A 57,671-nucleotide genomic window follows, 5' to 3' on the forward strand; every position below is an offset into this window, starting at 1 on the left:
CCATCAGGGTACTTTTTCCGACCCCACTGCCGGCAAAGATGCCCATTCTCTGGCCCTTGCCAATCGTCAATAAACCATCTATTGCCTTTACCCCAAATTCCAGGATATCGTCAATACATGGTCGTGAAAAGGGATTCGCCCCTGAGCCCTGAATTTCGTAAGGCGTGGTGTTCAGAATGGGACCATCGCCATCAATCGGTTCGCCCATCGCATTGACGACCCGGCCAATCATATCATCTGATACCCCGATTTTCAGGGATGACCCTGTGGGTTCGACAATATTGCCAAAGCTGATGCCTTCCGGCTCCTCATAAGGCATCAATAATACCTTATTACCTCGAAAACCGACAACTTCCGCTAAAATAAAGCGGTCAGCATTCTGATCAAAGATCTTACACAAATCGCCGATACTGCATTCCGGACCCACCGATTCAATCATCATACCGACGACTTTTTCAATCTTCCCGAAATAATGATAGGTTTCTGCCCGTTGAATGGCTTTGCAAATCTCAGATGTATTCATTTTCGCCTCCAGTTACGAACTTTGTTCGATGGCTTTCTCCAATTGATCCAATTGTACCGGCAGACTCATATCAATGACCGAATCATTGGTTTCAACCATGATTTTATCTTCATCCTTAAGGATTATCACCTTGGATTTTTTCGCCAATTTTTTCAGTTTCTCGGACATTTCTTTATTGATATGCAGATCCAGGGTTTTCTGATTCTCCGATAAATAAATTTTGAGATCCTCTTCGTCCCCATGAATCACTTCATCAAAAAACTTTAAGAATAGATCCCGATCCTCTTGAACCTGATGTTTCATAATTTTTTTGGCGATTTCAAAGGAGATATCCAACATCTCTTGCTGCTGACTGTCAAGAGCCCGCTGACGCTCGCTTTTGATCTCTGTGAGCAGCTCATTGATTTCCTGTAGTTTGTTTTCAATCTCAGCTGCAGCCTGATTCATACCATCGTTCAAGCCGTCTTTAAGTCCGACCTGAAAACCTTCCTGCGCACCATCCCGCAAGCCTTCCTGATGGCCGGTCGCATAACCCTGGGAAAAACCTTCCTGATAGCCGGTTTCCTGAGATTTTTCCTTAATCTCCTGGCTGGCTTTGATTGCTTCTTTCATCAGCTCATTGGCGGCGTACATGGCTTCAACGCTTTCATCGTTGGCGCTTTTATCTTCTGCTATTTCGGTATTTTGAACCAATTGCGCTTCGTTGTCGACTTCGGCTTCAGCTTCAGACTGATGTACAACCGGCATCACAATTGGCGTATTGATTTGAGAAACCCATTTAGCTTTTACAATACTAGACAATGATCTCGTCCTTTCCGCCCTTTGATGTTACAATTTCGCCTTCTTCTTCAAGTCTTCTGATCACTGAAACGATCTTCTGTTGAGCCTCTTCGACGTCTCGCACCCTGACATTATGCAGGAATTCCATCTCACTCTTGACCGTATCACCCATTCGTTGTGACATATTCGCGAAAATAACATCTGTAACGCCTTTGTTTGCACCTTTGAGGGCAATTGACATTTCTTTGGTGTCGATTTCCTGTAAAAAACGCTGAATGGACATGGGGTCGAGAATAACAATATCTTCGAATACAAACATCCGCTTCCTGATTTCTTCAGACAGTTTAGCATCATTTTTACTGAGTTCGTCAAAGATGTATTTTTCGGTACCACGATCAATGTTGTTCATGATTTCAGCAATATAGTTGATACCACCAACTTCCAGTAAATCGAAGGATACAACCGACTCAAATTTACGTTCCAGAATGGTTTCAACCTGCCGGATAATCTCCGGCGAGGTCCGATCCATCCTGGCGATCCGCTCAACTACTTCAACCCGGATACTCTTGGGTAATTCTGAAATAATCGCCGAGGCCTGATCGGCTCTGGCGTAGGATAAAACCAGAGCGATGGTCTGGGGATGTTCATTCATAATCATGTTCATTAAGTTTTTATAATCTGCTTTGCGAATAAACTCAAATGCTTTTGTCCGTAGCGTTTTGGTGACCCGCTCTAACAGCGCACTACCCTGCTGCACCCCAAACGCTTTTTCAAGAACATTTCGGGCGTAATTAACACCACCTTCGATGTAAACCTTCTGAGCCACACAAAGACCGTAAAATTCGTCAATAACCTGATCGGCCACCTCTGGCGGAACGCTATCCTGTCGGGTGATTTCGTAGGTTAAAATCTCTATCTCATCTTCCGCTAAGTGTTTATAAATGCTGGAAGCAATATCTGCCCCCAGAGAAATAACCACCTGGGCTGCTTTTTGTCTTGGTGTTAAACTAACATCCATATTCGTCAACATCCTTCATGCGTATTATCTATTCACTTTCATTCTTTAGCCATGACTTAAACAACTGAGCCGCAATTTCCGGATTTGTAGTTGCGAACTCTTTGATTTTTTCTTTTTTGTCATCTTTAAGCGGATGAATCGGTTCAATCGGTTCTAAACGATCGGCTGCCAGAGCACCAAACAGTGCATCTGTTTCAGCATCTTCGTCAGTAACAAACGCTTCTTCTGCACCCTTGCCACGTTTGCCCCGTTTCTTTTTCTTTTCTTTGCCATCTGCCTTTTTCTTTTTTCCTCTGGTCAGCACAAACAGCAAGACCAGCAACAACAGCAGCACACCAGCGCCGATTCCGCCAAATACCAGTAATCGTTCGGTGGTGAAAATTGGTTCTGCCGCAGGTTCCACTTCTGGCTGGGCAAATTCAAAGTTACGCACGGTGACGCTCTGGGGGGTTACCCCGGCGGCATAGGCCACTAATTGCACCAGATTTTCCCGGGCTACCGGCGTCATCGCAGGATCATTAATAGCAATCCCAATCGACACGGTTTCAATCGCCGGATCCAATTTTTCGGTTTGGGTAATTTCCTGACTGACCGAGTAGGTGGTATTTTCATTGATCCCGGTGACCACCCCGCCATTGGTTAAGGCATTTTCGGCATAGGTGGTGACATCGGTGTTGCCAGTCGTACCGGCCACACCGCCAACGGTGCCATCCTCATTGGCAATCGCCATACTGGAGGATTCCTGATTAATGACACCAGAATTATCGCCATCCGGGGAGGGGGTATAAACGGTTGCTTCCTGTTTGACGGCATCGGTATTCAGGGTCGCTGTTACCGATACCTTATATTGCTCGGGATCATAGGGTCCGTCTAAAACATTGTTTACTTTTTGGGTCAGATCATTTTCAATCGCCTTGGTCAGTTTCATTTTAGACTCACCGCCATTGGCGGATGCCATATTATTGACCAGATCATTTCCCTCACCATCGGTTAAAGCGATATTATCGGTGCTCAGTCCGGCTACTGATTTGGCCACCAGATTCTGAATGCCCATAATCTGTTCCTTGGATAAGGTACTGCCGGTCTCTAAATGGATAATAACTGATGCGGTAGTGTTTTCTGTTTCCTGTAAATAAAAAACATTCTCGGTTGGGACTGAAATGGTGACAATGGCGTCGCTGACGCCTTCCAGGGTCTTAATACTGGCCCCGATCCGTTCCTGCAATTGCATATTTTCATATTGTTTTCGCTCGTAGTCAGTAGAAAGCATGCTACTGTTGTCTTGGATAACATAATAACTCAAGCCATTTTTGGGGTAACCGGCGGTTGCCAGTTCCATTCGGATCCTAGACTCATCTTCCTTTGGCACTGTGATGTTACCACCGGCATCCAGCTTGACATCGGCCTCCATCTCGGTTAAGGCGGCCATAATTTCGGTGGTTTCTGCCTGGGTCAGATCTTCGAAAAGGGGAACATACTCTTTATAATTTAAAAAAGCGGTCAATCCCAGCGAAGCTAACAAGACCAGAACAACCCCGCCAATCATAAGCAATTTTAATTTTTTGGATGTTCCGGTCCAGAAGTTTTTAATTTTTTCTAAAACATTCTTAATTTTCTCATTCATTGTCTTTTTTCATCCATCCAAAATATTTGCAGTAAGTGCTGATTATTAAATCTTTGCATTCAAACAGGAGATACCTATCATTAAATGAAATCTTCTTATCAGTATCCTCTGCTTGCCTTAAATACGGTATTAATACGCTCAAATTTACAATCCTGTGTTCATAACAGTCTGGTATGACTCTAACACCTTATTACGGAGTTGAACCATGGTTTGCAGCGCAACATCTGCTTTGGCCGTGTTAATCATCATCGTATGCATATCATCCATATTGCCTATGGAAAGATTATAGGCATCTACCTTGGTAGCCGCTTCTGTTTCTTCGACATTATTGATGACATCCTGCATGATATTTTTAAAATCGCCACCAGCACCCGTTTCTGTTGCAGCCGCAGTTTGAGCGGCATTACCGGCAACGGATCCAACGCCTGCTCCGCTGATAATTGAACTCATTGGTACTATAAACATAATTCTCTCCTTTTATCGGCCGATTTCCAGGGCCTTTAGAACAATTGATTTTGTGGCATTAAACGCCGTCACATTGGCTTCATAAGCCCGACTGGCACCCATGGCGTCGGTCATTTCCTGAGCCGTGTTCACATTGGGATACATAACATAACCCTCAGCATTGGCATCGGGGTGGGTCGGGTCATAAACAGGCACTAAAGCTGAAGGGTCTTCAATTACGGCTTCAACCTGAACCCCGTCTTTTTGAACCACACCGGTGGCCGTTTTTAACGCATCCTGAAAGGTTCCGGTACTGACGCTGCTAAGTACTGTCATTTTGCGCCGATAGGGTTCGCCATCTTCGGTTCGGGTAACCTGAGCATTAGCAATGTTCTGGGCAATAATATCCAATCGATATTTCTGCGCCGTCATCCCGGAGCCGGATATATTAAAAGAACTTAAGAAACTCATTTATTTCCCTCCGTTTACTGCGTATTTTAATCTTGAATAGGAATCGCTGACACCACGAACCAGATAGTAATACTGCAACACAGACTTGGACATATCAATGTTTTCAGATTCCAGATCCACATTGTTTTCATCCAGACGGCTGGACGTGGCACCTTCATAAACACTGATGTTAGAATCCTCAATGGACTTGATACTTTCCATTTTATCCAGAAAAGCTGTGGAACCTGAACTGGTAGTCGTTTGAAGTTTATTCATTTCAGCTTTTAATGAATCTTCAAAATTGACTTTAATCGCTTTATAGCCCGGTGTTTCGGAATTAGCAATGTTATTGCTGGTAGCTTTCTGTCGTTGCCAGGTACCGTCCAATGCCTTTTGATATAAGGCCGAAGTTATTGAATCACCAATCATCGTGTCCTCCTTCTTTCTTCGTGCTGGGTTGATTGCCAGCCAAATTTATATTATTTATTATTAGTCTATTTGGGGAATCAACGCTGAAAGTCCAACGTTTCTGGACCAAATATTCAAACTGCTAGATATTACCATAATAACATAATTTTGAAAAAACAACAAATAGATAAATATTCTATTTTAGTTATAATTAAGATAACGGTGGCTAAAACTAGGAAATCCAACCTTCCAGCTTATTATAAAATCAATAACGAATACAAGAACTGTATATCATAATATTGCCATTTCCCCATTTGATTTTATTATATGGGGTTGCGTAAAAAAAAGCAACCATGGCTGCTTTTTTTAGGCTATATTTTTATTTTTTGGCGTCAAGAAATGTTCCATAACTCGGAGTTAAACTGATTTCATAATCAGCAACTTTTTGGTTTTGCTGGTTTTTTTTCAAATCCTGCAAGGTCTTTTGCTGTTCGGCTTTAATCAGGTGAATACAGTTTTGATCCATATCCTGGATCAGTTTGATCAAGCTGTCAATCTGTCCCTTCTCTTCAATCGTACAAACTTGATTACCCTTTAGTCCTGTGAATTGCTCTTCCATACTTTTCAATCGCAAGATCAGCTGATCGCGTTCTTCCAGTATTGCCGCCAAGCACTCCCAATCTTCAATACTGCTGAGGATTTCTTCACCCTTTGTTACATATTCTTTTAAAACAAGAATTTTCTCCTTGCATAATTCATGAGAATTATCATTCATTTTACAGTCCTCGAGATTTTGAAGGGTTGCTGATTTTTTCTGCTTCCTTAAATGAGTCTTTCAGATCAACAATTAAAGCCAATAGACTTCGCAGTAATTCAATATCCCGACTGGCATTAGCTTCACCCAGTTTTGTAAAAATAAAGCTGTACATTTCGTTCAGTTCAATTGAAATGGGGTATTGCATATCTAAAGAAAGATTTAATGAGGTGATAATCTTTTGGGCTTTTGCAATACAATTATAAGCTTTTGCAAAACTATCCCTTTCAATTAGGATGATACCCATTTTAACTTGTTTTTCTGCTTCTTCAAAAAGCTTGATGACCACTTCTCCTTTGGATAAGGATTCAATGGCATATCGCTTGGATTCCTGATAAGCGTTAGCATATTGCATTACATTTCCCCCCTTTCTGTAATTATGAACTAGTTCCGAATGAAGTAATCATTGAACTCTGACTATTTAACTGTTGAAGCGCAGTTTCCAAAGCTGAAAACTTGTTCCAGTAATAAGTTTCTTGTGTTTTAAGTGTGGCTTTTAATTTAGTTATATTCTTATTTGTATCAGCGATACTTTCAGTGATGCTGTTTTCTGTGTTGGAAAGAGTGGATTCATATCCTGCCAATTCAATTAGCGAGCCTCTTGTTCCTTTTACTCCACTTGTTTTCGCTGCGTTATTGATTATTGAATTTAGCTGGTTAGCCAGGCCGGTATTTTCCGTTGTGAAAAGCTCTCTTATTTCCGTACCTTTTGTTTCTAAGGCTATGTCCAGTTTTTCTTCGTCGATTTTCAGTTTGCCATTATCGGTGTAACCTGATGAAGTGATCCCCATATTAAAAAGACTAATTCCACCACTAACAGCAGAACCATATATCATTGACTGCATTTTTGACGTGATTGTTTTTAGTGCGCTATCTCCCTGCAATAAACCAACTTTTGCCTTGGTTTCCCATGCTTCAATTTCTTTTTCTGACATATCTTCTTTTTGGTCATCTGTCAAAGGAGGATATTCAGCACTTGCCTTTTCCTTTATCAGTCCATTCATTAAATCAAGCATGTTATTATAGTCAGTTACAAAGCTTTTAATGGTATCTTTTAAACTAGTTGTGTCAGCACTCATGGAAACAGTTAAGACTTCATCTGTAGCGGTCAATTCATTAAGCTGAATCTTCACCCCATCGACTTCGATGTTATTAGATGTTCTAACAATTGCTACACCGTTTACTTCCAACTCTGCATTGACACCATCTACGGTATTAGAAACCGCATCTGTTAAACCAAATGCTGTCATCATATTTCCCGAAGATTCAGAGACAACAACATTGTTACCAGCACCACTTTCTTTTGCAGTTAAAGTGAATTTGTCAGTAATTGATGAATAAGCCATTGTTACACCAGCATCGCTGGCGTTAACCTTACTAATTACTGATGACAGCGTATCTGTACTACTGAAATTAAACTCTTTGCCATTGATTGCAAATTTAAATTCTGATCCTGCCAAAGATGTTTTCAAAGATGAAGAAAGGTCTGCCAAGGTTTTTGTTGTGCTAAGTCGATCCGTTTGACCATCAATAAAACCTAATTGGCTAAGCGTCCCTGAATCCAGAGCGCTTATTGTCAATTGTGAACCTGAGGCTGAAAAACCTATACTTGAACCATCATATGAAACATCAACTACAGAGTCTCCATTTGTTTTTTTGCCAAAAGCATCATCAATTTTTTGCTGAAACGCTGCCTCAAAACCCACAGCACCATCTTGTGCAGCGGTTACAAAGCTCGAATCTAATGTGATCGTACGGACTTTACCATCTAATTTTAATAAAAACGACTTGCTTTCATCGGGCGTAATACTATTTAACAATTCCGTTTCATTAATCCCCGTACCAGTTAATGGTTTTGATGCGCTCACGCCACTAGAAACAGTCTGATTCGTTGCCAACTGTGTGACATTAGTTATCTTAATGCTTCCCGCACTTGCCGAACTGGTGGATTCTACCGATATTTTATCAGACGCTGTTGTCGCTTTGATTGTATTAAATAATGCCGCACTTCGAAAATTTGTCGTTGACAGAGTGTCCAGATATTTTGTCTGAAATTCTTTAAGCGCTTTGGAAACATTTCGATATGCTGTTTGTTTCCATTCTAATCTTTGGACACTTTGTTGCTGCTTTGCAATTTTTGAACGACTGGAACTTGTCAAGCTTTCGACTAATGATTCTGTATCCAAGCCAGACACCAGTCCGGCCATACCAGTTTTAGCTGATAATGACGATAAGGTGCTTGTTGATGAATTAACTGAAGTTGCCATTTTTATCCCTCCAAACTATATTTCTTACTAAAATTATATTTTTACCAAGTTATCCGATTATTTGTTCGTTATTTATATAATCGTCATTTGCCCCGAATACTTTAGGCTTCTTTTTGATAAATGGAAGGTTTCACATATTTAAAGCTATGGTCCACCGAAGCTAAAGACTCGCTTTGGCCAATGAAAAAGTAGCCCCCCGGCAGCAATGAATCATAAAACTTCTGAACGACATCATTTTTTGTGGGCTTGTCAAAATAAATCATCACATTTCGACAAAATATCGCATGAAAGGGTTTTTTAAATTGGAAACGGGCCAGTAAGTTAAAGTTACGATATGCCACCCCTTTACGAATCGGGTCGGTGACCGACAAATACTCTTCATCGTAATCCATAAAATATTTCCGTTTCCATTCCATCGGAATCTTGGAAAGCTCTTCCTTGGAGTAAACCCCAGATTTAGCGGTCATCAATACCTTGTCTGATATATCCGATGCCAGGATTGTACTTTCCCAGTTACTGAGTTTGTTACCTAAATAATCATGGGTAATCATGGCCAAGGTGTAAGGTTCCTGTCCTGATGAACATCCGGCACTCCATACCCGTAAGTCTTTGGTTTTGGCGGTTTCGTCAACCCAAGGAAGAACCTGTTGTTTGTAGAAATCAAAATGTTCGCTTTCCCGTAAAAAATAGGTATGATTGGTAGTCAGTTTATTTATGAGTACACTGGTTTCATCATTCTTCTTATCATTTTTGACGTACTCAAAATAATCCATATAGTTGTCATAACCCAGTTGGGATACATAATGACTCAAGCGGCCTTCAATCAGGTGTCGCTTTTTTCGTAAATCAACACCATAATTGGAATGCACATAGGTTGTGATCGCCTGAAATTCGTCTTCCTTAAGTTTTATCATTTTCTTACCTCATCGTTTATCTTTTAATTAATCTTCTCTTTATTCTAATAGTGGTCTAAAATCGCCGGGATATCAACAATCAGGCTGATACTTCCATTTCCTAGAATCGTACAGCCGGCAATCCCGGAGTTTTTAATTGAATAGTGGTTTAAGTATTTGGGAATCGGTTTAACTACAATCTGGTGTTTCTTAATCAGATCATCCATAAACAGGCAGGCGAATGTATCGCCGGAATCCACCAGCATTAAAATGCCATCTTCAATATGGGTTTCACATTTTTTGTCTTCAAAAATATCATGGAGACGGATCAGTGGATAGCATACCCCACGTATCATGACCATTTCGTTATTGTCCGGATCTTTAATTAACTGATTGGAGGTAATCTTAAATGTTTCCCGAATATTACTGATCGGGATTTCATAGATGTCTTCGCCAACCAGAACTTCCATTCCGGAAATGATCGACAAGGTCAGTGGTATCTTTAAGAAAATATTAGTGCCTGATCCTTTTTCGCTTTCGATGGAAATGGATCCGCCTACCTTTTCAATGTTTTTCTTAACCACATCCATACCAACGCCACGACCTGAAAACTCAGTCACGGTTTCTTTGGTCGAGAAGCCTGGGGCCATGATCAGATTAAGAATTTCTTTTTCGGAATATTCTTCTTCTGGTTTAACCAGCAGTTTTTTCTCTTTGGCTTTTTCCAGAATCCCGACGGGATCCAAACCTTTACCGTCATCACTGACCGAAATGATAATATCGCCACCAACATTCTGGGCCGATAGAATTACCTTACCGATGGGGTTCTTGCCAGCGGCAATTCGTTCTTCTGTACTTTCAAGACCATGATCCATCGAATTTCGGACCAGATGCATCAGGGGATCAGCAATCCCGTCGATGATGGTTTTATCAACCTCGGTGCTCTCACCCATAGTGATGAATTCCACTTCTTTTTTTAGCTTCTTGCCAACATCTCTGACAATCCGCTGCATTTTTTTGAAGGTACCGGCGATCGGAATCATCCGGATCGACATGACAATGTCCTGTAGTTCATCCGTCAGTTTTTGCAGCTGAGTTGAGGCTTTCTCAAAGCTTTCATCACGCTTGCCTTCCATGCCGACGCTACCAAAAACCATGGATTCGGTAATAACGATCTCCCCGATCAGGTTCATCAGGGTATCCAGCTTATTCAGATCGACGCTGATAAGATTTTGGACGTTATTTTTCTGTTGCTTAGCATCAGCGGTCTTAGCGTCTACAGTCTTTTCTAGAGCTTTTTTGCCGATCTCTACGACTTCTGGTTTTGTGTCTGTTTCCGCTTCAATGACTTCTTCCTGGGCACAATCCAGAAATTCGATACTCTTAACCGATAGAATACTCAATGCAATATTTTCAATGGTTTCCTTGTCTGCCGTTGTTTCAAGATGACAGAAGAAACCGTTTTTCAAGATAATCCCGGCCGCTTCGGGATTGTTATTCAATTGTTCCGGAACCATTTTTGAGACCTTCCCAATGGATTCCAGTTTGTTAACCAGCATAAACGCACGGATATTCTCCATTTGCGAGTCGACGTTAAAGCGGGTATGGATGCAGTAAACGTTAGGTTTATCACCGGTCATAACGATGTCAGTATTGTCCTCAGCTTCTTCAATTGCGTCGTCTCTAATTTCTTCAAAACTCATATCGCCGAACAAATCATCTTCAACTGTCGCTTCTAATAGTTCTGATTCACTGCCCGCAGCGATACTGTCGCTGTTTTCTGTCTGATCTTGTTCACTTGTTTCCTGAGGTAATCCTTTAATCCGATTCAAAAACGCGTCCGTTTCGATAATCAGTTGGTCGTTTTCATCCAGGAGGGTTTCGTTGTTCTTAATCTTCTCAACTTCGCCTTTTAAGAAAGTGGAGAAATTAAGAACCAGGTCCATCAAATCCCCAAAGTCTTCCGGCTTTATTCCGTTTTCCCGAATTACGAAAAACAGATCTTCCAACTTATGAGAAGAATGGGCCAGCATATCAAATTCCATCATCGCTGAAGACCCTTTAATGGTATGCATAATCCGGAAGATTTCATTAATGTCATCCGGCGTCAGTTCCGCATTGTCTTCAGACTGAAGTAAAATTTCTTCTAATTGATCAAGCAGTGTTTCCGATTCAAAAATATACATCTCTAAAATGGAATCATTTCCAGAATCATAATTACTCATTTTGTCCATCCTTTATATACACGAAATTTTATCTAATTTTATTATATCGGCTTTTTGTATTAAATGCACTTCATTTTTTTCATCGCTTATAATATACCCCAATTTATAAGACTTTATCAGTCTGTGTAATATGATTATTTAGCAAATTTTCAGCATTAATTTATTCGTCTTTTGATATATCGACAAAAACAAGTGAATCCTTAGAATTATCTAAAAACTCAGCAAAACTTTATCAATCCTGATCAACTTTCGAAATCAATCTTAAATGATTGATTATCTTTTGCTAATACAGTATAATCTAAACTAACAAAAGCACAATCATAATTCAATTAGCCCAAAATTTCGAATCATCGAAAAGCAATATAGAAAGGAGCTCTCTGTTGGATAGTATTAAAATAACCTCAACCGTTTCCACACCAAAAGTTACCGATATACCGAGTAAACATACCCCCAGTGATTCGATTTTTGACATCAATAACCTTGATAATGCTGTTAAGATAGAACCTGTTTCAGAAAACTACCAGAAGGAGAGTTTCCGCGAAACCCTGTTTCAGAATTTACAAAAAGAAATTCTAAAACCCTTAATGAACAGCACCACCGCCGAAGCCGATGCATTGCGCAAGCTGGTGTTAATTTCTGAACTTTTCGAATCCTCTGCTGGCGCCCTTCCCAAGGAACTGCTGGACGGCCTCTTTATCAATTCCCAGGATCTGTTAAGTGAGCTTTTGCTGCGGGATAAAACAGATTCCCTCTTTAAGGGATCATTTTTTGACAGTCTTAGATCACTGGCAAAACTGGAAGGGTACCCCCAGTTAAAAGATGCGATTGCATCGATTCTCAGACATTACGATGCCTACGTGAACCGTAACCAAACACTTAACGGTATCTTTTTAGAAGCCAGCCGTTTATTGATGACACTGCCATCTAAAGAGCGGGCCGTGCTTGAACAGCAACTAATAAAACTGGAAGCCGTATTAAGCCAATCAAATGCTAAAGAACAGCCCAATCAGTCGCTCCAGAACCTCATCAGTTTGAAGGCAGCTCAAAATGGTAAACTGGGTGATCAATTTGAACAGCGTTTGTCGCGAATCGAAAACCTGTTAAACTCCAAAAACCTCAACTACCAGGAAATTCAACAGCTGCTTAAAAATGAAACCATCCCGGCTCTTCGTCAAATTTTGCAGTCCCAGGCTTACAGCGATAAAACCTATCAGTCGGTGGCGACTATTATCGACCATATTGTCCGCTATGACAAGGGCAACCCTGAGCAACTGGAAGCTGCAGTGTTGCGATTTTCCCAGGCTTTAAAACCATTATCAAACTTGACCGACAGTGAGATTGTCGACATGAAAAATCAACTTTTCCTGCATGCTAAAGAAGCTGAAATATTAGCCGAACGTTTGGAATCTTCTTCCCGAAATCCGGGAGAAGGCGAAAAGGTTGCTCTGGCTCAACTGCTGGAACAGGCCCTGGATGAAAAAAATTCAAACAAAATTATTAACTCCGCCCAAAACCTATTGCAAACCATGGTAAGAAACGAAAGCCCAATCTTTACCATCATGCATTTTTTAATACCGCTACGGTTTTTGGATGAAAATTCCTATGGCGAGTTTTTTGTAGATAAAGACCCCACCGCTAAAAAGGGCGAAAAAGGGAACGCCGAAAATGCAACGGATATCTTCTTTACCATTCAATCCGACCGCTACGGAAATTTCGAGGTGGAGCTACTGGCCCGAGATAAAAATATAACCCTGAATATCAAGTCACCAGCACCGCTGGTTGAAACATTAAAATCCACCAGAGAACAATTAAAAACCATCGTTGAGGAACAGGGCTATTCCCTGACCGGTTATGGGGTTGGCGAATACTTGCAAAGCCAGACAATCCTGCAACGTTTTCCAAAACTGGCTTTTAGAAAGGTAGGTCTTGATGTCACCATCTAAAGACAAAAAAACGAAAAAGGCCGTCCAGATTGAGGATGGCCAGAAAACATCAGCTGAAGCAGCAGCGCCGGATAAACCCTTGAAAGTCACCGCTCTGCGTTATGATCCGGAGAAAAACAATGCCCCGGTGATCGTCGCTGCCGGCACCGGTTTTGTTGCCCAAAATATCTTAAATGTGGCCGAAGAAAACGGCATTCCCATTTATCACGACGACTCTGCCGCCACCCTGCTTTCCAAGCTCCAAATGGGTCAGGAAATCCCCCCGGAGCTGTTTCAAATAGTCGTTAATATTTATGTGTCGTTGTTGAACTTGGCGGAGGGGAATGATGTGGGGGGAAGGTTGTTTTGATTGATGAGCGGAATTACTTCACCAACCCTGTTAACAGCACTTTGAGCTCCTGAAAATAGGTCTTGATAATCCGTTTGCATATTTCATCAGCGACTTCTTCTTTAAATATATGGGAAGTCCAATTCCGATCATTCAATATTTGAATACAGATCTTATCATCTGAGATTAAACGCTGATTAAGAAAGACCAGTTTACATGATTCTACACGGATTCCCGTAGGCCAAACTATTACCACCAATCTCCTTCGTAACCACGCTACCAATACCAATGACTGTATTATCACCTATACTGATATCCTGTCGAACCACTGTTCCGGCTCCAACATGCGTATTGTTACCAATTATTACATTGCCACTAAGTATAACACCAGGAGCTATATGAACAAAAGAACCAATCTGACAATCATGTTCGATGATACAACCAGTATTCAGAATCGAATTCTTTAAGATCTTGGTATCCCCATTTACAATTACATTTTTTCCAATAAATACTCCTTCGTCTATTTCAGAATGAGGACTTATATTTGCCGAAGGGTGCACAATTGACGGAACTTTAAAACCTAATTCAACTAATATCTTGTAAAGCTCAATTCTTCGACCAGCATCACCGATACTACCAAGACTAATAAACGCATATTCAAATCCGTTTTCCTTTAAACATGGCAAATCTGAATCGTTACCAATTATTTTAACTCCAAGTACACTACTTCCAGTTTTTTGAGGTTTATCAATAATCCCAACTTCATTAAATTCGCCACTCAGTAAAACAGCCTCGACAACCGTTTTGCAATGCCCGCCTCCGCCAATTAATAAGAGTTTACTTTTCATTTCACCAAATTATATCGTACTACATCTCACAGCTACTAAAGTCACCTGCTCCAACAAAAAACAGTCACTTTTTTTTGTAACTATATGTTATCCGATTTATCCTTCCGAGATTTTAATAAAAATGTAGCCAGTTCAAAGTCGAATTCATCATCAATATCAACTGATCTTCTCTTATCCATGATGTAAGCGAAACATTTTTCTTCATATAAGTTTTTATATTTCAAAAAATAATCAATGTCTGATAAATAAATAGCTCCATTTAAGCGGAAATACTTTGGCAGATCCTGACGCCGATAACTAATATCCTTACTTAAAAAGCTATCTATGCGTAGATTTTCCGGCACAAGTCCGGTATACATGGGGGAATGGTCGACTTCACATAAACTCACCACTGCATTTGCCTTTTTTTCAGTAAATAGATTTAAAGCATTTGTAATATCGTTTGCTGTTCTCAACGGAGAGGTTGGTTGTAAAAGCATAAATTGACTAAATTTCTCCCTGTTTATCCAATCAAGGACTTCCGTAATTACGTCATTGGTTGAAGCACTATCCTCTGCTAAAACTGCTGATCTCAAAAAAGGTACATGGGCACCAAATTGTCTGGCAATATCAGCGTAGGTTTCACTATCCGTTGACACAATTATTTCTTTGAAAACACTGCTTTCTATAGCTGCTTCGATAGTATAGGCTAATAAAGGTTTGCCGTTCAACTTTTTGATATTTTTATCTTTTAATCCCTTTGAGCCACTTCTGGCCGGTATAACTGCAAGAATACCATTATTTTTCATTTTGATAATCCTCTCAAAATAGCCCAATCCATTTATAGTAGCTCCTCATGTTCGACTTTAAGTTGTTCGGTTATTTTTTTAATTTCTTGTACACGGTCTTTTTTTGCAATCAGAATCGCGTCAGCTGTGTTAACAATCACTAAGTCCTCTATACCAAGGCCAACAAGTACAGCTTTACCTTCGTTAAAGACAATATTATTGTGGGAATCCCTCAGTAATGCCTCCCCTAAAATTCGATTACTATTTTCATTTTTCAAGTACTCTCCAACTGAATTCCAGTTGCCGACATCATCCCATATGAAACTGCTCTTAATCATGAATATTTTTTCTTCCCGTTGCATCACCCCATAGTCGATGGATATTCTTGGACAGTTTTTGTATTGTTCTGCTAAGACACTTTCTTCTTGTGTTGTTCCCATCGCACTGTCGATTTTTTTTAAAATACTGCCAAGCTCAGGTAAGAACTCGTCAATTCGTTTTAAAATGTAGTTTGCATCGGTAATAAAGATACCACTATTCCAAAAATAATTTCCTTCGCTAATATACGTTTCCGCCAAGTTTGAGTCTGGCTTTTCTACAAATCTTCGAACCCGATAAATCTCATTTTCACAGGGGTGATCCTCAACCTTGATATAGCCATAACCAGTTTCCGGTCGATCAGGTTCTATCCCAATTGTCAAAATCCCTTCATGTCCATTATTAAGAAAATCATCTGAAAATCTGATCGTTTGTAAAAATTTTTCCACATCTTGAATAACATGATCTGCCGGTAAGATAACAATGTTACAATTATTAAATAGCTTCTTAATTTTAGACACACCCAGTCCAATGCAGGGAGCTGTATCCATTCCAGTCGGCTCTAAAATAATATTTTCTAGCGGCAACTTTGGTAGTTGTTGAGCTACTAAATCCTGGTACCGCTTGCCTGTAATCACAAATATCCGTTCAAAAGGTAAAAGCTGATCAATCCTTGCAACAGTTTGTTGTAGCATTGACCCTTCACCAACTAAAGAGATAAACTGTTTTGGCAGGTTTTCTCTGCTTTTAGGCCAAAATCGTTCGCCTTTTCCGCCTGCCATAATAAGAGCAATGAGCGGCTTTTTGTTATTCATTTGTTCCCCTATATTTTCTCATCATTCTGATAATTTTTATCTGCCTTTCTGCCTAAATAATCCCAATAAAACATTGGTTCAATCCCATCACCCGGCCGTTTGAAGGTTAAATTTTCTGCTGTGAATACATCCCCAGCTTCAATACTTTTAGCGGTAACTAGGCTCTTTCTTGCTATTTTTTTATTCTTAACTTCGGAAAAGGTAGGGCCTTTAACAAAAGTTCCCATTGCTTTTTCCACTTCACGAATTGCTTCTACCATCTGAACCAGCTCATCCGGTTCCAATGACGCCTTATGATCTGGACCTGGCAACGTTTTATCCAGGGTAAAATGCTTTTCGATCACACTCACCCCCATAGCTGCCGTCGCAATTGGTATCGCGATCCCCATGGTATGGTCCGAATAACCGGTTTTAAGACCAAACGCACGTTTTAGCGTTTTTATATTATTCAGGTTTACTTCCAAAAGTGGTGCCGGATACTCAGTTGTACAATGTAGCAAAGTTACCTTACGTTTTAATACTGCCTGTCCTTTTTCCGATAAATAGGCACTCTGAAATGCTTCAAAGGAAGGTGTCGACTCTAAATTAAGATAACCAAAGGCCAAGACGCCTAATGCCATTTCAATTTCACCTAAGGTACTCATCCCCGTGGATAGAATAATTGGTTTCTCTTTTCTTGCAATCTTTAGTAAAAACGGACCATTTGTTATTTCCGCTGATGGTATTTTAAATAGGGGTATATTAAGCTCATCATTTAAATAGTCAACGCTCTCCATATCAAAAGGTGTGGAAATAAATTGAATATTTTTCTGTTTACAATATAATACAATCTCTTCGTGTGCACGTTCATCCAACTCAAGCTTTTTTAGCATTTCATACTGTGTTTCAGTATTGTCAGTAGCCTTTAATTGATAATCGGCTTTGGGAGCATCCCTAGAAACAAGTTTATCGGTTTTAAAGGTTTGGAATTTTACTGCGTCTGCCCCTGCTGCAACAGCTACATCGATCAGTTTTTTAGCATACCCGATTGAACCATTGTGATTAACACCCGCTTCAGCAATTATAAAAACCTTACTCATCATTCCCCTCCATTGTTTGACAAAAGAATGCTCTAATCTGTGAAATAACGGTAGCATAGAAATCGCTATTTTTGCAAGTCATCGTTGGTAGATTTATCCCACGTTGACTGAGCTCCAAAGCAACCGGACTTCCTTGTTCATTACTAAACTGTGAATAGATCGGCATTGTCGATAACGGATAAAAAAACGGCCGAATATCAATTCCAACTGCACTCATTTTTTTTATAAATACTTCGCGATTAACTACAGGACTCAGCAAAACACTAGTAAGCCAAGTGACCTTTTTTCTCTTTTCAAATTTGCTTTGAAAAAAAATCTCTTTAATGTCTTGTAAACCATCAATGTATAGGTTCTCAATTTCATCACGTTTTTTTAGAATTGAGCTAATGTTCTCTAATTGTGCACAGCCAATTGCCGCCTGTAAATTTGTCAGACGATAATTATAACCAACTTTTTCATGCCAGTATCGTCTTGTCTTGGACATTCCATGATCTCTTAAAACGCTTAACTCCTCCGCAAGAGACTCCGAATTGGTGACGCACATTCCTCCTTCTCCGGTGGTGATTATTTTGTTTGCAAAAAAAGAAAAACAGCCAATATCACCAAACGTTCCGACCTTTTGGCCATTAAATTCAGCACCATGAGCTTCAGCACAGTCTTCTATCACTTTTAAATGATACTCCCTGGCCAACTCCATGATAATGTCCATGTTACATACTTGGCCATAAAGATGAACCGGTATAATTGCTTTTGTTTTTGTTGTAATTGCCTTTTCAATAGCGACCGGAGAAATGCACCAGTCATCTATGCCCACATCAACGATAACAGGTTTCGCACCTACATATAAGACTGCATTTATTGTCGCCGCAAAGGTCAGATCCGGTAGGATCACCTCATCATCTTCCCCGATACCTAGAGCCAGCAATGCTAAATGCAGTGCCACGGTTCCATTCATGACCGCAATCCCAAACTTGCTTTGCGTATAGGCAGAGAAGTCTTTTTCAAATTTTTTTACATATTTTCCCTGGGACGATATCCAACCCGAATTAACGCAATCAGTAATATATTTTACCTCGTTACCAGCTAAATCCGGCATCGAAATTGGTGCATTGAGCTTTTCAAAATCGGCATCTATCTCTTCTTTATTAAATTCAGATTTATTTTTATTCATAAATACCCGCTCCAATTAACTGACATTGCTGTTTGATCGTTTCTGTCGTTAAATTATATGCTTCTAAAATAAAATATGCATTATTGCTAAATTGTTTTAAACTGGGCCAGAACCAGGATGTTTCTGTTACTGGCAAATTCCGATCGTTCAAACCATCGTTATCACTGATATGAAAGGCGATAACATCTGCTGCAACCATTTCTATAAAGCCAATCGGATCAAACCCCATTGAGTTCGCGGTAACACTTAAATGCCCTAAATCAATTAACAGCTTAATGCTTTGATCATCGAGATCCGCCATTAATGATTGGAGATCTTCCCCTGTCGCACATAAATAAAGATCATTCTCATTATTATTGTCACTATTACGATTATCCATTGTTACTACATTATTCTCTACGGCAATTTTAAGGCCGTATTCTTTGCCTATTTTACTTAACATATAAAGGCTTTCCAGAAAGATATTGTACCCAATCGCTTTGGGAAAACGCTCCAATTTCCTTTGATTTTTGCCTAAATCTTCAGGCTGTGCATGAAAACAAAAACCAGCATGAACACTGTAAAATTCTACTCCTAATTCCGCTGTCAGCTGCATTGCCGCTTGGCAGTGCTTGCGACTGAGACTTAATATATCCTTATTTTCAGAGGCCAAGTTTAGAACAAACGGTTTCTCTGGTACCGGAAAATAATTGTGAACCAAAAAACGATGTGTTTCTGAATTTTTTGCCTGCAACAAATCTTTTTTCATTTTCTCGTGATAGAAAGCACCTGAGCTCAATTCAATATTAGTCAACCCATTATTAAGAGTTGTTCTTAGCAGTTCATCAACGTCTATCTTCCCGAAGGATCCAGTTGAAATAAATATTTTTTCAATCATTTTTCTCTCATTTCAATCATCACACTAAGTTAGCAATTAATCTTGATTTTTCTTTTTAAGGGCTATCTTAAAATCTGCTTCCACCATTTCAGCAACCAATTCTTCAAATTTAATTTCCGGTTGCCAATTCAAATGAGTTTTAGCTTTCTGTGGATCACCTAATAACAGGTCCACTTCAGTTGGTCGATAGAATTTTTCATCAATCTCAACTACAACTCGTCCGGTTTCTTCATCAATACCTTTTTCATCAATACCACTACCACACCACTTTATCCTGATATCTAACTTTTTAAAGGTCACTTCGACAAATTCACGAACCGAATGTGTTTCCCCGGTCGCAATGACATAGTCGTCAGGCTGCTCTTGTTGAAGCATCAACCACATCGCCTTGACATAGTCTCTGGCATGTCCCCAATCTCTTTTTGAATCAATATTTCCTAAGTAAAGCCGTTCTTGTAAACCAAGTTTGATTCTTGCTGCAGCCATTGTAATTTTTCTTGTTACAAATTCTTCCCCACGAATTGGTGATTCATGATTAAATAAGATGCCATTACAGGCAAATAAATCATACGCTTCACGATAGTTAACCGTCACCCAATAAGCGTATAGCTTTGCCGCTGCATAGGGACTACGTGGATAAAACGGTGTTTTCTCATTCTGGGGAATTTCCTGAATCTTACCATACAATTCACTGGTTGAAGCCTGATAGAATTTTGTTTTCTTTTCCAAACCCAAAATTCTAAGGGCTTCCAGAATCCGCAACACCCCGATGGCATCAGTATCAGCCGTATATAAAGGAACATCAAAGGACACTTTCACATGGCTTTGAGCACCCAGGTTATATATTTCATCCGGCTTTATTTCAGCAATAAGCCGGATTAAATTGGTGGCATCGGTTAAATCACCATCATGCAAAAACAGTTGTGTGTTTTCGTTGACCTGACTAGTCAGATGATCAATTCGCCCAGTATTTTGTAACGAAGCTCTCCGTTTAAGCCCATGAACTGTGTAACCTTTGTTTAAAAGTAACTCACTTAAATAAGCGCCATCCTGTCCTGTTATTCCCGTAATAAAAGCTGTTTTACCCATTATTTCCCCTTCCAATCAAGATTCTCTAACATGTCTAAGCGCTATATCATCGATCTAAGCCCAACTGGCCGCTTGAATCTTTTCTTGCAATAATAATCAATGTATCAGCAGTCAAATTCTCTTCAATGGTGTCTTTATAGTATTTTTCCAGCCATTTTATTCCACCACTTGAATGATAGGCTGGTTTTTTTAGCTGTGGTACCTGATTAATTATCCAATTAAAGCTATTCTCAAGCCCATAACGCTGAATCCCAAAAATATCCTCGATGTAATAACCGGCCTTTTCTAATATCATTTTCACTGTTTGTTTATTATAGTACATAAGATGGGCTCGTTGCCAATAGAAATCGAAGTAACCTCTTGACTGATTTAGCATCTGATCATCAGCATTTGGTATTTCGATGAACACTAAGCTTGAATCTTTCAAAAATAGGCGATTAATATTTTTTAAAAATATAACCGGATTTGAAATATGTTCCAATACTTGAAACAGGCATACGATATCAAACTTATCACGATGCTCAAGCGTTTTATCAGCTAACAAATTAATTGCTTGTACGCGATTGTTACACCGCTTGTTAGCAATCCTTCTTCTTTCTTCGCCAATTTCTATCCCTTCAGCATAGATCCCTTCAGCCTGGAGTAGTTCAAGAAAAAATCCATAACCACAGCCTATTTCTAGTAATTTCATTTCAGCACTACAATGCGGTTTTATCATTTCATATCTTCTGTGATTATCTTCTTTGGCATTTGTTTTCATCTGTTGCAAAGTTAGGTCCGAGATGCAATTTTTCACTTGTTGATCAGCATCATAAAAATTCTGATCGTCTAATATTTCGGGCATATGATCTAATTGCACCAAATTGCATTTTTTACATCTCAGGATCTTGAATTCTTCTGAGTCACGACACTTTTTCGCAACCTCAAAATATCCATTACTTCCACAATTCACGCATTTAAAATTCATCGTTCACAATCTTCCTTTTCAGAATAAACACTATCGTAACGAACGATATCATCTTCACCAAAGTACTCGCCCAATTGAACTTCCGCTACCATAAGTGCCTGCTCTTTTGAAATGTTCTTCAGTTTGTGCTTGCAACCTTTTGGCACAAAAATAAAACTGCCCGCTTCAATTTTTTTCTTTGATGTCCCAATTACTACCTCACCAATACCACTAATAACTATCCAATATTCTTCACGCTTTTGATGTTCCTGGAGACTTAGTTCTTGCGACGGTCGCACATTTAGAATTTTCGACTGGGAATATGAATTTAAAAAAGTCGTCTTGTAAAACCCCCAGGGACGATCATAAATTTCATGTTCAAGTATAAAATCATCCAACTCGACAAATGGATATAACCAGTCAAACTCAATGTCGCTTAAAAGTAAGACGTGCAAATTTTTTTTTGTTATTAAATTAACCAACTTACCGGAATTATCAGTGATCGGAAGAAACTCTATCTTTGGATTTTTAAATAACTGTATTGCCCAATTGAACTGATCATAAATAGATAAAGTTTCAAATTTTTTATTATAAATTGTACTAATAGAATCAGTAATTCTCATTTCTTTTATAAAAGATCTTCGCAAGTCGCCATCTGTCAAAGTTCCAATAACTCGATATGTATGATCGACAATTATCAAAAAACCCTTTTTATTCTGATCAATTTTTTCTAATGCCTTTAAAATACTTTCATTCTCGCGCAATACATAATCTCTTAAACTCATTTTTAAGTCACTTCTCCTTCAGTAAGTCAAATTTAAGTTAGTGAATTGTTTTGTTCACACAAGCATATCTGTTCTATCTCAATTAGCTCTTTTATAATCTCATCATTTATCTTTTTATCTTCAAAAAGTATGCGAATAAAGTTTCTCATTTTTGGTAAAAGTACATCAAGTTTCTTTATTGTACTTTTTTCATCAAGAATCAACTTGATTTCTCTTGTTAAAATCAAAAACTCACTGATATTCATTGGTTTTGCTACTAACATAAAAAACAAATGATTTTCAAGGTCATTAAAGTAGGCATCTAATTTCTTATGCATAAGACTTGCCTGACTGATATTTTTGTTTATAACTAGTTTCGTAAGTTTTTCTATGTGTTGCTCAAGTCTTTTTAGTAAGGAATAATATTGTTCATAACTTTTAAGAATTTTATTAATTTGTTGATGCATATAATGTAAATCGTAGCACTGTTCTTTTCGTATTATTGAGGAAATGTAATTTTCTTCGTTTTTACCTTTATCCAATAACTCCGGTAACACTTCTTCAAGTGGTCGATAAATCGTACCTTCGATATGCGCACCACCCTTGGTCGTATTCACCACTTTTGCATCAAAATAATCAATGTACATTTCCATTGTCTTTTTCATTGAATAATAGCCCCTGGTGGTTTTAATCGGTTTACCATTGACATCTTTAATTTCTAAGAGCAGTTGATCATCTAGTTCGTTCTGCTTTGCATGGTAGTCAATGCCATCAGCATAATTTTCTTTTTCTAAGAAAGCAAGGTTTTGACCTACCAATATAATTGTCGTAAATCCGAGCACGTTTAAGAGCTCAATTGTCAAGGTTGCAATTGTTGGGGCATCCTTTAGAACTTTTAACGGCTCCTTATTTTGATATTTGAGCAAATATTGACTAATTAAATCCCTATTAATGATAATATGATACATTGGACCAAGGTATTGTTCTAATACTTCATAGCCGATACTGGAACCAAAAATCATTGGTATATCTTTGATACATTTCTCGTTAAGCTTTCTAAAAACTTGCTGGTTTTTCACACTTGGATCAAAGGTACAGATCACGTCAGGGTATAATTCATTTTTAATTAGTGTGTTTATAGCAGAACCGACCGAAAAAATTAATGCATCTTTTTCTTCTTTGATAACTTTCAAGTTTTCGATTTCAAAATTTAGCGATGGACCAGCCGCTACAAGAATTGCAGTTTTGTTTTTAAATTCGCTGTATTGATTCATTGTAATGTTTGGTGTCTCAAGAATTTTTTTTAGATTTTTTACACCATTGAAAATCCAACGCTTTTTATGAGAATACGTTGTTGCAATACCCGTTCGATTTTCCATAACTTTTTCTTGAAAGTACTTTAGAAAATTCTGATATTCACTATGAAATATTTTTTCATAAACTGGCAACGGTATGATCACTAAATTCTTTTTATAGTCAAGAATTGAACGAATAATGATCGCATCATATGTATCATTTTCCTGAGAACACTCTAAAAGATCAAGCTTTGACCACTTTTTAATCACATCTTTGTTCTTAAAAAAAAGATCTAATACCTCGATTGAAGGCTCGTATATAGAAAATACAGTATTCGGATAACGCTGTACAAATTCATCAACATGGTAACCTAATCCTAATCCATAAAAAATCACATAGACGTTTTCGTCAATCTTTTCTGTTGTTTCAATCTGATCAATGATCGTTTTCGCTTCTTGTATCGGATTATATTTGCTATGCAAATATAATCCATTATTATTATCCATAAATTTTATAGTCAATGCATTTGACTTCGTCGTTTCTACTGTCACCTTTTGAGAACTATTTGTAGTTCTCTCCCACTTTTTCAGAGTTTCAAACAAAGTTAAATAATTTTTTTTTAAGTATTTTATATTCTCAGCTAACATAGTCTTTTTCTCCGATGGAAACTAATAAACGCAACTTTATCTCAAGATTTTTAAATAGTGGTAAGATTTCATACTTCAACAGATCTCCAATCAAAACTAAGTCGCTATTCTGCATCGCTTCATTCATAGTCAATATTTGATCTTTTAGTTGAAAAAGCAACAACACCACTTCGTTCCAAACTAAATAATCTTTTATCAGTTGACTTAAATTTTTGATTTGATCTATTCTTACCTGAATATTTAATAGCCACTCAATTCCTTCAAATAGATTCGCCAATTGTTTCCATGCTTGTGAATCAGTTTTCCCGTAAAATGATTCTGCTAAGGTTTCGATTCCCTTTAAATTGCTGCTCACATATTCGTATGCTGAACCTATTGTCTCGGTAACAAGCATTTCTAGACTTGCAACCACGACGATCACTTCATCAATAGTTTGTATATGTTCTTGAAAAAAGAGTTGATAGTCTTTATCAATCATCTCACCATCAATTATGAGGTGTGAGATTTCAAGGTTTTTTTCGAGACAAATACGATTAATTTCGTCATAAATCGTACTAATTATCTTTTTATCATTTTGAAATGTCAGAACTTCGGTTAAAATCTTTACTTGCATCATTATCACCTTCGCACGTTTTGGATATCTATTCTTATATCAGTAGGCAGATTATTTTATTACTATTATACTACAAATATTATTTGAATGGTTCATATTTTAGCATTTTTTATCAGTTTTAATAGAACAGACTGTTCTCTTTATAGTATCTCTGCAACTTAAAAAACCACCCGAAGGTGGTTTTTAGTTTTCTTATTATTGTAATAATTGAAGTACGCCCTGAGGTTGTTGATTTGCTTGTGCAAGCATTGACTGTGCAGCTTGTGATAGAATATTGTTCTTTGTGAATTCCATCATTTCTGCAGCCATATCTACATCACGGATTCGGGATTCTGCAGATGTCAGGTTTTCAGAAGATGTACCTAAGTTATTAATGGTATGATCCAGACGATTTTGAACAGCTCCTAATTTAGAACGCTCTGCTGAAACTTTTGAAATAGCTTCATCAAGAACGGTAATGGCAACATTAGCCTGTCCCTGATTACCTACCTGAATATCAGTAACACCGAGTGCTTCTGAACTCATATTCTCAATCGATACTTTCATATTCTGGTTTGTATTAGAACCAATATGGAAAGTCGCTTGACCATCAGCGCGATTTTCTTGTGCACTTTGTGTTTCAGTAAAACTGGATAATAGGTTAGTTGCAGAAGATCGTGTATTACCATCTGCATCTGTAACTGTAATCGTAATACCATGAACGGCACTAGAAAAACCAGAAGCAGTAGTTAATACAGAAACACCCGAAGTCGCTGTACCTGTTACTGAAACCCCAGCAATAGTAGTAAGCAGACCACTTAAATCATGACCACCAGTTACTGAAGCTATACCCGTACTGGTTAACTCTCCATTAACCATATATTCTACAGTAATTTTATCACCTGAAGTAATCCCCAGCGAGTTTCCTTGTGAATCTGTTAAGCCTGTCAAAGTAGTAGCGCCATTAGTCGCAGTAGCTAACGCTGTATTGCCATTGATGTTTGCTCGTGCTGTTGTGCCAATCCCCATAGAACCATCTAATAAGTTTTTGGTATTGAATTGTGTTGTATCAGCAATTCGATCAATCTCATCTGATAATTGTTCAACTTCTTTTTGAATTTCAGCACGATCTGCATCAGTGTTGGTATCATTTGAAGATTGAACGGCCAATTCTCTCATTCTCTGAAGAATAGAGTGGGTCTCATTTAAAGCACCTTCGGCGGTATTTACCAGGGAAATCCCGTCACTGGCATTGGCTGAAGCCTGATCCAGACCTCTGATTTGTCCACGCATTTTTTCTGAAATTGCCAGACCTGCGGCATCATCACCAGCTTTATTGATCTTTAACCCTGAAGATAGTTTCTGCAGTGAAGAAGAAGTAGCGGCATTGTTCGCGGTTAACTTATTGTAGGTATTTAACGCTGCAATATTATGGTTGATTCTCATTGTTGTTTCCTCCGTTTTTTTTAGTTTTTTTTAATTATTCTCTTTAATTTGTAAGGCCTTCCTCCGTACGCAAGGTCCGCCAAATTATTAAGCTCTTTCGCTCTTGTTATTAATATCGACTTAGGTTGATAATACTTTAGAACTTTTTTATAATTATTCTGTTCTTTTTTAATATCGTATTAAGTGAATTAATAACGGTAGTTTTATTTGCTTGATATTAATATCGGTCTATATTCATAATACTTTAGACTTTTTTGAATTATTTTTTTATGGTTTTTATCAACTAAAAAAAACATAAACGCATTAATAATGTACGTCTATGTTTTTTACTCATCATACTTTTTGATCCAAATTTAAACCACTGCCACTGTTGACCTGCGGTTCAAAACCAAGTGGCGGTTTGTAATTGGGATCCGAGCTTGGCGGCACATAAATCGGCCCACCCACATATTTAATGACCACATCGGCCCGCTGGGTCACCACCAGTTCCAGATCTGGCGGTAAAAACTCAGTGTTAAAATTATTGACTTCCGGCATCCCACTGGACAACTGGGTCAGTGGAATACTGATCTGCATACTGCCGCTGTTAACGTGGCTCGTCATCGATTCAATACTCCGGTTCGCCTGTTTAAAGCGGATGGCTTTTGCTTCTCCATCTGCCATACTAATGTCCAGTTTCAGATTGCCACTGTCATCAAATTGAGATGTTGCCGTATAGGTTGAGTTCTCCCATTGATAAGACATACTTGGCTCATAATAATCCTGAAGAGCGATGCGAATGGGTTTGCTTTGAATTTGCTGTTGACCGGATTCTTGCTTGACTTCCATTTCAGTTGGCTGAACCGAAGATAAAGCTAAGGGATTCTTCTCCACGAATTCAATTTTTATGGGCACCGTTTCAATGGTGATTAACTGATCCATCTTATTCTCCTTTCTGCATTCTCAGAACTTAAGACATATAATCAAATACAGACTGCTGTACGACACTTTGTCCCATTTGTAGAGCCGCCTGATAGGCAACTTTCTGACTCTGGAAGGAGATATAGGTATAGGCCGCATCGACGCCTTCAACTTGAGTTTGTCGTTCCTGAAGATTATAAGTCTGGGTTTCATACCGGCTGGTCATGAATTTCAGATAATTGGTTTGAGCCCCAATCTGGGTTGTCGACTGATATGTTTTTTGCATATTGGTCTGATACATCCCATAAAGGCTGTCAGCCTTATCATAAGAATAATCGGTGCCGGTCTTTTCAAATTCGTCTGCAATCCGACCGATCAGGTCGTAAAGATTGTTAGACACATTCTCACCCACAATGACTGAGGAATCTGTACCATTCCCGACAAAGTTTATGCCGGGTATCGAATAATTAAAGACGGAATTGCGGTTAACATCTCCCGTTGTCTCATCAAAGGTTACACCTAAACCAATATCAACATAAAGGGCGTCACTTTTCATGCCATCTAACAATTCTTTATTTGCAGGGGTCGTTTCATCTAAATTATCGACCAAAATCCCATTATACATCAGCTTACCGGACGTCGCATCCAGCGAAAACGGTTTTTTATCATTGGTGCCTCCAAAAAGATAAACGTCTGATATACTGGTATTCATGGTTTCCAGCAATTGATCCTGAATGGTTCTCAGTTCCCGGGCAATGATTTTTCGATCTTCATCACTTTGGGTACTATTCATTCCCTGTAATACCTTATCCGATACTTCTGAAAGCGATGCTTCAATTTGGCCCAGCGTCGTTTCCGAATTGGTTAAAAAATCCTGGGCATGACGAATATTATCCTGATAACCATCTACCTTTGCTAAATTTCTACGGATCTGATAGCCTCTGACCGCCGAAGAAACATCTTCAGAAGTCCTGGCGTATTTTCGGCCGGTGGCTACCTGGGTATTCAGTTTGTCCAGATCTGATGATAAGCTATTTAAATTTGTCGAATATTTTGAAGTCATCATACGATAGGTAATTCTCATTTTTTCACTTCCTTTCTGTCTGCTATCTCTTATTAATTCCGTTATTTATGATGGAGCATCCTAATTTAATCATTTAAACGCCCATTTTATTAATAATGGTATCCAGATTTTCATCCAACACGTTGAAATATCGGACGGCAGCACCGTAAACCTTCTGATAGGCTGATAAATTGATCCCTTCTTCATTTAAGGAAACACCTGAAACGGAATCTCTGGAATCCGAGATCGTCTGGAACACATTGGTGGCTGTTTTAGAAAAATTGGTATACAGCTCCACATCGGTTCCCACTTCACTGACCACACTGGTCATATATTCGTTAAAGGTCCCATTGAGAATTGTAGTGCCTGAGTTGTCTTTAAACTCAATTTCTTCACTCATTCTTTCAATCATTCTGAGGATGTTGTCCGAGCTTGATGGCGTCGCCTCATAGTCAGTCGGTGCGGGATCTATTGTTGGTTTTCTAGTCGCATTGATATAGGATGGATTTTTTAACCAGGCTGTTGAAACCTGGATATTTCTGGCTGTGATATTAACCGTCGTTGTTCCGGAATCATCGGTAAAAAGATTTAAAGGATTAGTCGCATAGTCATTCAGTTCATAGCCACCAAGTCCATCACTTACATTAATCTCACTATTTAGCTGATTGAATTCTTCGGCAAACTGTTTAGCCAGAATATTCATCTTTTCATTGTAGTAATAAATTCCCTTGGCATCATTTTCTTTTAGGGTTGCATCAGCAAAACTGCCTTTTCCGTTGATTAAACTTAAATAACCCTGAAGCTTGCCGTCATAAATCAGATTGTTGGCGTCGTCTCTCAGGTTCCCTGTCGTATCTATCACTGAGAGTTTGACATTAAGAGGGTCTGTTTCTGCATCAAGACTCATTTCTGCATATTTACCATTGTCCACAACCATAATCGGTTCGCCACCATCAGGGTTTTCTATAGTGATGCGATAATGAGCAATTGAAAGGTTTTCTGATATAAAATCGGTAGGTGCTGTGCTCACTTTGATATTTGAAACACCGGCTAACTGATCAATGAGAAGATTACGCTGATCGTACAGTTCATTGGGTGTATTGCCATAAATTTCTTCTCTTTGTATTTGTTCGTTTAATGCGGCGATATTTTTGACAAAAGTGTTAAATTCGCTTTTGACCGTTACATCTAAGTTTTCGGTCTGTTCGGTGCGAATCTCATCCAACTGATTGGCATACATGTTCATCATCTGGGTAACTTTTTCAGCCGCTGAACGAACTACCTGGGCTATATCAGAACTGGTTGGTGTCTGAGACAAACTCTGGAGATCATTGATAAAGCTGGAAAATTCTCCCTGAAGTGCCTCTGCTGAAGCTTCGTCAAATACGTCTTCCAGATTGGTGAGTCCCTTGACCATCGTTTCGTAGCGATTGTTTTCTGAATTCTGGTTACGATACCGGGCATCAATGTAAGGGTCTCGCAACTGGGTTGTACCAGTAGCCTTCGCCCCCAGACCGGAAGATATTTGTGGATTTGCATATTTTTGAACCATGCCGCTGTTTGTTACTGAGACAATATCCACCCGTTGCCGGGTATAACCTTCAGTATTAACATTGGAAATATTATTACCGACGATATTGATACTTGCCTGACTGGCCTCCATGGATCTACTTGCTATATTATATGATACGAATGTTGCAGTCATCTTATTTTCTCCTTTTAAACTTTCTTTTCAAAGGCGCTGGGAATATTCACTTTTCCCTCTTCTTTTCCATCTTCGCCATAGGTCATTTTATCCTGTTTGGCTTTAAATTGAGCTATATTTTTATTGACCATGTGCAGTTTTGTTTGGAGAAGCGTCTGACATTTATCTTTATAGAATTCAATTTCTTTGGCGGTTTCTTTAAACTGGGCCAGCAGTTCTGCAAATCGGGGCCGTTCACTTTCCGGAAACTGGCTAATCACTTCGCTGATGTTTTTACCGCTGACGTTCAATTTTTCCATATATGTTGCGACGTCCTGATCAAAGCTCTTGATCTGGTAAAGAAAGATCTGTTGATGGTTAAGGTTATCACTTAATTCATCAATACTGTTGCTTTGAATGAACATCAGCTCATCTTTCAATTTGGGTATGGTATCACGATGAAGCTTAATAACCCCGAAAAGATAGTTGTAAAAACTATCTAACGTTTCTTTATATTCATTTGTTTCAAGCATATTAAACCTCCTCGAGATTTTTCGATTTTTATCGCTATTTTAGGAGCGCATCAACCAGAGCCTCGGTAGGCACATGATAGGTTCCGTTCTTGACAGCTTCTTTTAACTCACTTAAACGGTCTGATTCTTTGACGGTTACATCGTAAAGAATGGCTGATTTGGCGGTAGCTACCCGGCTGTCTTCAAAGGATGGGGTACGCCCGCTTGAGATCGTGCTACTGTCAGTTTTAGTGATTGCATTTTTTTGATTCTCAGTATTTACGCGACGGGTTGATTCTGTTGCGGTGTCCTGGCCGATCTTAGATTGGACGGCGGGATTATTGCCTAATGAAATTTTCATGACTAAACCTCCTATTGGGATTTCTATTTTTTTATGATTATTTTAAGCACAATTAAGATAGTTTTATCTCTTGATATACATATCGTCATTATAAAAGAAAACTTTAGCAAAAGATAGAAAATAATATCGGTTAGAATGAGTTTATAAGCAAATAGTCCAGGCATCATTGGCGGTGGATGATGTCTGGACTATTTAGTGAAAAAATATGTTATTTTGATAAGAAGCGGATGATTTCGTCGGCGATGCGGTCCAGGGGTAATTGTTTTTCAACGGCGCCGATGTTGAAGGCAACCATCGGCATACCATAGACGACACAGGATTTCTCATCCTGGCCGATCGTATAGGCGCCGGTTTTTTTCATCTTCAGCAGGCCATTGGCACCGTCTCGCCCCATGCCCGTAAGGATGACGCCAATGGATTGTTTACCGGCCACATCGGCTACTGAATCAAAAAGAACATCAACCGACGGACAATGACCGCTGACCTTTTCTTCCTGGGTACATCTGACAACATAACCGGTGCCCCGCTTGGCCACCCGCATCTGGTAATTTCCCGGGGCGATCAGAACCCGGCCCGGTCTTAAAGCGTCGCCATCTGCGGCTTCTTTGACTTCCAGCTCGCAGGTATTATTGAGCCGCTCAGCATAAAGCTTGGTAAACACCGGCGGCATATGCTGAACAACGACAATCGGCGGCATATCCCGGGGCAAACCGGAGATTACCGTGTGGATGGCATCGGTTCCGCCGGTGGAGGCACCGATGGCAATGATCTTGCTCATCGTGTCGATGCCCTGATTGGATACCGGTCGGCTGGGCGTATAATCGCTTTTGCGATTGCCTACTTTGGCGGTGGAGGCAATCTTTATTTTAATAATCAGCTCATTAACAAAGGAAGCCATTCCACCCGGTCGGGTAACATTGGGCTTGGTAACAAATTCCACGGCGCCGGCATCCAAAGCATCCAGAACATTCTGGGAAACCGAGCTGACCACAATAACCGGCAAGGGGTATTGGGGCATCAGTTTTTTTAAAAATTCGATGCCATTCATTTTTGGCATTTCAACGTCCAGGGTTAAGACGTCGGGCTTCAATTTGATAATCAAATCTCTGGCCATATAAGGATCTGTTGCGGTCCCCACAACTTCAATGTCGGGATCTTTCGATATTTCTCTCGATAAAGACTCTCGAAAGACTAGGGAATCGTCTACGATCAGCACCTTAATTCTTTGCTTAAGCCTCATCACGGATCCTCCTGCTATTTTTCTTCGAGCAATTCTTCGATCACTTCAATTTCTTCATTTTTTAATAACCGTTCACAGTCCAATAATAATTGAACCTTTCCGCCCGCTTTTCCGATCCCTTTCATAAAGCGATTTTCAAAGCCGGTTTTATTTGATGGCGGTGGCGCAATTTCTTCATCGTCGATGGTCAGCACTTCTTCCACATTATCAACGATCAGCCCGACAGAAACTGCTTCAATGTCAATAACGACGATACAGGTACGATCGTTATAATCAACTGGTTCTTTGCCAAACTGCAGTCTGACGTCAAGAACAGGGATAATTTTTCCGCGCAGATTGATAATCCCTTTAATGTAGGTTGGTACTTCCGGGACTTTGGTAATTGATTGCATGCCGATAATTTCTGTTACATATTTTATTTCAATGCCAAATACTTCATCCTCTAAGGAAAAGGTTAGAAATCTACCGTGCTGGGTATCTTCTTCTAGATTGTAATTATCTACAACATTCTCTGCCATTATAAATCTCCTCTTTAAATAATTTTTTAAAGTTATCGTTGTAACCATTATACTTGAAACGTCTAAAAAGGTATACCCTAATTTATTCTTCTCTTAGACAAATTTCTTGTTCTTTTTTTACCCTAATTAATGATATTTAAACCTTACTCAGTTTTAATACAAAAAAAGCTGGGCATACATGCTCAGCGACGGACACAGTTTCTGATCGGACGATGCCCAATTCCAGAGACTAACTAGTATCTAGAATTCCTCAATTCTTCGATTAAGGGACTGAATCTTCATGATGCCTGTTTCCAGATCAAAATATTGGGTTCGTCCAAAATTGAGACCGGTATCTTCTGCCAAAATGGGAATGCGCAACTGACTCAACACTTGTTTAACACAGATGATATTTCGTTCACCGATGGCCCCCAGTTTACTGCCTGGCTGAACCGCAAACATCTGAGCTCCTCCGGCGATTTTTGCGACAATGCGGTTATTGCCACAGCCAGCTTGTTTCATTTCTTCAACTAAATCGACGATGGCGGTGTCGGCAAATTTTTTACGATTAATATCTTTACTGGAAAAATTAGTGCTGTCCGGCAGCATAATATGCGACAATCCGCCTACTTTAGAAACCTTGTCGTATAAGCATACTCCCACACAGGAACCCAAAGCATAGGTGACTAATACCTCCGGGCCCTTTGCTATTTTATAATCTGATATTCCAATTACGATTGATTGACTCATATTTCCAGCCCTAGTTTTTGCATAATTGTTTTTAACGTATTGATTTCGGCGAACATGATCATGTTACTCTTTAAATCATTGGTTTCGCCAAGGAAATTTTCTTCAATAAACATTAATTTGTCACCGATTGCGCCAAACTCTATGATCGGGACACTCATCAGCGCGCCAACCATATCAATGGCTACATAGGGAACCGATACCTCGATGGTCAGTCCCGTTAATGCCGATATGGCATTGACATAAGATGATGCCAGGATATTACCGATTTCTTTGATGCCGGAAATTTTCATTTCGCTCAGTTCTTCTTCGCCGTCGTCCTCGCCAACTAAAATATCCATAATGCTTTTGGCATCTTCGACATTTAATAAAAACATAATCATGCCGTGGGCATCACCACTGAAATTCACCAGCACCGCTACCGTCATGGTTTCGGCCCCACCCAGATTTTCAACCGCTTCGTCAAAACCGGTGATGCGAACGCTGGGAACACTCATATCCACTTTTTCATCCAGAATGGTGGCTAAGGCTGTGGCAGCATTACCGGCTCCGATATTCCCGATCTCCCGGAGCATATCAATTTGCATTTCATTCAGTTCATCATAATTCTCGAACAAATTGTTAACCTCTTTCTATTCAAATTACTTCCGCATTTATTACATCATCCCATTGACGATATCATCATTATCCCAGTAAATTCGGCAATGTTCCAGACTGTCAAATTCAAATTGAAACAGTAGCTCGCCAAAATAGATTCTGGTCCCCCGATAGAGCTTTCTTTTTGCCGAAACTGACCCATAGTAACTGGTAGTCCCCTTCTTTTCTACATAGGTGATAGCTTTTTCGATTTCTGCGATTTCTCTTTTTATAAGTAAGGCCTGTCTGTCGACTTGCTTTTTTAAAGTGACGATCTGTTCCATCGCATCACTGTTGCGATTACGATTTAGCATATCTTTTTTTTCCTGGGCCAGCAACAAGTCATTGATCTGGGCTTCTTTATCATTGATCTCCTGAAGCTGCTGCCGAGTTTCTTCTTCTTTTATTCTAAGTCTATCCATTTCAGCCTGATCAACAATTCTTTCGCCGAGAATGCGAATAATGGTAGGGTATTCCCGTTCATTCCCGATCACTTTTGCCACGAGTTCGCCCATCAGTTGGATTTCGCCGCCGACGATCAGTTCCTTGGCGCCAGACAGGTAAATATTGCCGTTACAGGTTATTTTACCATCAATGATGTAGTCAACGGTGATATCACCGTCCACGTGTAAAATTGCATTTTCAATATAATTGCAGCGCAGATCTTTGCCAACAATAACATCGCCGGAACTTCCGCCGTAGATTCCTTTGGCAATGACCACATTTCCGACTGCTTCTATTTTAGCATCTTCAACAACGCCTTTAATAATCAGGTTGCCCCCCGCTTTAACCGAAAAACCGCTACTCACATCGCCGTCAATTGTGACATCCCCGGGAAAATGAATATTTCCGGTGGAAAAATCAATATTCCCCCGAATATGCATCATTTCGTCAATATTAATGGTATTGACAAATTTGATAATGCCATCACAATCAGCCACGAGTTTTGAGTCATCTTCAATCAAACTGGTGTTTTTTCCGGCGGGAATCTGGGGTTTTCGGCCTTTATGAGCAGGAATAACTTGTCCGTAGAGGTCTGTTCCATCAATTCCCATCGTTTCTTTGGTTATCTCACATAAAACCTGACCCTTTTTTACCATTTGAAAATAATCGAGATTTTTATAATCCACGGTTTCATCTTCGTTGTATTCGGGTTTGTAGTCTGCATCTTTCTTTACCAGCAGTTTGACCACTGCATCATTTCCGTCGATCGGATCAGTGGCTTCAGCCACCTTGATCCGAATATTGAAAATTGGCCGCTGAGCCAATTTTTCGATGGCACTGTCGATGATTCCGTATTCAATCTGTTCGGTTTGTAATGCCGCCATTAATTGTTCTTTTGTAAAAGTGGTACTGCCTTCGGCCTGTTTTATCAGTTTGATGAAGCCCTGTTTTTTATCATCGCTGATGCTGACTTCAATCAAATTTACCACTTCTGTTTTTGCAATCTCCTCATTCATAACCCATCCCCTTTTCCATAAACAATTTCTAAATCACATGCATCCTTTAAATAATGTCTATCTCAGCTGGTTGACTGTTTTTTCCATTTCATCTGTCGATTGAACAATTCTGGAATTAAATGAAAAAGCTCTATTGGCTTCCAGCATTTTGACCATTTCAGTCGCTGAATCGGTGGCTGAAGATTCCAGATATCCGGCTCTGACGATACTGACGTTATCGGCCGCCGGCTGTCCCGATAAATCAGATACGGCATATTGATTGCTGCCAAGTAAGGTCAGTCCATAGGGATTTGAAAAAGAAAAAACACCCAAATTATCGGCATTAAAACCATCCGTTATATTAAGCGGGTTATTGTCCTTTCCTAAGACATAATTACCTCTGGCATCAACCAGAAAATTTTGATCACCTTCGACGCTAATATGAAATACGCCGTCCCTGGTGTAGGTGGTCGTATTGGTTTCTTTATTTTGAACGGCAAAGAAACCGGGTCCTTCAATGGCACAATCCAGAGTTCGCCCGGTTGGTTTCAGAAATCCCTGGCTAAAATCGATACCGATTTTTTGAACCTTGGCTCCGTGTCCGGTACTGATTTCGGTTCCGGCACCACCGTCAATATTTTCATACAGCAATGATGAAAATGCGGTAACCTGTGGTTTAAAGCCAATGGTATTAATATTCGCGACATTGTTGGCAATGGTATTAAGGCTATTCTGTTGTGCGATCATGCCGAGTTTTGAAGCGTAAAATCCTCTAATCATAGTAATGCTCCTCCTGTTATCTCGTTCTCAGGCAGCCAGAAAGGTGATGGTTTGCGAAACTTTTCATTTTTGGGTTGCCTGGGTTATTTAAATTTTTAACCGACTCTGCCGATGGTGTTTGATGCAATTTCACTAATCTTATCAAATATTTTTAACATTTGCGTGCATGAGGTGAAGTTGTTTTGCCGGGCGATCATGTCGCTCATCTCTTCAGACATATCCACGTTAGATTTTTCCAGTGTGTTCTGCAAAATACTGAAAGAACCGGCCGGTGCCGCCTGAAAACCATTGGCGGCTTGAAAATACCCTTCGCCTACCTGGGTCAGATCAGCGCCATTGGCTACAGTGGAAATATTCAGACGGGCCACCTCTGCTCCATTTTGGATGATGGCGCCATTGGGATTGACGGTAAAGTCGCTACCAGCCAATTGGATCGGCTGCCCGGTGCTGCTTAGTACCTGACCAACTCCCGGCAAGGTTAAAAAGCCCTGTTGATCCAGTTCAAATTGACCATTACGGGTTAATACCTGTCCAAAATTGGCATTTTGAATGACATAGAACCCCTGTCCCTGAATGGCCATATCAACGCTGCGGTTGGTGGTTTCAAAAATACCCTGGGTAAAATCTGTAAATTGCTCAGCATTAACCGTAATATATGCACCGGGTCCAATATCAGCCTGGGCGATGGCTGGGTCAGTGCTCATTCGAGATGCCATATACTCTGCAAAGGTTGACTGCACCGTGGATTGACTCTTATAACCTGCAGTGGTCACATTTGCGACATTCTGAGCCAGGACATTAATTGCTTTCTGTCCTGACAACATGCCAGCGGCGGCGGCGTATGATCCTCTGTCCATTTTAATTCCTCCTTGTTAATAATTCCTTGACTTGATCGTTCTTTGATCAATAATTCTTTAAGCGGTTTCTCATTTTTATCATCGCCTGGGAGTGAATCTGGGATACCCGTGACTCCGTCACACCCAACACTTCGGCAATTTCTTTTAATTTTAGATTTTCATAGTAATATAGGGAGACTACTAACCGTTCTTTTTCTTTTAACTGGTCGATGGCTTCCCCCAGCTTCTCTTTTAGTTCATTAAAAAGTATCCGCGATTCTGGGGAATCGTCCGCTTTTTCTTCGGTAATCAGCGGTGAGACTTCCATCATTTTTTCATTGATCGCCTCTTCATAGGACAACACAATCGAGTTGTGCCGCTGCTGCAGAATTTTCTGCAGATTTGCCTCGGAAATTCCCATTTTTGCGGCAATTTCAGCTTCGGTCGGTTCTCTTTCTAAGGCGGCATATAATTCGCCGTGGGTTTCTTCGAGAACTTTTGAAAGACTGCGCTGGCTACGCGGCACCCAATCCTGTTTTCGCATAAAATCGATGACCGCGCCTCTGATTTTCAGAGTCGCAAAAGTTTCGAATTTATTACCCATATCCGGGTCAAACTTTTCCACCGCATCAATCAGAACAATCATCCCCTGATTAACCATATCGTCCAATTGGCCAAAATTGTTATAACTACCCTTAAACCGTAAGACAATTTTTTTTACCAAACCGGTATATTGCAGCACAATTTCGTTCCGGATCTCAGTCGTTTGCTGTTCTTTATATAATTGCCAGAGCTCAGCCATCTTTCTTTCGGCATTCAGTTCTTCCTCAGATTTCTCAACCGGAATAACAATGTCTGTATCTGCGACGATTTTATCTTCGTTATTAATTTCTGCTACATTCATTCTGACACTCCTTATTCTTAAAAGGATTTGCGTTGATTAATTTTCCAACTTAATCATGCCAATCACTTGAATTTGAATATTGGTATCTATCTCATTAAAGGAAAGGACAGTTAAATCTACCATAAATTGTTCAATTAATCGCTTAAAATATATCCGCACGATTGGGGATGTGAGAATAATCGAATGGTCAATGATTTCTTTGAGCTTTTCAATTTGCTCGGTGACCTTTTCGACAATGGTCTGTACTACCTGGGGATCAATGGCCAGATAGGTGCCATGCTCGTTTTTCTTAGCCGAATTGAGGATGATATTCTCGATTTCCTGATCCAGGGCAATCACCTTGATGCTGTTGCCATCGGTGTATTTTCGGGTGATGGTTCGTTTGAGTTTCTGTCTGACGTACTCGGTAAGCATATCAGTGTCTTTGATACTGGTGCCGTGATCACCCAGTGTTTCCAGGATGCTTTCCAAATCTCTGATCGGAATCCCTTCATTTAGGAGGTTTATCAGTATTTTCTGGAAATCGGCAATTGAAATAATATTCGGGATAACGTCATCAACAATAGCGGGATTGGATTTTGAGACGTTTTCCAGCAAGGTGTTGATATCCTGTCGGCTTAACAGTTCGTGCATATGCTTTTTGATGACCTCGGACATATGCGTGACAATCACAGAAAGGGCATCAATAACGGTATAGCCGTAGACCTCGGCCAGTTCTTTTTCATTCTCAGTGATCCATTTTCCTTTGATCCCATAGGCCGGTTCGATGGTTTCAATACCATCAATGGGTTCGCTGGTGTTGGATGGATCCAGAGCCAGATAATAACCCACCAGAACTTCGCCTTTGGCAATTTCTTCGCCTTTGATTTTTATAATATATTGATTAGGATTGATCAGTCCATTATCTCTTAATCGAACCGTTGGGATAACGACACCCATGTCCATAGCAAATTGTTTTCTGAAAATGACAATGCGATCGATAAAATTACCGGAGCTGCCTTCATCCACCATCGGTAGCAGAGAATATCCAAATTCCATCTCGATGGGTTCCACCCCGATGATATTATAAACATTGTCGATATTCCGGTAAAAATCAACTTCACTGCTTTCTTCCTGAATCAGCTGAGTCATTTGTTCAACTTCGTCAACCACCACTTTAACATTAGACCGGCGGATCAGCAGCAAGCCAAATCCACTCAGCATGATCGCTAATGTTAATATCTGTAATGCCGGGGCACCGGGAATCAGCGCCATGGCCGAAATACCAATACCGGCAATAACTAAAACCTGGGGTTGCGATAAAAACTGATTCTTAACATCGACATTCAGGTTGTTTTCCGAAGCAGCCCGGGTCACAATCATCGCTGTGGCCACTGAGATCATCAGTCCCGGTACCTGAGAGACCAGACCATCCCCGACAGTCGCGATAGTATAAACCGAAACCACCTCTTCCAGAGGCATTCCGCCCTGTAGCATCCCGATAACCATCCCCCCGACAAGGTTGATGACTGCGATGATCATCGATGCTACCGCATCGCCTTTGACCAGCTTGGTCGCCCCATCCATGGAACCATAGAATTCGGCTTCGGTTTGAATCTTTAAACGTCTTTCCTTGGCTTCGACATCTGTAATAGCACCGGAGCTCAAATCGGCATCAATGGACATCTGCTTTCCGGGCATCGCATCCAGGGTGAATCGAGCCGATACTTCAGATATTCGCTCCGCACCCTTGGTAATAACAATAAACTGGACAATAACAATGATAATAAATACAACAAAGCCAACAACCGCATTGCCACCCAGTACAAATGAACCAAAGGTTTCAATAACTGCACCGGCCTCGCCGCCGTTTGAAAGTATTAGTCGGGTTGAGGAAATATTAAGGGCTAGCCGCAATAGGGTTGTAATCAAGAGCAATGATGGAAAAATGGAAAAATCCAGGGGCCCTTTGATATACATGGTTGTCAAAAGAATAATCAGCGATATCGCTATGTTTAAAATAAACATAAAATCCAGAATAAATGGCGGTAATGGAATAATAATAAGAGCGATTGTCAGAACTACAAAGACAACGACTAAATTCTGAATGATTTTCATTGGACATTTTCCTTCTTCTTAGTACTATACACCCATGCCATTAATTCTGCCACGGCTTTATAAAGCTCTGCTGGGATATAATCATTGATCTCGACCGATTCATACAAACCCCGGGCCAGCGCTTTGTTTTCTTTCACCAGCACCTTGTTTTCTTCCCCCACTTTGACAATCCGCAGGGCAATATGGTCTTTCCCCTTGGCTAATACCATCGGGGCAACGTCATGATCCATGTCATATTTTAAAGCCACTGCATAATGGGTCGGGTTTCTGACGATAACATCAGCCTGGGGCACCATCTGCATCATTCGGCTCATACTCATTTCCCGTTGTTTTTGTCTGATCTTCCCTTTTATTTCGGGATTACCTTCGGTCTGTTTATATTCGTCTTTGACTTCCTGCTTGGTCATTTTCAGTTTTTTTTCATAATCATAGCGCTGGTAAGCATAATCAAGAATGGCCACCACAGCAAAAATCATACAGACGGTTTGTACCATTGACATGGTCTGGTCACTGATAAACATCATATTTTCATCAATTTTTGTGACGAGCATGTCTGGGGTCATCGGAATAATACTTAAAATAACTGCATAGATAATCCAGATAATCAACACCACTTTGGCCAGTGATTTAAGGAGTTCAACTAATGATCTTAATGAAATCATCCTTTTAATTCCCGACATAGGGTTAATTCGGTTAAATTTCGGCTTTAGGGCATCTCCAGTTACTAGAAATCCCGTCTGCACCCCCGACATAATAACAGCAACAATCATAATGATCACTGCTACCGGCAACACCGATACGAAAAATACAATTGCGCCTTCTCTGAACAGCTGATTGAGACTATCAACGGTTAGCGTGTCCAGCGTCACGATTTTTTTTATTTGAGCAATATAGAGATTTTTAAGCTGTTGATAAATAAACGGAACCAGCAAGTTCAAAACAAAAAATGCCACAAAGAGAAGAACCACACTAACCACATCTTTGCTTTGAAAGGTGTTGCCCTTTTTACGCTCGTCTTTTCTTTTTTTGGGGGTCGCTTTTTCGGTTTTTTCTGATCCTGCCATTCTTTTCTCCGATTACTATCTGTGTTAAATGAAAAATGTCAGTACCTGAGTTATTTTTTCCATCATCAGTAAATTCATTTGGGTCATAAAATTGGCCAATGCAGGTATTATGGTGAAAACGACAATCAACCCAATAATAACCTTAATTTGTATATTGATTACAAACACATTAATGTTTGGTACCAACCGCATTAAGATCCCGACGGCAAATTCTGCTATGATCTCAGTGACGATGATCGGGATGGATAATTGTACTGCATAGATGAAGATATAATACATCAGTTCGATAAAAAACACTGCAACCTGGTCACTGACTTGTCCAATCCCCAAGGGAATAACCTGAAACGATTGTATTACCACCGTAAACAGGGCCAGATGAGCATTTGAGATAAAAAAAATAAGTATGTACATAGATGTCAGCAGGTTACCGGTAACCGATATGTTTGCCTTGGTGGCCGGATCATACATTGAAGCCATGCTCAAACCCATTTGCATATCCATTACTTCTCCGCCCAGTTGAAATACCGAAAGAAATAACGTCATGATGAACCCGATAACAATTCCGATAATAAAACCTTGAAGCATGGCACCGATAAATTCAATTGCCGTGTAATCGATCACCTGGGTTGTGCCCAACTCGAAAACGGCAAACATGGCAATGGCTAAAGATAATCCTACCTTCATAATACTGGGAACGCTATTTCTACCAAAAATAGGGTTAAAGAAGATAACTCCTGCCGTTCTGCAACTGGCTAAAAGAAAAATTAAATACTGGTTCATGTCAAACGTCACGTTTATCACCCATGCCTATTTCTCTAGATCTTAGTGGCTATTAATTCAAATATCCTCATAACCAGATCCATCATCTGCTGGAGCATCCATCCGCCGGCGACTATCATCATCAGCGCGGTGATAATGAGTTTTGGCACAAAGGTCATTGTTTGTTCATTAATAGACGTGGCCGCCTGGATAATCGAGATAATTAACCCCACCAGCATACTTATTAATAGTATCGGTCCTGCCACCTTCATTCCGGTAAAGATTGCATCTCTGAAAATTCCGATTAAATCACCTGTACTCATATGCTGCTCCCTTCTTTAGTTATAGGTCATAATCAGGGTTTTGACTAATAAACCCCAGCCATCCACCACCACAAACAACATTAATTTAAATGGCATGGAAATCATAACCGGTGGTAGCATCATCATCCCCATGGACATGAGCACACTTGAAACAATCATATCGATGATTAAAAATGGAATAAACAGTAAAAATCCAATCAGAAAAGCTCGCTTTAATTCACTGATGATAAAGGCGGGGATGACAATCGTCAATGGTAAATCCTGAGGCTGGATATTTTCAGTCCCGGTCTGACCAGCCTGAACCGACAGACTCTTAAACAAATCTACATCAGTGGTGGTGGTTTGCATCAGCATCCATTCTTTAATGGGTTCAGTCGCTGAATCCAGAAATTGCTGGGAGTCAATGGTTCCGGCATTATAAGGTTGCAGCGCTACCTCGTTGATCTCCATTAATACTGGCGACATGACAAAAAATGTAATGGCCAGCGCCAGACCCACCAGAATCTGATTGGGTGGTGTTTGTTGTAAACCCAATGCACTTCTTAAAAATGAGAGTACGATGATGATTCTGCCAAAACAGGTCATCATCAAAAGCAGGGTCGGAACGATGGCAATCAGTGTCATTAAGACAATGATCTTTACCGTGTCTGAACTTTCACCAGCCAGAAGGGCCTCTACAGAAGCCTCTGCGCCATGAGCTTTTGCAGCTGTCAGAAAAAACAAAATGGCGATAATCGGCATTATGACAAGTGCTTTTTTAAAAATCACTTTTTTATTATTTGATGTCTTTATTATTTCATTCATTCTGTTTTTCCTTTTGAGAAAATGATTTTACCATACTCAAAAAGCTTTCTTTTGATATTTCCTGCTTTTTTTGAAAGGAAATTGGTTCTTCCAGTTGTGACAAAATTTGGATATTTTGCTCGGTTACTCCAACCAGGTATTGAACCCCCTGAATGTCAACAATAATAATTGAACCGTTTTTCCCGACAATCAGTCTTTCAACTACCTTCATATGATGCTCTCCGGATAATGATCCCGGTCTTTTGATAAACCGTTCAATATACCATCTGCTTCCATAATAGGTTAAGGCTATGACACCGACGGTCCCCACAAGTGCTAGAATTATAGAAAATACATCGCTAGAACCCAATTTGGACCTACTTTCTTTTACTTGCCAAGGGCACTGTTTACTGTTTGGATCAGACGGTCTGCTTTAAATGGTTTGACAATAAAATCAAGAGCGCCATTTTTGATGGCTTCAACAACCATGCCTTCCTGGCCCATGGCCGAACACATAATAACCTTGGACTGTGGTTCAAATCCTTTAATGGCCTGGAGCGCCTGGATACCATCCATCACTGGCATGGTGATATCCAAAAGGACCAGGTCCGGACGATTTTCTTTATACTCTGCCAGAGCGATTTCGCCATTTTCTGCTTCAATAAAATCGGTGTAGCCACCCTTTTTTAAACTATCTTTGATCATCATACGCATAAATGCCGCATCGTCTACAATTAAAATTTTACTCATCTTCTTCTCCTTATTAACCATTCTTTCAAAATTATTTGTTAATCTATATTAATTTCTGTTATTTTTTTTGTTCGGAATTATCTCTGACTTTGATAATCTCGGTTATTTTAACACTATAATTGTCATCAACAACTACCACATCGCCCCGAGCAATTAAGCGGCCATTGGCGATGACATCCACCTGATCTCCGGCCTGCCGATCTAACTCAACAATGTTTCCCAATGTCAATTCGGCAATATCTTTTATTTTTTTTCTCGTTTTCCCCAATTCTACCGTTATCTGGATGGGTACTGACATCAGTAAATCCAAATTATCTCCTGGTATATTGACTTTTTGCTCTTCACCCAGTTGTCGGTATTCATAGGCATTTACCTGTACTGGCTGTTGCGGTGGCGCATAGGTTGCCGGTGGCGGATCATTTCTGACCACTCGAGCCGGTTCTGCCTGGGGCGCCTGAGTTGATTGCTGATAGGCAGTTTCCTGCTGAATCGGTGGGGCCTGTTGAACGGGTGGTGGCGGTGGTGGCGGTGGTGGCGGAGCGACTTCTTCCTCTTCGTCATCCATACCGCTGGCACCCATCGACATGGAGACAATTTCCCGGGCCAATGCTGGTTCCATGGCACTGATAAATTCACTTTCAACCAGCCCTTCAATGCTCAGGTTAAACTTGATACTGACGAGATTTTCGCCTTTTAGCGAAAATAACTCCCGGATACTGGATTTATTGGTGGTATCCAGCAGAATTGGCGGCGATATATTGACGACTTTTCCCAAAAACGAAGCTAAAGCACCGGCTGCCGCCCCCATCATCTGGTTCATTATTTCACCAATGGCACTTTTGCTGATTTCGTCAAACTCGATCTCGTCACTGGTATCCATATCAAACAGCTGTGACAAGATTTTTTTCATATCTGATTCTTGTAAAAGCAGGACATTGGCACCTTCGATACCTTCTACATAATTGATTAAAACACCAATTACTGGTTCAAGATAAGCGAACTCAAAGGCTTCAACACTGATTGTTTCAATTCTTGGGGTGGTAATGTTTACTTTTGTACTTAGTATGGTGGACATCGCTGTGGCAGCTGTACCCATGCTGATGTTCATGACTTCACCGATGACATCAACTTCCATACTGGTTAATTTGTCTGGATTCTCTACTGCTTCTGTCATATGAATAGTTCACTTCCTCTCTCGTTAAACTCTTTTATCTGAATTGCCCTTTTTTTCTTATAATCTCCCATTTCGCCCCTAAACCAGACTTCGTCATTGACAACAATATCAACCATGGAATTTGCCGGTTTATTCAGTTTGATGATATCTCCTACCTCCAGTTCGTAAATGTCCTGGGATAGTACTTCGGTTTCACCCAACACGCCTCTGATTTCCAGCTCTGTTTTTCTGATTTCATTGATAATATTTAACCGTCTTTTTTCCTCTGCCTGCTGATCTCCTCTTTTTATATTTTTCTTGGTTTGTGACATCTTCTTTTTAAAGAGCATGTCCAGGGTCGTCGCCGGAATACAGATATTAATCTTCCCCTGGGTCTCATTGACCTTGATACTCATAACAATGATCACGACATTTTCATCTGCCCCGACTCCCTGAAGAATTCGGGAATTGGTTTCAATTTTCATTAATCGCGGAGCGATCTCCAGGTAATCAAACCAGACATTTTTCATCAGGTTGATCATCCCGCGGTAAAAATATTCCATGACGCCGATTTCAATTTCTGTAAATTCGCGGTCTTCCTTAAGCGGTTTTCCGGAGCCACCCAAAAGTCTGTCAAAACTACAAAAACCAACTTCCTTGGAAATATCCATGATCACCAGATCTTCTTCGTCTTCACTGTCTTTGATATCAAAATCGATGAGACCCATCAGCACCGAGTCAGGGAGGGCGTTATTGAATTCATAGTATTGCTGTTCTTCCACCTCAATAATTTCTACCAAACTATAAGTCTGCAGAATTCCAGTTATGTGAGAAGACACCAGCCGTGCATAATTTTCATAAATGCTGAATAAATGCTTAAGCTGTTCTCTGGTGAAAAGCTTAGGTCTTCTAAAGTCGTAATCTTTAACCTTTTTGCCCGAACTACTGCTCGGTTCGTCTGGCTCGTCTTTGCCACTTATTAAACTGCTTAAAAGGCTATCAATTTGACTTTGCGAAAGAATTTCTGCCATATTAGTTTCTCCTAGTATTGTCTTTTATTCTACTGTGCAACCGTTTCTGTCGCTGTCGCAGTGTCACTGAAGAAATCTTCAGTTTCGGAAATAATGATTTCAACCCGGCGATTTTTGGCTCTGTTTTCTTCAGTGTCATTTGGTGCGATCGGTCGATACTGACCAAATCCCACTGACAATAATTTTGAAGGATCACTGATGTAGCCGTTTTGCAGGAATCTTAACACCTCGTTGGCCCGGTTGCTGGATAAATCCCGATCATCTACCGGCGAATCGGCCTGGGCAGTATGACCATCGATCCGAATCGACTTGATGGTTGGTTCCACAGCTTTAAAAGCCTGACCGATGTCAACTAAAATCTGCTGTCCACCGGCTTTGATCCGGGAACTATCCGGTTCAAAAAAGATCGATGACATAAACTTGATTGATACGGAATGTTCATACTTTTCAATACTGACGGCATCATCCAGTCCGTTTTCCTTGGTGTATTGACTCAAGTATTGATATAAGTCTTCCAGATCGACAATTTCCTCTACTGAGATATCTTCATTTGGCGATGTTGCTCCATCTGATTCTGTCGCTGTACCCGTCGTTTCATAGACCGCAGCTGGATTAAATATTTCAACCAGTTGTTTGTATTTTTCGGCATCGATGGTTGACATGGAAAAAAGCAGAATGAAAAAAACTAAAATCAGTGTGATCATATCTGCATAGGTGTTCAGCCAGGCATCTTTATTGACCGCTTTTTTATTCTTACTACGCCTTCCCATACTATATACCCCTATTTTTAACTTTCAACAGCTTTTCCTTTTTTACCTCTAGATTTTCCACCTTTTGAAGGAGCTTCGCCATTTGCTTTTCTGATTTCATCTTCCGTTAGAAAGTTCATCAGCTTGTCCCGAATATATTTGGGATTTTCACCTTCTTTGATGGCTACAACCCCTTCAATGATCAACTCTTTGATCAGTAGGTCCCGCTCCTGTGCAATTTCCAATTTATTGGAAATTGGCATAAAAAGGGCGTTTGCCAATATTGATCCGTATAGTGTGGTAATCAGAGCTACCGACATATCTGAACCCAAGGTGCTGGCACCGCCTTCAAAACTCATGTTTTTCAACATGTTGATCAAACCTATCAGGGTACCAATCATACCAAAGGCTGGTCCCAGGGCTGCTCCCATATCATATAGTTTACGCTCTTCATCATTTCTGGCTGAAATATAATCGATTTTCTGATCAAACCAGGATCTTAGCTTATCTGGCTCAATGGCGTCGACGATCCGTAGCACACTTTCTTTTAAAAACTCATCCTGAATATCGGCAGCCTTGGCTTCAAGTGCCAATAAACCTTTACGTCTGGCTTCTTTTGATAATTCTGTGAGAATTTCGACATATTCCAATGGATCCTTTTTATTTTTAAAAAAAATCATCTTTAAATGTTTCGGAATATGCATAAAAGATTTCATGGGAAACGATGCCAGCAAGACAAATAGTGTTCCACCAATCGTAATAAAAATACTTTGAATGTTAAAAAAGTTTCCTATTGCGCCGATATTAAATCCATTTGCACCAAAAGTCATTCCGAAGAACATCGTAAAAATGACCAAGACATATGCGATGATTGTTGTTATTTCCATAAATTTTTACTTCCTGTCAGAATTTAGTGATTAACGACTAAAAATATTTCGTTTGTATGCGATGATCTTTGCCAGAACCTGGGCTGAACTCTCGTTTACTACATAGTGTTTACCGTTCATCAGGCGAATGGTTGTATCCGGTTTTTCTTCAATAATTTCGATGATCTCACAATTGAGTAAAAACTTCTCATTCTTTTGTTTGTTCAATCTGGTTAATTCTATCATATTTCCACCTTAAAATATAGTTTTTATTATTTGGGTATTGCCTAAATAGCACTAACTTTCAGCTTTTCTGCTTGTTAACAGCCATTCACCAAATGAGTGCATCACCCATTTGGTGAATGGCCATGATAAAAAATTCTACCCGAAGAAGTTTTCTCCTTCGGGTGAACTTTCTCAGTTTATTATAAACTATCGTTTTAGATTAATCAATTCTTCCAGAATGGAGTCAGAAACAGTAATAATTCGGGAATTTGCCTGAAATCCACGTTGGGCCACAATCATATCTGTAAATTCCTGGGATAAGTCAACGTTTGACATTTCCAGATTGGCTGACTCAGTTCCCCCGGTTCCGTTGGTGCCAGCTTTAGAGGCAATGGGTGTGCCGGAGTTGGCGGATTCCATAAAGTAACCATTACCATCCTGAAGCAAACCGTCGACGTTTGCAAATTTTGATAAGGCCAGGTAGCCAAGGGTGACTGGTTTATCACTGCCGGCTTCAATCTTGCCGATGGTTGTGTTGTCCAGATAATCAGTCGTATAGATTATATCAAAGTCTGTCGCGTTAACATCGAGGGTTAATGTGCCCCCAGTCGATTCATTTGTTAGAGGAATAGCAGTCGATGTCGTCCCATCAAATATCCAACCTACCGGTGTTGTTAGATATTCTGTTACACCACCTTGATTCGCAACTGTAGCAACAACCGACACCTCGGTATCTGGCGTAATTGTACCAAGTTCAAGACCTGCTGTTAAATCTCCCGAAATCTTAGTTGTATCAATTTTTAGACCAGGCAAATTAGCGAATGTTAAAATCCCGGTTGAAGATAAGGTCGCAGCACCAGTATCCGTCAGTGTTACCGATCCATCTTTATTCGTAATTGTCGCTGGATCTAACGTATAAACATCTCCAGTTTTTGTCAAAGTTAACGTTCCGGCAATATCTGACGTCGGATCAAGGGTTAGCGCATCAAGCTCAGCACTGGTGTCTTCAGGATGAACCATATACCCTACTGCAAGTTTGACATTCCCCGTATAATTCGAATCCACTGGTACTGTCAATGAATTTAACCAGCCAATTCCCGAAGCTTGGGTAAACTCCGGATCTCCGGCTCTGATCCCGGTAATCTCGCCGGATTTACCAATAGTAATACCGGTATACTTTTCCAGCTCTGCAGGTGGTACATTGATTGCCTGCAAGTCTGTAATTGCCAAAGTTCCATTAGCATCTAAAACGGGGTTTCCATCGGCATCCAATGGGATCCCCATCACCTTGCTGCCGCCGCCGTCGGTAAGATTTCCATCAGCATCGAATTTTAAATTACCAACTCGGGTATAGCGGTTGGTTCCGGTTTCCGGCTGAACGGTTAAATAACCTTCGCCCGCAATGTAGACATCGAGTGCTCTGCCGGTGGTTGCCCCGGAAGAGATGGTATTCAACATATCAATGCTGCCAACCTTGGCTCCGTAGCCCAGCTGACTGGCGTTGGTACCGCCGGTGGTAGCTGTTGCGCCGGTAGCAGTTGATAAATTTTGATATAAGACGTCACTGAAGACGACGCGGCTGGCTTTAAAGCCATAGGTATTAACATTGGCAATATTATTACCAATTACGTTTAATTTGGTTTGATGGGCTGCCATCCCGGAAATTCCTGAGTATAAAGATCTGATCATTTGTAAATCCTTTCTGTGCCGTTTGAAGCTTATCTGTCGGTCAAAGCTTCCAGTTTCCTCATCGAGGTCCAACTATATAAATACGGCACCATCAATATCATTGAATAGTTTATTTTTCATTTCGTTTTTGTCCATCACGGTGATTACCCGTTTATCTGCTGCATTCACAATAAATGCCGAATTATCCATCATAATCAATGCATTGCCAATCCCTTTTTCCTGGGCTTTGTCACATGCATTTCCTAATTTTTCCAAATCACTTTCAGACACTTCGATATTTCGCTGTTCTTTTCTAATACTGGCATGTTTGGTAAAGGTAACGGTATTCTTTATTTGTTGATCAAGCAGGTCCTTGAAACTTGTTTCGGTTTTTTGTGCATCATTAACGGTTTGATTTTGATTGGTATTGTTGAGTCTTTCGGTTTGCCGAATGATCGCATCATTTAGCCGATAATAATTGCCATTGATTCCGTCAGCCATTTTTCCACCTCAGCTTTCAAAGTCTGTTAATTATTTAGCTTGAGCTACTTCCATAACACTGCTCATCGGATAGTTTACGCCATTTACGATAATTTGCGCATCGCCATTATAAAGATTAACACCTTCCACGGTTCCGGTGATAACATTTAATGTTCCGTCCGACTTGGTTTCAGCCAGGGTGACTTCTTTGCCAATCATACTGAGACTATAGGTTGTTTTAGAAAGTTCGGTCAAATCTGTTAATGCCTGAACCATCGAAAATTGGGCCATCTGCGATGTGTACTCGGAGGTATCAGCAGTATTGTTCATATCCTGATTTTGTAGCTGAGCGACCATCAGTTTTAAAAAGTCATCCATATCCAATGATGTTTTAGCTGATGCATTGGCTGTCTGCGAAGTTGCTGTAGTTGTTGCTGCGGTACTTAAATAATTGTTAATTCCATCAATTGCCATAATTTATTCCTCCTTAGATCAAATAATTTACCTTATGGTTATTGTAGTTTTGCAGATTCTGGGGAATCAATACTGATTCATCTTCCTCACTGCTTGTTAAAATACTGTTCAACACGCCGCTGTTTTTAATAAACCGTTCTCTTAAAAGGGTCTGATTCTGGTTTTCATTGGGATCAGAACCGCCGTTCATCATAAATGTAGCATCCTGACTGTCACTGCTCTGTTCTACCGGTGTATTTAGGTGCACTGTTTCTACCTGAACATTTTGTAAGGCTAAGCCTCTCACCAATAGATTGATTTGTTTACCTAGCAGATTCTGTGTTTCCTTGCTCATGGCGGTAATATCGATGATCAGTTTTCCCTGATCATAGCTCAGCTTGATATCTATATCACCTAAGTTATCCGGTGATAGTGTCATCTGCAATACCATGGGCTTGTTGGGCTCAAAATTCTGCAGTATTTTCTGTTCCACCTGTTGAGCGACCGCCACCTTGTTGTCTGATTGAACTTCTGGGCCTTTATTTGTGTTGATGCCCGAAAGATTAAGCTCCTGGATACCTTTTTCACCTGGGTTCTGGTTTTCGATTTGGTTCGATGTGTTTGTCAGACCATCAAGAATTTTTGTTTGTATGGAACTCTGTTCTTCTGTCGTATCCGTACCACCAATAACATTAATAAGCGGTTCTGGTTTAACATCTTCAGTTTGTGCCCCATTCAGCTGTCTGATATCATCTGCAATCTGTGATTCAGGTTCATCACCTGCGCTTTTCTGGTTAGCCACCCGTTGCGAAAAACTCTCTTCTTCGCTGATGCTCGTCGCTGCCAGCCCAGGTCCGGAATTTTTCAATAATTCTTGTGAGCCGTCAACTTTTTCATTTTCGATGATGCCGATGTTTTGCTGTAAAACCTGTAAACCGTCTTCACCCGTTTCATCAAATTGTGGGATGCTTTCTAAAACAGGCACACTCTGCGATTGATTGTCCATTTCAGTCAGCGCGATAACTTGTGCTTGTTCGGCCAGACCTTCCGGTGCCTTGTTTTCTTCAAGACCCAATTTCAGGTTAAGCCGCGTTAACGCTGTTTCAATACCTCCCTGAAAATTCTGGATACCAATCAATTGAGCCGTTTCAAGCGTCTGTAAAGAACTACTTTCCAGACTTTCATCGCTGTTTTGCTCCTCGGTTACCGGTTTTTCGGTGGGATCACAGTCTGCTTTAGTATCAATGTCTTTTGGCGATCTCCGCTCGTTCTCGCGTCGATTGCTTTCCGCAATTGCTTCGGACTCCCGTCGATTTTCCTGTGCTTTCTCCAATTGTTGATCTGCCTGTTTGATATCCTGTTTGGACTGATTAAGCAGATTTTTAAACTGGGCGCTTCTTTCATGAATTTTTGACTGATAAGCTGCCGGCATCTCTGCTTTTGCATTTATCCCTCGCAACCCATTCATTGTCGACTTTCCAGTCGATTGTAAATCTAAATTCATTGCCTACCTCCCTTCGTGAAGTTGAATATTTACCCGTCCATATTCTGATCGGGAATATTCGGAACATTTTAAATGTCCCATTTATATAACAGTCAAATAGACTGGTATAATCATTGCTATATTATGTATATTAGCGAAAAAAAGCCTTATAAACATCAAACATCCAAATTAAATTGATTTTAAGAAAACTCTAATTTAAAATAATAATTGTTCCTGTAAAAGGATCTTTCTGATAAAACCAAACGTTTTAAAAAAGATCATTCCGCAGTTGTTATTTATAATACTTTAATTCTACTCAACAAAATTCTGAGATTTAAATGTCACTTTTAGCTGTACGATTGACTCTTAAGCAAAAAAAAATGCAGCGCCTATGCCGCTGCTAATTAAGGTAATTACTTTTTAATGATAATTACTTATAAATTTGCAACTGGCTGTCTTGTACCAACGTATTTAGACCCTATAGCTTTGCGCCCTTATTTTTCAATAAGTATGCTGATATTATGTTGTTATAATATTACGTTAATAAACCCAAACTGTCAATCGAAATATTCCAATCCTTAAGAGAAAATACAAGTAATTACAACGGTTTAGTTGTAATTACTTGTGTCTCTTAAGCTTAATTTAACAGTTTATTATTACGCCTGTTGATCCTTAATCTCATTATCAAATTCACTCTGGCTAATCAATCCCTGATGAAGTTTCAATCTCAGAATACCCTGGGCTATGTTTGAAGCATGGTCACCAACCCGTTCAATATTCGTTAATAAATCGAGAAAAATGACGCCGGCATAGGGGTTGCAAATCCCATCGTTAAGTCGACGAATATGATCATCTTGTAGCTTCTCAGTTAATTTGTCAATCTCATCTTCTTCATCCAGAATCTTATAGCATAAGACCGTTTCTTCAGTCTTCATCAATTCTACCATATCACGGAGCGTATTAGTAGTTAAGCTGATCAAATTTAACACTTCCTGATTCGCGATCTCGCTAAAAACTATCTTATTAGAGGCGCGCATTTCTGCCAGTTCACCAATGTTCATGGCATGATCCCCGATTCGTTCCAGATCATGACTTCCTTTTAAAATAAAGGCCAGACGGTCATTCTCCTCCTCTGACATGTTTTCATTGGAGAGTTTAACCGAATATTCGACAATTCCCTGCTGAAATTCATCAATTCTTTCTTCCCGCTTAACGATTTCTTCAACCAGCTTTTCATTTCCATCCATCATCGATTCACAAGCTATACTGAAATTCTTCATACTCATTTCACCCAGCCGATTCGTTTCTCTTACCACCTGTCCCAAAGCAATGGACGGATTGTTGAGGAGCCGGTCATCCAGCTGCAATCCACGTTCTTCCTCTTTTTCAGGATAAACCCGATCCAAAAAGGTGACAAAATAGCCAATCAGCGGAAATAATACAATTGTGTTGGCCACGTTAAAGATGGTATGGGCCATCGCAATCTGTCTGGCCACATTAGGAACCACGTCACCGCTGCTGCTGATAAAAACACCCGAAATACTGACAATAAATTCATAAATGGGATTAACCAGCATTGCGCTGTCCATCGCTACCAATACCATCATCACCCAAACGGCCCCAAATATATTGACAAAAAGATGTATAAATGCCGCTTTCTTAGCCGTGGTTGATGTCCCGATGCACGAAATAAGTGCTGTGACACAGGTTCCGATATTTGTACCAATTAAAATTGGGATACAAATTTGAATCGCTCCTGTGCCACCGATGCTGGCAAAAACACCGGAAAGAGCTAATGCCTGAAGCAAACCAATCGATGCGCTGCTGCTTTGAATTATTCCCGTAATCAATGTCCCAATCAGCACCCCTAATAGAGGGTTTGTACCGTAATTAGACAACAGATAGATAAAATCTTCACTTTCCCGCAAGGGCGCCATGGCAGTCGACATGGCTGCAATGCCAAAAAATAAAATCCCAAAACCAAGCACAATGCTTCCTAAGTCTCGGTTTCTTTTCCTGGTGCTGAAAAGTGTAATCAATGCACCAAATCCAATAAATACCGGCGCTAATTCGGTTACATTAAAGGCAATTAACTGAGCAGTCACAGTGGTTCCAATATTAGCCCCTAAAATAACACCGGCCGCCTGAGTGAGTGTCATCAAAGCAGCATTGACGAAGCCAACAACCATAACGGTTGTAGTGCTGGAACTCTGAACAATCATCGTTACCACGGTCCCCACCAGGATCGCTTTGACCTTGTTGTTAGTTAAAACTTCTAACAGTTTTTTCATTTTTGTTCCGGCAACAGTTTTTAAGCCCTCGCTCATCATATGCATTCCAAAAATGAATAACCCCAAGCCTCCAAAAAGGCCAATCAGCATCTCTAACGTCATTTTTTCCTCCAAAAATATCAAAAATTGAGATAGCATTCCAGGAATACAAATAATTCTGAAGACCCACAAACGATTTGGATAAATCAAAATTTTCGCCCTTCATAATTAAAGATTAGACCATTTCGGCCTAATCTTTAATTCTTGTTTCACCAGGGTAACTATCTTTTTTTCTCTTCCTATTTTTAATCAATATTTAACAACATTTTAACACTAACTTTACATAATGAGAATCTTTTTTTTTATTTTTTTTATGATTATTTTGTTTAAATTTAAGCAAATCCAAACTGTTTGTTACCATAGTTAACTATTGTAACGCTTTGCAATGTCATATTGGAACAAATTAAAACTTGACAGGCCCTTTACTTTTTGATATTCTTCATTTTAGTTTAGAAATTAATATTAAAAGCGTTGAAAAAAGAATAATCAGTGAGTCAATGGTTTAAAGCGAACAGATGATGGTGAAAGATCTGTAATTAAACTCTATGAATGGCACTTTTGGAGCTGCAACCACTATTAACTGATTAGTGGTTGACGTGAAATTCGTTAAATTTTTAAGGTGGTTTGCCTTTATGGCAAACAACTTGGGTGGAACCGCGGTTATACCGTCCCTTGTATTGTTACAAGGGACGGTTTTTTTAGCATTCATGCTAATGATAATACTATTTAACAGGAGGAAAAAAATGTCAGAATTTACGATGGCTGAAATTGTCAGTCTTGCAAAAATGAGGGGAATCATCTTCCCCGGTTCAGAAATATATGATGGTCTTGCCAACAGTTGGGATTACGGCCCACTGGGTGTTGAAATGAAAAACAACGTTAAAAAAGCCTGGTGGAAAAAATTTGTCCAGGAATCCCCCTATAATGTGGGCCTGGATGCAGCCATCCTGATGAATCCAAAAACCTGGGTGGCCTCAGGTCATGTCGGTGGCTTCAATGATCCGCTGATGGATTGCAAAGCCTGCCAGTCGCGTTTTCGGGCTGACAAATTAATCGCTGATTACTATTTTGAAAAAGGTGAAGATGTCATTGTCGACGCCTGGTCTAATGAAGAAATGAAAACTTTTATCGAAGAACATCAGATCGTCTGTCCCGAATGCGGGAAAATGGATTACACCGATATCCGCCAGTTTAATCTGATGTTTAAAACCTTCCAGGGCGTTAATGAAGATACCGCCAGTGAAATCTTCCTGCGACCGGAAACAGCCCAGGGTATTTTTGTCAACTTCAAAAATGTTCAGCGAACCACCCGTAAAAAAGTGCCTTTCGGGATTGCTCAGGTTGGTAAATCCTTCCGTAATGAGATTACGCCCGGTAACTTTATCTTCAGAACCCGGGAATTTGAACAAATGGAACTGGAATTTTTCTGTGCTCCAGGCACAGATCTGGAATGGTTCGATTATTGGAAAGCCTTCTGCAAGAAGTGGCTGTTCGACCTGGGTATGAAGGATCAAAATATTCGCTTCCGGGATCATGAGCAGGAAGAACTTTCCCATTACAGTAATGCCACCACTGATGTGGAATTCCGCTTCCCGTTTGGCTGGGGCGAACTTTGGGGGATTGCCGACCGTACCGATTTCGACTTAACCCAACACCAGAATCATTCGGGAAAAGACATGAAATACACCGATCCGGTCACTAATGAAAAATATATCCCTTATTGTATCGAGCCCTCTCTGGGTGCTGACCGGGTTTTCCTGGCATTCCTCTGCAACGCCATGGAAAAAGAAACAATTACCAGCGGCGACAAAACAGAAGAGCGAAACGTCATGCGGATCCACCCCTTCCTGTCGGCTTACAAAGCCGCGGTTTTACCGCTTTCTAAAAAATTAAGCGACAAAGCCATGGAAATTTCCACCCTGCTGTCTAAACACTTTATGATTGAATATGATGAAGCCGGCAGCATCGGCAAGCGTTACCGCCGCCAGGACGAAATCGGCACTCCTTTCTGCGTCACCGTCGATTTTGACACCCTGGACGACGAATGCGTCACCCTGCGTGACCGTGACACCATGGACCAGGTTCGCGTGCCCATCGCTGAAGTGGTTGATTATATTTCCAAGCGAATTGATTTTTAATTTATAAAACAGTCAAAAAAACGTCCCCTGTTCGAAAATTTTCGAACAGGGGACGTTTTTAAGTGACAAATTTAATTAATATGCGGCTAATTAAGATTCTTTGATCGCCAATACGTTTTGAGGACATGCATCAACACAGATACCACAAGAGATACATTTTGACGGTACATCCCGGTCTTCTGATTTAACCAATACGCCAAATGGACATGCTTCTACACATTTTCCACAGTTTACACATAGTTTTTTACTGATCATGTAAACACCTTTGGCATTTTGAGTGATTGCACCGGCTTCACATGCTTTTGCACATTTACCACATTGGACACATACCAAAGTTTTGAGGCTACCATCTTCTTTGGTGGTGATTTTAATACATGATAATTCGGAAACGGGTTCCTTGTAGAATGCGGTTGAACATGCTAATTCACATGTCAAACAATTAACACATGCTGCCTGATCTGCTACGATTACTTTTTTCATTGTTACTCCTCCTTAAGGACAATTTGATCTTCAGATCAAATTTATGTTTAAATTTTTTCAACTGATTTTCATTCTACTTATAAAGCCAATAAATGTCAACCTAATCCGGAAATTTTATAGGTATTTCTAACTCTACGCTGTTAATGAGCTTCCTACTGATAAAATATTACAGCTCTTTGCCGATACTCTTTCTAAATAAGGTTAAATTTTTATCAATTAATTCCCTGCAATAAAAAAAGCTCCCCTAATCAGGAAAGCTCTTAAGTGTTTAAGAATGTTGTTTCAGTTTTTCAGCCTGATCGTTGGTGATCAGAGCATTGATCATTTCATCGATATCACCATCTAGAAAGGCTTCCAGTTGATAAACCGTCATATTGATGCGGTGATCAGAAATTCGACCCTGGGGGAAATTATAGGTTCGAATCCGTTCGCTTCGGTCACCAGTACCGACCTGACTTTTCCTATTTTCGGCAATTTCACTTTGCTGCTTCTGCTGTTCTATTTCATAAAGTCGAGCTTTTAAAATTTTCAGGGCTTTGTCTTTGTTTTTTAGCTGGGACTTTTCATCCTGACAGGTAACTACCATTCCGGTGGGGATATGGGTAATCCGTACCGCGGAGTCAGTGGTATTAACACTTTGTCCGCCGTTACCGGATGATCGGTAAACATCGACTCGCAGATCATTAGCGCCAATTTCAATTTCAACATCTTCGGCTTCCGGCAAAACTGCTACTGTAGCAGTAGATGTATGAATCCGACCGCCTGATTCAGTACTGGGGATCCGTTGGACCCGATGAACGCCGCTTTCATATTTTAGTCGGCTGTAAACGCCGGTGCCTTCAATCGCAAAAATGATTTCCTTGATTCC

The 57,671-nt window shown here is 40.1% G+C and carries 59 protein-coding genes, 1 riboswitch and 1 other annotated feature (2 of these 61 cut by a window edge); of the genes, 3 read left to right on the forward strand and 56 right to left on the reverse strand.

The window, feature by feature from the left end; translation table 11 throughout:
- The 12 genes from fliI to ABGU93_RS03965 form a co-directional block, all read right to left on the reverse strand.
- Positions 1–523 carry the 5' end (the start) of a flagellar protein export ATPase FliI gene (gene fliI / locus ABGU93_RS03910; protein WP_347412193.1) on the reverse strand. Its footprint begins 782 nt before the window's first position, so only the first 523 of its 1,305 coding nucleotides appear in the window; the start codon lies at positions 521–523; its stop codon lies beyond the left edge, outside the window.
- Positions 524–535: 12 nt separating this feature from the next.
- A complete protein-coding gene (locus ABGU93_RS03915) occupies positions 536–1,324 on the reverse strand; it encodes a FliH/SctL family protein (RefSeq protein ID WP_347412194.1) in 789 nt (262 codons plus the stop codon).
- Positions 1,317–2,321: a flagellar motor switch protein FliG gene (fliG, locus tag ABGU93_RS03920; protein ID WP_347412195.1), complete on the reverse strand. Its 1,005-nt coding sequence runs from the start codon at positions 2,319–2,321 to the stop codon at positions 1,317–1,319. Before fliG ends, ABGU93_RS03915 begins: the two co-directional genes overlap by 8 nt.
- 28 nt (positions 2,322–2,349) lie before the next feature.
- Positions 2,350–3,945 carry a flagellar basal-body MS-ring/collar protein FliF gene (fliF, locus tag ABGU93_RS03925; protein WP_347412196.1) on the reverse strand — a complete coding sequence of 532 codons (1,596 nt, stop codon included), beginning with the start codon at positions 3,943–3,945 and terminating at the stop codon, positions 2,350–2,352.
- Positions 3,946–4,089: 144 nt separating this feature from the next.
- Positions 4,090–4,410 carry a flagellar hook-basal body complex protein FliE gene (gene fliE, locus ABGU93_RS03930; RefSeq protein WP_347412197.1) on the reverse strand — a complete coding sequence of 107 codons (321 nt, stop codon included), beginning with the start codon at positions 4,408–4,410 and terminating at the stop codon, positions 4,090–4,092.
- Between the two features lie 12 nt (positions 4,411–4,422).
- Positions 4,423–4,860, reverse strand: a complete 438-nt coding sequence (flgC, locus tag ABGU93_RS03935) for a flagellar basal body rod protein FlgC (protein WP_347412198.1) — start codon at positions 4,858–4,860, stop codon at positions 4,423–4,425.
- Complete coding sequence (gene flgB, locus ABGU93_RS03940; protein ID WP_347412199.1) at positions 4,861–5,268, reverse strand: flagellar basal body rod protein FlgB; 408 nt, start codon at positions 5,266–5,268, stop codon at positions 4,861–4,863.
- Positions 5,269–5,626: 358 nt separating this feature from the next.
- Positions 5,627–6,022, reverse strand: a complete 396-nt coding sequence (locus ABGU93_RS03945; RefSeq protein ID WP_347412200.1) for a flagellar protein FliT — start codon at positions 6,020–6,022, stop codon at positions 5,627–5,629.
- Position 6,023: 1 nt separating this feature from the next.
- On the reverse strand, positions 6,024–6,416 hold the full coding sequence (gene fliS, locus ABGU93_RS03950) for a flagellar export chaperone FliS (protein ID WP_347412201.1): 393 nt from the start codon (positions 6,414–6,416) through the stop codon (positions 6,024–6,026).
- Positions 6,417–6,438: 22 nt separating this feature from the next.
- The gene (gene fliD / locus ABGU93_RS03955) at positions 6,439–8,328 is read right to left on the reverse strand and encodes a flagellar filament capping protein FliD (RefSeq protein ID WP_347412202.1); all 1,890 of its coding nucleotides are present in this window, start codon (positions 8,326–8,328) and stop codon (positions 6,439–6,441) included.
- Between the two features lie 101 nt (positions 8,329–8,429).
- On the reverse strand, positions 8,430–9,242 hold the full coding sequence (locus ABGU93_RS03960) for a protein-glutamate O-methyltransferase CheR (RefSeq protein WP_347412203.1): 813 nt from the start codon (positions 9,240–9,242) through the stop codon (positions 8,430–8,432).
- A 44-nt stretch (positions 9,243–9,286) separates the two neighbouring features.
- Positions 9,287–11,446 (reverse strand): chemotaxis protein CheA, encoded by a 2,160-nt coding sequence (locus tag ABGU93_RS03965; protein ID WP_347412204.1) that lies wholly within the window; start codon positions 11,444–11,446, stop codon positions 9,287–9,289.
- A 380-nt stretch (positions 11,447–11,826) separates the two neighbouring features.
- Between ABGU93_RS03965 and ABGU93_RS03970 the strand changes: the two genes are divergently transcribed.
- A complete protein-coding gene (locus tag ABGU93_RS03970) occupies positions 11,827–13,389 on the forward strand; it encodes a hypothetical protein (protein ID WP_347412205.1) in 1,563 nt (520 codons plus the stop codon).
- Positions 13,376–13,738, forward strand: coding sequence for an EscU/YscU/HrcU family type III secretion system export apparatus switch protein (locus tag ABGU93_RS03975; protein ID WP_347412206.1), 363 nt, complete (start codon positions 13,376–13,378; stop codon positions 13,736–13,738). Before ABGU93_RS03970 ends, ABGU93_RS03975 begins: the two co-directional genes overlap by 14 nt.
- Before the next feature lie 191 nt (positions 13,739–13,929).
- On the opposite strand, the gene ABGU93_RS03980 is transcribed toward ABGU93_RS03975, so the two are convergent.
- From ABGU93_RS03980 to ABGU93_RS04185, 42 genes are all read right to left on the reverse strand, one after another.
- Positions 13,930–14,565, reverse strand: a complete 636-nt coding sequence (locus ABGU93_RS03980) for an acetyltransferase (protein ID WP_347412207.1) — start codon at positions 14,563–14,565, stop codon at positions 13,930–13,932.
- An 80-nt stretch (positions 14,566–14,645) separates the two neighbouring features.
- The gene (locus ABGU93_RS03985) at positions 14,646–15,353 is read right to left on the reverse strand and encodes an acylneuraminate cytidylyltransferase family protein (protein ID WP_347412208.1); all 708 of its coding nucleotides are present in this window, start codon (positions 15,351–15,353) and stop codon (positions 14,646–14,648) included.
- 32 nt (positions 15,354–15,385) lie between these two features.
- Positions 15,386–16,465 (reverse strand): mannose-1-phosphate guanylyltransferase, encoded by a 1,080-nt coding sequence (locus tag ABGU93_RS03990; RefSeq protein ID WP_347412209.1) that lies wholly within the window; start codon positions 16,463–16,465, stop codon positions 15,386–15,388.
- Between the two features lie 8 nt (positions 16,466–16,473).
- Positions 16,474–17,544, reverse strand: coding sequence for an N-acetylneuraminate synthase (neuB, locus tag ABGU93_RS03995; RefSeq protein WP_347412210.1), 1,071 nt, complete (start codon positions 17,542–17,544; stop codon positions 16,474–16,476).
- Positions 17,537–18,715, reverse strand: coding sequence for a DegT/DnrJ/EryC1/StrS family aminotransferase (locus ABGU93_RS04000; protein WP_347412211.1), 1,179 nt, complete (start codon positions 18,713–18,715; stop codon positions 17,537–17,539). The genes neuB and ABGU93_RS04000 overlap by 8 nt, the downstream gene beginning before the upstream one ends.
- A complete protein-coding gene (locus tag ABGU93_RS04005) occupies positions 18,708–19,592 on the reverse strand; it encodes a sugar phosphate isomerase/epimerase (protein WP_347412212.1) in 885 nt (294 codons plus the stop codon). Before ABGU93_RS04005 ends, ABGU93_RS04000 begins: the two co-directional genes overlap by 8 nt.
- 36 nt (positions 19,593–19,628) lie before the next feature.
- The gene (gene gmd / locus ABGU93_RS04010) at positions 19,629–20,681 is read right to left on the reverse strand and encodes a GDP-mannose 4,6-dehydratase (RefSeq protein ID WP_347412213.1); all 1,053 of its coding nucleotides are present in this window, start codon (positions 20,679–20,681) and stop codon (positions 19,629–19,631) included.
- Positions 20,682–20,727: 46 nt separating this feature from the next.
- Positions 20,728–21,648 (reverse strand): class I SAM-dependent methyltransferase, encoded by a 921-nt coding sequence (locus ABGU93_RS04015; RefSeq protein ID WP_347412214.1) that lies wholly within the window; start codon positions 21,646–21,648, stop codon positions 20,728–20,730.
- The gene (locus ABGU93_RS04020) at positions 21,645–22,412 is read right to left on the reverse strand and encodes a cupin domain-containing protein (protein ID WP_347412215.1); all 768 of its coding nucleotides are present in this window, start codon (positions 22,410–22,412) and stop codon (positions 21,645–21,647) included. The genes ABGU93_RS04015 and ABGU93_RS04020 overlap by 4 nt, the downstream gene beginning before the upstream one ends.
- A gap of 32 nt (positions 22,413–22,444) precedes the next feature.
- Complete coding sequence (locus ABGU93_RS04025) at positions 22,445–24,334, reverse strand: 6-hydroxymethylpterin diphosphokinase MptE-like protein (protein WP_347412216.1); 1,890 nt, start codon at positions 24,332–24,334, stop codon at positions 22,445–22,447.
- Complete coding sequence (locus tag ABGU93_RS04030; protein WP_347412217.1) at positions 24,324–24,947, reverse strand: hypothetical protein; 624 nt, start codon at positions 24,945–24,947, stop codon at positions 24,324–24,326. Before ABGU93_RS04030 ends, ABGU93_RS04025 begins: the two co-directional genes overlap by 11 nt.
- Positions 24,948–25,142: 195 nt before the next feature.
- Complete coding sequence (locus tag ABGU93_RS04035) at positions 25,143–26,372, reverse strand: flagellin (protein WP_347412218.1); 1,230 nt, start codon at positions 26,370–26,372, stop codon at positions 25,143–25,145.
- A 333-nt stretch (positions 26,373–26,705) separates the two neighbouring features.
- Positions 26,706–27,293 carry a hypothetical protein gene (locus tag ABGU93_RS04040; RefSeq protein WP_347412219.1) on the reverse strand — a complete coding sequence of 196 codons (588 nt, stop codon included), beginning with the start codon at positions 27,291–27,293 and terminating at the stop codon, positions 26,706–26,708.
- A 28-nt stretch (positions 27,294–27,321) separates the two neighbouring features.
- A complete protein-coding gene (locus ABGU93_RS04045; protein ID WP_347412220.1) occupies positions 27,322–28,356 on the reverse strand; it encodes a hypothetical protein in 1,035 nt (344 codons plus the stop codon).
- Between the two features lie 73 nt (positions 28,357–28,429).
- Complete coding sequence (gene flgK / locus ABGU93_RS04050; RefSeq protein WP_347412221.1) at positions 28,430–30,040, reverse strand: flagellar hook-associated protein FlgK; 1,611 nt, start codon at positions 30,038–30,040, stop codon at positions 28,430–28,432.
- 14 nt (positions 30,041–30,054) lie between these two features.
- Complete coding sequence (gene flgN / locus ABGU93_RS04055) at positions 30,055–30,552, reverse strand: flagellar export chaperone FlgN (RefSeq protein WP_347412222.1); 498 nt, start codon at positions 30,550–30,552, stop codon at positions 30,055–30,057.
- A gap of 34 nt (positions 30,553–30,586) precedes the next feature.
- Positions 30,587–30,892 carry a flagellar biosynthesis anti-sigma factor FlgM gene (locus tag ABGU93_RS04060; protein ID WP_347412223.1) on the reverse strand — a complete coding sequence of 102 codons (306 nt, stop codon included), beginning with the start codon at positions 30,890–30,892 and terminating at the stop codon, positions 30,587–30,589.
- A gap of 208 nt (positions 30,893–31,100) precedes the next feature.
- Positions 31,101–32,132 carry a chemotaxis response regulator protein-glutamate methylesterase gene (locus ABGU93_RS04065; protein ID WP_347412224.1) on the reverse strand — a complete coding sequence of 344 codons (1,032 nt, stop codon included), beginning with the start codon at positions 32,130–32,132 and terminating at the stop codon, positions 31,101–31,103.
- A 14-nt stretch (positions 32,133–32,146) separates the two neighbouring features.
- Positions 32,147–32,650, reverse strand: coding sequence for a chemotaxis protein CheW (locus ABGU93_RS04070; protein ID WP_026395950.1), 504 nt, complete (start codon positions 32,648–32,650; stop codon positions 32,147–32,149).
- Between the two features lie 240 nt (positions 32,651–32,890).
- Positions 32,891–33,379, reverse strand: a complete 489-nt coding sequence (locus ABGU93_RS04075; RefSeq protein ID WP_347412225.1) for a chemotaxis protein CheD — start codon at positions 33,377–33,379, stop codon at positions 32,891–32,893.
- On the reverse strand, positions 33,376–33,993 hold the full coding sequence (locus tag ABGU93_RS04080) for a chemotaxis protein CheC (protein WP_347412226.1): 618 nt from the start codon (positions 33,991–33,993) through the stop codon (positions 33,376–33,378). Before ABGU93_RS04080 ends, ABGU93_RS04075 begins: the two co-directional genes overlap by 4 nt.
- A 39-nt stretch (positions 33,994–34,032) precedes the next feature.
- A complete protein-coding gene (locus ABGU93_RS04085; RefSeq protein WP_347412227.1) occupies positions 34,033–35,472 on the reverse strand; it encodes a FapA family protein in 1,440 nt (479 codons plus the stop codon).
- Positions 35,473–35,529: 57 nt separating this feature from the next.
- On the reverse strand, positions 35,530–36,231 hold the full coding sequence (locus ABGU93_RS04090; RefSeq protein WP_347412228.1) for a flagellar hook-basal body protein: 702 nt from the start codon (positions 36,229–36,231) through the stop codon (positions 35,530–35,532).
- A gap of 95 nt (positions 36,232–36,326) precedes the next feature.
- On the reverse strand, positions 36,327–37,088 hold the full coding sequence (locus tag ABGU93_RS04095; RefSeq protein ID WP_347412229.1) for a flagellar hook-basal body protein: 762 nt from the start codon (positions 37,086–37,088) through the stop codon (positions 36,327–36,329).
- Between the two features lie 46 nt (positions 37,089–37,134).
- The gene (locus ABGU93_RS04100) at positions 37,135–37,971 is read right to left on the reverse strand and encodes a FliA/WhiG family RNA polymerase sigma factor (protein ID WP_347412230.1); all 837 of its coding nucleotides are present in this window, start codon (positions 37,969–37,971) and stop codon (positions 37,135–37,137) included.
- 36 nt (positions 37,972–38,007) lie between these two features.
- Positions 38,008–40,068: a flagellar biosynthesis protein FlhA gene (gene flhA, locus ABGU93_RS04105; RefSeq protein WP_347412231.1), complete on the reverse strand. Its 2,061-nt coding sequence runs from the start codon at positions 40,066–40,068 to the stop codon at positions 38,008–38,010.
- Positions 40,065–41,132: a flagellar biosynthesis protein FlhB gene (flhB, locus tag ABGU93_RS04110; RefSeq protein WP_347412232.1), complete on the reverse strand. Its 1,068-nt coding sequence runs from the start codon at positions 41,130–41,132 to the stop codon at positions 40,065–40,067. Before flhB ends, flhA begins: the two co-directional genes overlap by 4 nt.
- 24 nt (positions 41,133–41,156) lie before the next feature.
- Positions 41,157–41,912: a flagellar biosynthetic protein FliR gene (locus tag ABGU93_RS04115; RefSeq protein WP_347412233.1), complete on the reverse strand. Its 756-nt coding sequence runs from the start codon at positions 41,910–41,912 to the stop codon at positions 41,157–41,159.
- A gap of 35 nt (positions 41,913–41,947) precedes the next feature.
- The gene (gene fliQ, locus ABGU93_RS04120; protein ID WP_347412234.1) at positions 41,948–42,214 is read right to left on the reverse strand and encodes a flagellar biosynthesis protein FliQ; all 267 of its coding nucleotides are present in this window, start codon (positions 42,212–42,214) and stop codon (positions 41,948–41,950) included.
- A gap of 15 nt (positions 42,215–42,229) precedes the next feature.
- The gene (gene fliP, locus ABGU93_RS04125) at positions 42,230–43,018 is read right to left on the reverse strand and encodes a flagellar type III secretion system pore protein FliP (RefSeq protein ID WP_347412235.1); all 789 of its coding nucleotides are present in this window, start codon (positions 43,016–43,018) and stop codon (positions 42,230–42,232) included.
- Complete coding sequence (locus tag ABGU93_RS04130) at positions 43,011–43,328, reverse strand: flagellar biosynthetic protein FliO (protein WP_347412365.1); 318 nt, start codon at positions 43,326–43,328, stop codon at positions 43,011–43,013. Before ABGU93_RS04130 ends, fliP begins: the two co-directional genes overlap by 8 nt.
- Before the next feature lie 56 nt (positions 43,329–43,384).
- Positions 43,385–43,747 carry a response regulator gene (locus ABGU93_RS04135; RefSeq protein WP_026395963.1) on the reverse strand — a complete coding sequence of 121 codons (363 nt, stop codon included), beginning with the start codon at positions 43,745–43,747 and terminating at the stop codon, positions 43,385–43,387.
- A gap of 58 nt (positions 43,748–43,805) precedes the next feature.
- A complete protein-coding gene (gene fliY, locus ABGU93_RS04140) occupies positions 43,806–44,921 on the reverse strand; it encodes a flagellar motor switch phosphatase FliY (RefSeq protein WP_347412236.1) in 1,116 nt (371 codons plus the stop codon).
- Entirely contained in the window at positions 44,918–45,931 is a 1,014-nt protein-coding gene (gene fliM, locus ABGU93_RS04145; RefSeq protein WP_347412237.1) for a flagellar motor switch protein FliM, read from the reverse strand. The genes fliY and fliM overlap by 4 nt, the downstream gene beginning before the upstream one ends.
- A gap of 29 nt (positions 45,932–45,960) precedes the next feature.
- Positions 45,961–46,701, reverse strand: a complete 741-nt coding sequence (locus tag ABGU93_RS04150) for a flagellar motor protein MotB (RefSeq protein WP_347412238.1) — start codon at positions 46,699–46,701, stop codon at positions 45,961–45,963.
- Between the two features lie 17 nt (positions 46,702–46,718).
- Complete coding sequence (locus ABGU93_RS04155; RefSeq protein WP_347412239.1) at positions 46,719–47,567, reverse strand: MotA/TolQ/ExbB proton channel family protein; 849 nt, start codon at positions 47,565–47,567, stop codon at positions 46,719–46,721.
- A 30-nt stretch (positions 47,568–47,597) separates the two neighbouring features.
- Positions 47,598–47,792: a flagellar FlbD family protein gene (locus ABGU93_RS04160; RefSeq protein ID WP_347412240.1), complete on the reverse strand. Its 195-nt coding sequence runs from the start codon at positions 47,790–47,792 to the stop codon at positions 47,598–47,600.
- A gap of 186 nt (positions 47,793–47,978) precedes the next feature.
- Positions 47,979–49,460 (reverse strand): flagellar hook-basal body complex protein, encoded by a 1,482-nt coding sequence (locus ABGU93_RS04165; RefSeq protein ID WP_347412241.1) that lies wholly within the window; start codon positions 49,458–49,460, stop codon positions 47,979–47,981.
- 72 nt (positions 49,461–49,532) lie between these two features.
- A complete protein-coding gene (locus ABGU93_RS04170; RefSeq protein WP_347412242.1) occupies positions 49,533–49,940 on the reverse strand; it encodes a TIGR02530 family flagellar biosynthesis protein in 408 nt (135 codons plus the stop codon).
- A 30-nt stretch (positions 49,941–49,970) separates the two neighbouring features.
- Positions 49,971–50,393, reverse strand: a complete 423-nt coding sequence (locus ABGU93_RS04175; RefSeq protein WP_347412243.1) for a flagellar hook capping FlgD N-terminal domain-containing protein — start codon at positions 50,391–50,393, stop codon at positions 49,971–49,973.
- A gap of 13 nt (positions 50,394–50,406) precedes the next feature.
- Entirely contained in the window at positions 50,407–51,876 is a 1,470-nt protein-coding gene (locus ABGU93_RS04180) for a flagellar hook-length control protein FliK (RefSeq protein WP_347412244.1), read from the reverse strand.
- Positions 51,877–52,295: 419 nt separating this feature from the next.
- A riboswitch (cyclic di-GMP riboswitch) is annotated at positions 52,296–52,380 on the reverse strand.
- Between the two features lie 131 nt (positions 52,381–52,511).
- A complete protein-coding gene (locus ABGU93_RS04185; protein WP_347412245.1) occupies positions 52,512–54,248 on the reverse strand; it encodes a Na/Pi cotransporter family protein in 1,737 nt (578 codons plus the stop codon).
- A gap of 399 nt (positions 54,249–54,647) precedes the next feature.
- Positions 54,648–54,861 (forward strand) — a binding site (T-box leader).
- A 67-nt stretch (positions 54,862–54,928) separates the two neighbouring features.
- Between ABGU93_RS04185 and ABGU93_RS04190 the strand changes: the two genes are divergently transcribed.
- Positions 54,929–56,323, forward strand: a complete 1,395-nt coding sequence (locus ABGU93_RS04190; RefSeq protein ID WP_347412246.1) for a glycine--tRNA ligase — start codon at positions 54,929–54,931, stop codon at positions 56,321–56,323.
- A gap of 90 nt (positions 56,324–56,413) precedes the next feature.
- On the opposite strand, the gene ABGU93_RS04195 is transcribed toward ABGU93_RS04190, so the two are convergent.
- Together ABGU93_RS04195 and prfA are read right to left on the reverse strand one after the other, a co-directional pair.
- Positions 56,414–56,803 (reverse strand): 4Fe-4S binding protein, encoded by a 390-nt coding sequence (locus ABGU93_RS04195; protein WP_347412247.1) that lies wholly within the window; start codon positions 56,801–56,803, stop codon positions 56,414–56,416.
- 268 nt (positions 56,804–57,071) lie between these two features.
- On the reverse strand, positions 57,072–57,671 hold the 3' portion of the coding sequence (gene prfA, locus ABGU93_RS04200) for a peptide chain release factor 1 (RefSeq protein ID WP_347412248.1). Its footprint extends 471 nt past the window's final position; 600 of the gene's 1,071 nt are visible here — the last part of the coding sequence; its start codon lies off the right edge, out of view — the gene reads right to left on this strand; the stop codon is at positions 57,072–57,074.

Source organism: Acetobacterium sp., from assembly GCF_039830195.1.
Lineage (GTDB): Bacteria > Bacillota > Clostridia > Eubacteriales > Eubacteriaceae > Acetobacterium.

Excerpts from the sequence above, each read along its gene's own strand:
- fliG (WP_347412195.1), bottom strand. The coding sequence starts at position 2,321 with ATGGATGTTAGTTTAACACCAAGACAAAAAGCAGCCCAGGTGGTTATT.
- fliF (WP_347412196.1), bottom strand. The coding sequence starts at position 3,945 with ATGAATGAGAAAATTAAGAATGTTTTAGAAAAAATTAAAAACTTCTGG.
- fliE (WP_347412197.1), bottom strand. The coding sequence starts at position 4,410 with ATGTTTATAGTACCAATGAGTTCAATTATCAGCGGAGCAGGCGTTGGA.
- flgC (WP_347412198.1), bottom strand. The coding sequence starts at position 4,860 with ATGAGTTTCTTAAGTTCTTTTAATATATCCGGCTCCGGGATGACGGCG.
- flgB (WP_347412199.1), bottom strand. The coding sequence starts at position 5,268 with ATGATTGGTGATTCAATAACTTCGGCCTTATATCAAAAGGCATTGGAC.
- ABGU93_RS03945 (WP_347412200.1), bottom strand. The coding sequence starts at position 6,022 with ATGAATGATAATTCTCATGAATTATGCAAGGAGAAAATTCTTGTTTTA.
- fliS (WP_347412201.1), bottom strand. The coding sequence starts at position 6,416 with ATGCAATATGCTAACGCTTATCAGGAATCCAAGCGATATGCCATTGAA.
- fliD (WP_347412202.1), bottom strand. The coding sequence starts at position 8,328 with ATGGCAACTTCAGTTAATTCATCAACAAGCACCTTATCGTCATTATCA.
- ABGU93_RS03960 (WP_347412203.1), bottom strand. The coding sequence starts at position 9,242 with ATGATAAAACTTAAGGAAGACGAATTTCAGGCGATCACAACCTATGTG.
- ABGU93_RS03965 (WP_347412204.1), bottom strand. The coding sequence starts at position 11,446 with ATGAGTAATTATGATTCTGGAAATGATTCCATTTTAGAGATGTATATT.
- ABGU93_RS03975 (WP_347412206.1), top strand. The coding sequence starts at position 13,376 with ATGTCACCATCTAAAGACAAAAAAACGAAAAAGGCCGTCCAGATTGAG.
- ABGU93_RS03980 (WP_347412207.1), bottom strand. The coding sequence starts at position 14,565 with ATGAAAAGTAAACTCTTATTAATTGGCGGAGGCGGGCATTGCAAAACG.
- ABGU93_RS03985 (WP_347412208.1), bottom strand. The coding sequence starts at position 15,353 with ATGAAAAATAATGGTATTCTTGCAGTTATACCGGCCAGAAGTGGCTCA.
- ABGU93_RS03990 (WP_347412209.1), bottom strand. The coding sequence starts at position 16,465 with ATGAATAACAAAAAGCCGCTCATTGCTCTTATTATGGCAGGCGGAAAA.
- neuB (WP_347412210.1), bottom strand. The coding sequence starts at position 17,544 with ATGAGTAAGGTTTTTATAATTGCTGAAGCGGGTGTTAATCACAATGGT.
- ABGU93_RS04000 (WP_347412211.1), bottom strand. The coding sequence starts at position 18,715 with ATGAATAAAAATAAATCTGAATTTAATAAAGAAGAGATAGATGCCGAT.
- ABGU93_RS04005 (WP_347412212.1), bottom strand. The coding sequence starts at position 19,592 with ATGATTGAAAAAATATTTATTTCAACTGGATCCTTCGGGAAGATAGAC.
- gmd (WP_347412213.1), bottom strand. The coding sequence starts at position 20,681 with ATGGGTAAAACAGCTTTTATTACGGGAATAACAGGACAGGATGGCGCT.
- ABGU93_RS04015 (WP_347412214.1), bottom strand. The coding sequence starts at position 21,648 with ATGAATTTTAAATGCGTGAATTGTGGAAGTAATGGATATTTTGAGGTT.
- ABGU93_RS04020 (WP_347412215.1), bottom strand. The coding sequence starts at position 22,412 with ATGAGTTTAAGAGATTATGTATTGCGCGAGAATGAAAGTATTTTAAAG.
- ABGU93_RS04025 (WP_347412216.1), bottom strand. The coding sequence starts at position 24,334 with ATGTTAGCTGAGAATATAAAATACTTAAAAAAAAATTATTTAACTTTG.
- ABGU93_RS04030 (WP_347412217.1), bottom strand. The coding sequence starts at position 24,947 with ATGCAAGTAAAGATTTTAACCGAAGTTCTGACATTTCAAAATGATAAA.
- ABGU93_RS04035 (WP_347412218.1), bottom strand. The coding sequence starts at position 26,372 with ATGAGAATCAACCATAATATTGCAGCGTTAAATACCTACAATAAGTTA.
- ABGU93_RS04040 (WP_347412219.1), bottom strand. The coding sequence starts at position 27,293 with ATGGATCAGTTAATCACCATTGAAACGGTGCCCATAAAAATTGAATTC.
- ABGU93_RS04045 (WP_347412220.1), bottom strand. The coding sequence starts at position 28,356 with ATGAGAATTACCTATCGTATGATGACTTCAAAATATTCGACAAATTTA.
- flgK (WP_347412221.1), bottom strand. The coding sequence starts at position 30,040 with ATGACTGCAACATTCGTATCATATAATATAGCAAGTAGATCCATGGAG.
- flgN (WP_347412222.1), bottom strand. The coding sequence starts at position 30,552 with ATGCTTGAAACAAATGAATATAAAGAAACGTTAGATAGTTTTTACAAC.
- ABGU93_RS04060 (WP_347412223.1), bottom strand. The coding sequence starts at position 30,892 with ATGAAAATTTCATTAGGCAATAATCCCGCCGTCCAATCTAAGATCGGC.
- ABGU93_RS04065 (WP_347412224.1), bottom strand. The coding sequence starts at position 32,132 with ATGAGGCTTAAGCAAAGAATTAAGGTGCTGATCGTAGACGATTCCCTA.
- ABGU93_RS04070 (WP_026395950.1), bottom strand. The coding sequence starts at position 32,650 with ATGGCAGAGAATGTTGTAGATAATTACAATCTAGAAGAAGATACCCAG.
- ABGU93_RS04075 (WP_347412225.1), bottom strand. The coding sequence starts at position 33,379 with ATGAGTCAATCAATCGTAATTGGAATATCAGATTATAAAATAGCAAAG.
- ABGU93_RS04085 (WP_347412227.1), bottom strand. The coding sequence starts at position 35,472 with ATGAATGAGGAGATTGCAAAAACAGAAGTGGTAAATTTGATTGAAGTC.
- ABGU93_RS04090 (WP_347412228.1), bottom strand. The coding sequence starts at position 36,231 with ATGATTAGAGGATTTTACGCTTCAAAACTCGGCATGATCGCACAACAG.
- ABGU93_RS04095 (WP_347412229.1), bottom strand. The coding sequence starts at position 37,088 with ATGGACAGAGGATCATACGCCGCCGCCGCTGGCATGTTGTCAGGACAG.
- ABGU93_RS04100 (WP_347412230.1), bottom strand. The coding sequence starts at position 37,971 with ATGAATGTAGCAGAAATTAATAACGAAGATAAAATCGTCGCAGATACA.
- flhA (WP_347412231.1), bottom strand. The coding sequence starts at position 40,068 with ATGAAAATCATTCAGAATTTAGTCGTTGTCTTTGTAGTTCTGACAATC.
- flhB (WP_347412232.1), bottom strand. The coding sequence starts at position 41,132 with ATGGCAGGATCAGAAAAAACCGAAAAAGCGACCCCCAAAAAAAGAAAA.
- ABGU93_RS04115 (WP_347412233.1), bottom strand. The coding sequence starts at position 41,912 with ATGAACCAGTATTTAATTTTTCTTTTAGCCAGTTGCAGAACGGCAGGA.
- fliQ (WP_347412234.1), bottom strand. The coding sequence starts at position 42,214 with ATGAGTACAGGTGATTTAATCGGAATTTTCAGAGATGCAATCTTTACC.
- fliP (WP_347412235.1), bottom strand. The coding sequence starts at position 43,018 with ATGAATGAAATAATAAAGACATCAAATAATAAAAAAGTGATTTTTAAA.
- ABGU93_RS04135 (WP_026395963.1), bottom strand. The coding sequence starts at position 43,747 with ATGAGTAAAATTTTAATTGTAGACGATGCGGCATTTATGCGTATGATG.
- fliY (WP_347412236.1), bottom strand. The coding sequence starts at position 44,921 with ATGACAGAAGCAGTAGAGAATCCAGACAAATTAACCAGTATGGAAGTT.
- fliM (WP_347412237.1), bottom strand. The coding sequence starts at position 45,931 with ATGGCAGAAATTCTTTCGCAAAGTCAAATTGATAGCCTTTTAAGCAGT.
- ABGU93_RS04150 (WP_347412238.1), bottom strand. The coding sequence starts at position 46,701 with ATGGGAAGGCGTAGTAAGAATAAAAAAGCGGTCAATAAAGATGCCTGG.
- ABGU93_RS04155 (WP_347412239.1), bottom strand. The coding sequence starts at position 47,567 with ATGGAAATAACAACAATCATCGCATATGTCTTGGTCATTTTTACGATG.
- ABGU93_RS04160 (WP_347412240.1), bottom strand. The coding sequence starts at position 47,792 with ATGATAGAATTAACCAGATTGAACAAACAAAAGAATGAGAAGTTTTTA.
- ABGU93_RS04165 (WP_347412241.1), bottom strand. The coding sequence starts at position 49,460 with ATGATCAGATCTTTATACTCAGGAATTTCCGGGATGGCAGCCCATCAA.
- ABGU93_RS04170 (WP_347412242.1), bottom strand. The coding sequence starts at position 49,940 with ATGGCTGACGGAATCAATGGCAATTATTATCGGCTAAATGATGCGATC.
- ABGU93_RS04175 (WP_347412243.1), bottom strand. The coding sequence starts at position 50,393 with ATGGCAATTGATGGAATTAACAATTATTTAAGTACCGCAGCAACAACT.
- ABGU93_RS04180 (WP_347412244.1), bottom strand. The coding sequence starts at position 51,876 with ATGAATTTAGATTTACAATCGACTGGAAAGTCGACAATGAATGGGTTG.
- ABGU93_RS04185 (WP_347412245.1), bottom strand. The coding sequence starts at position 54,248 with ATGACGTTAGAGATGCTGATTGGCCTTTTTGGAGGCTTGGGGTTATTC.
- ABGU93_RS04190 (WP_347412246.1), top strand. The coding sequence starts at position 54,929 with ATGTCAGAATTTACGATGGCTGAAATTGTCAGTCTTGCAAAAATGAGG.
- ABGU93_RS04195 (WP_347412247.1), bottom strand. The coding sequence starts at position 56,803 with ATGAAAAAAGTAATCGTAGCAGATCAGGCAGCATGTGTTAATTGTTTG.